The 57,671-nt window shown below is 63.0% G+C and carries 52 protein-coding genes and 1 tRNA gene (1 of these 53 running past the window's edge); 39 read left to right on the top strand and 14 right to left on the bottom strand.

Annotated features, from left to right (window positions below; genetic code table 11):
- A protein-coding gene (locus tag AC1RJW_RS14685; protein WP_493045552.1) for an aminotransferase-like domain-containing protein crosses the window boundary here: on the bottom strand, positions 1–293 show its 5' portion. 1,165 nt of this gene lie to the left of the window's left edge; only the first 293 of its 1,458 coding nucleotides appear in the window; the start codon lies at positions 291–293; its stop codon lies off the left edge, out of view.
- Positions 294–491: 198 nt separating this feature from the next.
- On the opposite strand from AC1RJW_RS14685, the gene aptA reads away from it, so the two are divergent.
- The 7 genes from aptA (at position 492) to AC1RJW_RS14650 (ending at position 10,270) form a co-directional block, all read left to right on the top strand.
- Entirely contained in the window at positions 492–1,808 is a 1,317-nt protein-coding gene (gene aptA / locus AC1RJW_RS14680) for an omega-aminotransferase AptA (RefSeq protein ID WP_493045551.1), read from the top strand.
- Between the two features lie 8 nt (positions 1,809–1,816).
- Entirely contained in the window at positions 1,817–3,319 is a 1,503-nt protein-coding gene (locus AC1RJW_RS14675; protein ID WP_493045550.1) for a CoA-acylating methylmalonate-semialdehyde dehydrogenase, read from the top strand.
- Between the two features lie 46 nt (positions 3,320–3,365).
- Positions 3,366–4,733, top strand: a complete 1,368-nt coding sequence (locus AC1RJW_RS14670; RefSeq protein ID WP_493045549.1) for an NAD(P)-dependent oxidoreductase — start codon at positions 3,366–3,368, stop codon at positions 4,731–4,733.
- A complete protein-coding gene (gene preA / locus AC1RJW_RS14665; protein ID WP_493045548.1) occupies positions 4,733–6,013 on the top strand; it encodes an NAD-dependent dihydropyrimidine dehydrogenase subunit PreA in 1,281 nt (426 codons plus the stop codon). The genes AC1RJW_RS14670 and preA overlap by 1 nt, the downstream gene beginning before the upstream one ends.
- 109 nt (positions 6,014–6,122) lie before the next feature.
- Positions 6,123–7,607, top strand: a complete 1,485-nt coding sequence (locus AC1RJW_RS14660) for an NCS1 family nucleobase:cation symporter-1 (protein ID WP_493045547.1) — start codon at positions 6,123–6,125, stop codon at positions 7,605–7,607.
- 25 nt (positions 7,608–7,632) lie between these two features.
- On the top strand, positions 7,633–9,024 hold the full coding sequence (gene hydA, locus AC1RJW_RS14655) for a dihydropyrimidinase (protein WP_493045546.1): 1,392 nt from the start codon (positions 7,633–7,635) through the stop codon (positions 9,022–9,024).
- A gap of 10 nt (positions 9,025–9,034) precedes the next feature.
- Entirely contained in the window at positions 9,035–10,270 is a 1,236-nt protein-coding gene (locus AC1RJW_RS14650) for a Zn-dependent hydrolase (protein WP_493045545.1), read from the top strand.
- Positions 10,271–10,279: 9 nt separating this feature from the next.
- On the opposite strand, the gene AC1RJW_RS14645 is transcribed toward AC1RJW_RS14650, so the two are convergent.
- Positions 10,280–12,040, bottom strand: a complete 1,761-nt coding sequence (locus tag AC1RJW_RS14645) for an allantoate amidohydrolase (protein WP_493045544.1) — start codon at positions 12,038–12,040, stop codon at positions 10,280–10,282.
- Between the two features lie 73 nt (positions 12,041–12,113).
- Positions 12,114–13,052, bottom strand: a complete 939-nt coding sequence (locus AC1RJW_RS14640) for a LysR family transcriptional regulator (RefSeq protein ID WP_034754583.1) — start codon at positions 13,050–13,052, stop codon at positions 12,114–12,116.
- 131 nt (positions 13,053–13,183) lie between these two features.
- Between AC1RJW_RS14640 and AC1RJW_RS14635 the strand changes: the two genes are divergently transcribed.
- The 14 genes from AC1RJW_RS14635 to AC1RJW_RS14570 all read left to right on the top strand — a co-directional run bounded on the left by AC1RJW_RS14635 (position 13,184) and on the right by AC1RJW_RS14570 (position 29,037).
- On the top strand, positions 13,184–14,416 hold the full coding sequence (locus AC1RJW_RS14635; RefSeq protein WP_493045543.1) for a urate hydroxylase PuuD: 1,233 nt from the start codon (positions 13,184–13,186) through the stop codon (positions 14,414–14,416).
- Positions 14,413–15,648 (top strand): M20/M25/M40 family metallo-hydrolase, encoded by a 1,236-nt coding sequence (locus AC1RJW_RS14630; protein WP_493045542.1) that lies wholly within the window; start codon positions 14,413–14,415, stop codon positions 15,646–15,648. The genes AC1RJW_RS14635 and AC1RJW_RS14630 overlap by 4 nt, the downstream gene beginning before the upstream one ends.
- 57 nt (positions 15,649–15,705) lie before the next feature.
- A complete protein-coding gene (locus AC1RJW_RS14625; RefSeq protein WP_493045541.1) occupies positions 15,706–16,623 on the top strand; it encodes a LysR family transcriptional regulator in 918 nt (305 codons plus the stop codon).
- Positions 16,624–16,803: 180 nt separating this feature from the next.
- Positions 16,804–17,478 carry a hypothetical protein gene (locus AC1RJW_RS14620; protein WP_493045540.1) on the top strand — a complete coding sequence of 225 codons (675 nt, stop codon included), beginning with the start codon at positions 16,804–16,806 and terminating at the stop codon, positions 17,476–17,478.
- 109 nt (positions 17,479–17,587) lie between these two features.
- Positions 17,588–18,913, top strand: a complete 1,326-nt coding sequence (locus tag AC1RJW_RS14615; protein ID WP_493045539.1) for an MFS transporter — start codon at positions 17,588–17,590, stop codon at positions 18,911–18,913.
- Positions 18,914–18,917: 4 nt separating this feature from the next.
- Positions 18,918–19,595: a DUF2848 domain-containing protein gene (locus tag AC1RJW_RS14610; RefSeq protein WP_493045538.1), complete on the top strand. Its 678-nt coding sequence runs from the start codon at positions 18,918–18,920 to the stop codon at positions 19,593–19,595.
- A gap of 4 nt (positions 19,596–19,599) precedes the next feature.
- The gene (locus AC1RJW_RS14605) at positions 19,600–20,958 is read left to right on the top strand and encodes an amidase (protein ID WP_493045537.1); all 1,359 of its coding nucleotides are present in this window, start codon (positions 19,600–19,602) and stop codon (positions 20,956–20,958) included.
- 128 nt (positions 20,959–21,086) lie between these two features.
- Positions 21,087–22,379, top strand: coding sequence for a paraquat-inducible protein A (locus AC1RJW_RS14600; protein ID WP_493045536.1), 1,293 nt, complete (start codon positions 21,087–21,089; stop codon positions 22,377–22,379).
- Positions 22,372–24,000 carry a PqiB family protein gene (locus AC1RJW_RS14595; RefSeq protein ID WP_493045535.1) on the top strand — a complete coding sequence of 543 codons (1,629 nt, stop codon included), beginning with the start codon at positions 22,372–22,374 and terminating at the stop codon, positions 23,998–24,000. The genes AC1RJW_RS14600 and AC1RJW_RS14595 overlap by 8 nt, the downstream gene beginning before the upstream one ends.
- Positions 23,997–24,593: a PqiC family protein gene (locus AC1RJW_RS14590; RefSeq protein ID WP_493045534.1), complete on the top strand. Its 597-nt coding sequence runs from the start codon at positions 23,997–23,999 to the stop codon at positions 24,591–24,593. Before AC1RJW_RS14595 ends, AC1RJW_RS14590 begins: the two co-directional genes overlap by 4 nt.
- Positions 24,594–24,640: 47 nt before the next feature.
- Complete coding sequence (locus AC1RJW_RS14585; protein ID WP_493045533.1) at positions 24,641–25,048, top strand: DUF2946 domain-containing protein; 408 nt, start codon at positions 24,641–24,643, stop codon at positions 25,046–25,048.
- Between the two features lie 78 nt (positions 25,049–25,126).
- Complete coding sequence (locus AC1RJW_RS14580) at positions 25,127–27,238, top strand: TonB-dependent receptor family protein (protein ID WP_493045532.1); 2,112 nt, start codon at positions 25,127–25,129, stop codon at positions 27,236–27,238.
- Positions 27,239–27,246: 8 nt separating this feature from the next.
- Entirely contained in the window at positions 27,247–28,587 is a 1,341-nt protein-coding gene (locus AC1RJW_RS14575) for a PepSY-associated TM helix domain-containing protein (RefSeq protein ID WP_493045531.1), read from the top strand.
- A 57-nt stretch (positions 28,588–28,644) separates the two neighbouring features.
- A complete protein-coding gene (locus AC1RJW_RS14570; RefSeq protein ID WP_493045530.1) occupies positions 28,645–29,037 on the top strand; it encodes a hypothetical protein in 393 nt (130 codons plus the stop codon).
- A gap of 3 nt (positions 29,038–29,040) precedes the next feature.
- Here the strand turns inward: AC1RJW_RS14570 and AC1RJW_RS14565 are convergent, their stop codons facing one another.
- Positions 29,041–29,955, bottom strand: a complete 915-nt coding sequence (locus AC1RJW_RS14565) for a LysR family transcriptional regulator (RefSeq protein ID WP_493045529.1) — start codon at positions 29,953–29,955, stop codon at positions 29,041–29,043.
- Between the two features lie 102 nt (positions 29,956–30,057).
- Here AC1RJW_RS14565 and AC1RJW_RS14560 point away from each other — a divergent pair, with 102 nt between their 5' ends.
- The 4 genes from AC1RJW_RS14560 to AC1RJW_RS14545 all read left to right on the top strand — a co-directional run bounded on the left by AC1RJW_RS14560 (position 30,058) and on the right by AC1RJW_RS14545 (position 33,818).
- Positions 30,058–31,167, top strand: a complete 1,110-nt coding sequence (locus AC1RJW_RS14560; protein WP_493045528.1) for a muconate/chloromuconate family cycloisomerase — start codon at positions 30,058–30,060, stop codon at positions 31,165–31,167.
- Between the two features lie 9 nt (positions 31,168–31,176).
- Positions 31,177–31,467, top strand: coding sequence for a muconolactone Delta-isomerase (gene catC / locus AC1RJW_RS14555; protein WP_493045527.1), 291 nt, complete (start codon positions 31,177–31,179; stop codon positions 31,465–31,467).
- A gap of 11 nt (positions 31,468–31,478) precedes the next feature.
- Positions 31,479–32,282, top strand: coding sequence for a 3-oxoadipate enol-lactonase (gene pcaD / locus AC1RJW_RS14550; protein ID WP_493045526.1), 804 nt, complete (start codon positions 31,479–31,481; stop codon positions 32,280–32,282).
- Between the two features lie 132 nt (positions 32,283–32,414).
- Positions 32,415–33,818: a sodium:solute symporter family protein gene (locus tag AC1RJW_RS14545; protein ID WP_493045525.1), complete on the top strand. Its 1,404-nt coding sequence runs from the start codon at positions 32,415–32,417 to the stop codon at positions 33,816–33,818.
- Between the two features lie 13 nt (positions 33,819–33,831).
- On the opposite strand, the gene AC1RJW_RS14540 is transcribed toward AC1RJW_RS14545, so the two are convergent.
- The 3 genes from AC1RJW_RS14540 to AC1RJW_RS14530 all read right to left on the bottom strand — a co-directional run bounded on the left by AC1RJW_RS14540 (position 33,832) and on the right by AC1RJW_RS14530 (position 37,574).
- Complete coding sequence (locus tag AC1RJW_RS14540) at positions 33,832–35,226, bottom strand: GntP family permease (protein ID WP_493045524.1); 1,395 nt, start codon at positions 35,224–35,226, stop codon at positions 33,832–33,834.
- 123 nt (positions 35,227–35,349) lie between these two features.
- Positions 35,350–35,426 (bottom strand) — tRNA-Pro (locus AC1RJW_RS14535).
- A 54-nt stretch (positions 35,427–35,480) separates the two neighbouring features.
- Positions 35,481–37,574, bottom strand: coding sequence for an AsmA family protein (locus AC1RJW_RS14530; protein WP_493045523.1), 2,094 nt, complete (start codon positions 37,572–37,574; stop codon positions 35,481–35,483).
- 133 nt (positions 37,575–37,707) lie between these two features.
- Between AC1RJW_RS14530 and AC1RJW_RS14525 the strand changes: the two genes are divergently transcribed.
- The gene (locus tag AC1RJW_RS14525; protein ID WP_493045522.1) at positions 37,708–38,082 is read left to right on the top strand and encodes an ArsR/SmtB family transcription factor; all 375 of its coding nucleotides are present in this window, start codon (positions 37,708–37,710) and stop codon (positions 38,080–38,082) included.
- Positions 38,079–38,501, top strand: a complete 423-nt coding sequence (gene arsC, locus AC1RJW_RS14520; protein ID WP_493045521.1) for an arsenate reductase (glutaredoxin) — start codon at positions 38,079–38,081, stop codon at positions 38,499–38,501. The genes AC1RJW_RS14525 and arsC overlap by 4 nt, the downstream gene beginning before the upstream one ends.
- A gap of 61 nt (positions 38,502–38,562) precedes the next feature.
- Here arsC and ispB read toward each other — a convergent pair whose 3' ends face one another.
- Entirely contained in the window at positions 38,563–39,552 is a 990-nt protein-coding gene (gene ispB / locus AC1RJW_RS14515) for an octaprenyl diphosphate synthase (protein ID WP_322427377.1), read from the bottom strand.
- Positions 39,553–39,856: 304 nt separating this feature from the next.
- Between ispB and rplU the strand changes: the two genes are divergently transcribed.
- The 5 genes from rplU to proB all read left to right on the top strand — a co-directional run bounded on the left by rplU (position 39,857) and on the right by proB (position 43,274).
- Complete coding sequence (rplU, locus tag AC1RJW_RS14510) at positions 39,857–40,168, top strand: 50S ribosomal protein L21 (protein ID WP_034754730.1); 312 nt, start codon at positions 39,857–39,859, stop codon at positions 40,166–40,168.
- A 40-nt stretch (positions 40,169–40,208) separates the two neighbouring features.
- Positions 40,209–40,481 (top strand): 50S ribosomal protein L27, encoded by a 273-nt coding sequence (rpmA, locus tag AC1RJW_RS14505; RefSeq protein ID WP_070219281.1) that lies wholly within the window; start codon positions 40,209–40,211, stop codon positions 40,479–40,481.
- A gap of 113 nt (positions 40,482–40,594) precedes the next feature.
- Entirely contained in the window at positions 40,595–41,704 is a 1,110-nt protein-coding gene (gene obgE, locus AC1RJW_RS14500; protein ID WP_071325171.1) for a GTPase ObgE, read from the top strand.
- Between the two features lie 13 nt (positions 41,705–41,717).
- Entirely contained in the window at positions 41,718–42,128 is a 411-nt protein-coding gene (locus tag AC1RJW_RS14495; protein ID WP_493045520.1) for a hypothetical protein, read from the top strand.
- Positions 42,129–42,155: 27 nt separating this feature from the next.
- Complete coding sequence (gene proB / locus AC1RJW_RS14490; RefSeq protein ID WP_493045519.1) at positions 42,156–43,274, top strand: glutamate 5-kinase; 1,119 nt, start codon at positions 42,156–42,158, stop codon at positions 43,272–43,274.
- Positions 43,275–43,334: 60 nt separating this feature from the next.
- Here the strand turns inward: proB and nth are convergent, their stop codons facing one another.
- On the bottom strand, positions 43,335–43,982 hold the full coding sequence (gene nth / locus AC1RJW_RS14485; RefSeq protein WP_219133028.1) for an endonuclease III: 648 nt from the start codon (positions 43,980–43,982) through the stop codon (positions 43,335–43,337).
- Positions 43,979–44,710, bottom strand: a complete 732-nt coding sequence (gene rsxB, locus AC1RJW_RS14480) for an electron transport complex subunit RsxB (protein WP_493045518.1) — start codon at positions 44,708–44,710, stop codon at positions 43,979–43,981. The genes nth and rsxB overlap by 4 nt, the downstream gene beginning before the upstream one ends.
- Before the next feature lie 362 nt (positions 44,711–45,072).
- Between rsxB and AC1RJW_RS14475 the strand changes: the two genes are divergently transcribed.
- From AC1RJW_RS14475 to AC1RJW_RS14465, 3 genes are all read left to right on the top strand, one after another.
- Positions 45,073–45,813, top strand: coding sequence for a substrate-binding periplasmic protein (locus AC1RJW_RS14475; RefSeq protein ID WP_493045517.1), 741 nt, complete (start codon positions 45,073–45,075; stop codon positions 45,811–45,813).
- A gap of 126 nt (positions 45,814–45,939) precedes the next feature.
- Positions 45,940–48,495, top strand: a complete 2,556-nt coding sequence (locus AC1RJW_RS14470; RefSeq protein ID WP_493045516.1) for a TonB-dependent receptor plug domain-containing protein — start codon at positions 45,940–45,942, stop codon at positions 48,493–48,495.
- A 42-nt stretch (positions 48,496–48,537) separates the two neighbouring features.
- Positions 48,538–49,221: a DOPA 4,5-dioxygenase family protein gene (locus AC1RJW_RS14465; protein ID WP_493045515.1), complete on the top strand. Its 684-nt coding sequence runs from the start codon at positions 48,538–48,540 to the stop codon at positions 49,219–49,221.
- 65 nt (positions 49,222–49,286) lie between these two features.
- Here the strand turns inward: AC1RJW_RS14465 and AC1RJW_RS14460 are convergent, their stop codons facing one another.
- From AC1RJW_RS14460 to AC1RJW_RS14445, 4 genes are all read right to left on the bottom strand, one after another.
- Positions 49,287–50,507 (bottom strand): polyhydroxyalkanoate depolymerase, encoded by a 1,221-nt coding sequence (locus AC1RJW_RS14460; RefSeq protein ID WP_070291132.1) that lies wholly within the window; start codon positions 50,505–50,507, stop codon positions 49,287–49,289.
- 278 nt (positions 50,508–50,785) lie between these two features.
- Positions 50,786–51,109, bottom strand: a complete 324-nt coding sequence (fdxA, locus tag AC1RJW_RS14455) for a ferredoxin FdxA (protein WP_010395176.1) — start codon at positions 51,107–51,109, stop codon at positions 50,786–50,788.
- 332 nt (positions 51,110–51,441) lie between these two features.
- Positions 51,442–51,729 carry a protealysin inhibitor emfourin gene (locus tag AC1RJW_RS14450; protein ID WP_493045514.1) on the bottom strand — a complete coding sequence of 96 codons (288 nt, stop codon included), beginning with the start codon at positions 51,727–51,729 and terminating at the stop codon, positions 51,442–51,444.
- A 108-nt stretch (positions 51,730–51,837) separates the two neighbouring features.
- A complete protein-coding gene (locus tag AC1RJW_RS14445; RefSeq protein ID WP_493045513.1) occupies positions 51,838–53,235 on the bottom strand; it encodes a hypothetical protein in 1,398 nt (465 codons plus the stop codon).
- 199 nt (positions 53,236–53,434) lie between these two features.
- On the opposite strand from AC1RJW_RS14445, the gene AC1RJW_RS14440 reads away from it, so the two are divergent.
- The 4 genes from AC1RJW_RS14440 to proX all read left to right on the top strand — a co-directional run.
- A complete protein-coding gene (locus tag AC1RJW_RS14440) occupies positions 53,435–53,719 on the top strand; it encodes a polyhydroxyalkanoic acid system family protein (protein WP_493045512.1) in 285 nt (94 codons plus the stop codon).
- A 582-nt stretch (positions 53,720–54,301) separates the two neighbouring features.
- A complete protein-coding gene (proV, locus tag AC1RJW_RS14435; protein WP_493045511.1) occupies positions 54,302–55,534 on the top strand; it encodes a glycine betaine/L-proline ABC transporter ATP-binding protein ProV in 1,233 nt (410 codons plus the stop codon).
- Positions 55,531–56,637 (top strand): glycine betaine/L-proline ABC transporter permease ProW, encoded by a 1,107-nt coding sequence (gene proW / locus AC1RJW_RS14430; protein ID WP_493045510.1) that lies wholly within the window; start codon positions 55,531–55,533, stop codon positions 56,635–56,637. Before proV ends, proW begins: the two co-directional genes overlap by 4 nt.
- A gap of 12 nt (positions 56,638–56,649) precedes the next feature.
- Positions 56,650–57,671: glycine betaine/L-proline ABC transporter substrate-binding protein ProX (proX, locus tag AC1RJW_RS14425; protein ID WP_493045509.1), on the top strand; the 1,022-nt coding region annotated here is incomplete at its 3' end.

The raw sequence follows: 57,671 nt of genomic DNA, 5'->3' as shown, positions 1-57,671 counted from the left end.
ATATCGTGGCGCGCGACGAAATAGCCGGAACCGCGCCGCGACGACAGCAAGCCGAGATTGACCAGGCGGTCGTACGACTCGACGACGGTAAACGTCGATACGCCATTGCAGCGGGCGAACTGGCGCACGGAAGGCATGCGCGTGCCGATGCGCAGCGCGCGGCTGCCCACCATGACGCTGATGGCGATGACGATCTGCTCGACGAGGCCGCCCTTTTTCTGGCGGTCGATGTCGAGCACGGGCCAGCCGCTGGCTTGCTCGGGGGCATCGTCTGTGCTGTCGCTGTGCTTCACGGTGGCTCCTTTGCTGCCTTGCACAAAACTGTAGTGGTTTTTCGACCTGTACGGTTGGGATACTTTGCCGTTTGTGTATCTGTGCCATTGGGGATGGCCTGTCTATTATTACATCAGCTTTTTGCCAACTGGTAAATTATTTTACGCTTCGTCAAAAACGATCCTGGCCCCGCGCCAGCCCATCCCAAGGAGAAGGTCATGAACGAAACAAGGCCGGAGTCGATGTCGGCATTCTGGATGCCGTTTACGAACAACCGCGATTTCAAGGCCCATCCGCGCCTGCTGGTGTCGGCCGAAGGCATGTACTACAAGGACGTCGATGGCAACGCCATCCTCGATGGCACGGCGGGCCTGTGGTGCGTGCCGTGCGGCCATGCGCAGCCGAAAATCGTCGGCGCCATCCGCGACATGGTGGGCCAGCTCGACTTCGCCCCCACCTTCCAGATGGGCCATCCGGCCGCCTTCGATCTGGCGGAAAAACTGATGGATTACACGGGGCATAAATTTGGCCACGTGTTCTATACGAATTCCGGCTCCGAGGCCGTGGACACGGCGTTGAAGATCGCGCTGGCCTACCACCGGGCGCGCGGCGAGGGCGCACGCACCCGCCTGATCGGCCGCGAACGCGGTTACCACGGCGTGGGCTTCGGCGGCATTTCCGTGGGCGGCATCGGCGGCAACCGCAAGACCTTCGGGCCCCTGCTGCCGGGCGTCGACCACCTGCCGCACACGCATAACCTGAACCAGAACGCCTATACGGTGGGCGAGCCCGAATACGGCACCCACCTGGCCGACGAGCTGGAACGTATCGTCGCCCTGCACGACGCCTCGACGATCGCCGCCGTCATCGTCGAACCGGTGGCCGGCTCCACGGGCGTATTGATTCCGCCGAAAGGCTATCTGAAGCGCTTGCGCGAGCTGTGCACCAAGCACGGCATCCTGCTCATCTTCGATGAAGTCATCACGGGTTTCGGCCGCATGACGACGCCGTTCGCGGCCGACTATTTCGACGTCGAGCCGGACCTGATGACGACGGCCAAGGGCCTGACCAATGGCATGGTGCCCATGGGCGCCGTGTTCAGCAAAAAGTATATCCACGACGCCTTCATGGATGCCCCGCCCGGCATCGAACTGTTCCACGGCTACACGTATTCCGGCCACCCGCTGGCCTGCGCCGCCTCGCTGGCGACTCTGCAGGTTTTCGAGGAACAGGACATCCTGGGCCACGCTAAATCGATGCAGGCGTATTGGAGCGACGCCGTGCATTCGCTCAAGGGCCTGCCGCACGTGATCGACCTGCGCAGCATCGGCCTGATCGCCGGCATCGAACTCGATCCCATCGCCGGCAAACCCGGCACGCGCGCCTTCAACGCCTTCAAGCAGGCCTTCGCCGACGGCGTGCTGATACGCACGACAGGTGACATCATCGCCCTGTCGCCGCCGCTGGTGCTGGAAAAACAGCATGTCGACGAGCTGTTTGGCAAGCTGGCCAAGGTACTCAAAAATCTCGACTAAGGAATACCATGAACGATCTCGACACCATCACCCACTACATCAACGGCGCCACAGTCGACACGAATAGTGGCCGCTACGGTGACGTCTACAACCCGGCCTTGGGTGAACCCGTCGCCAGGGTGGTGCTGGGCACCGTGGAAGACGTCGACGCGGCCGTGCAGGCGGCCGCCGCCGCCTTTCCCTCGTGGTCGGCTACGCCGCCCCTGACGCGTGCCCGCGTGCTGTTCCGCTACCTGCAGCTGTGCCAGCAGCACACGGACGAATTTGCCGCCATGCTCACGCGCGAGCATGGCAAGACCTTTGCCGATGCCCAGGGCGAAGTGGCGCGCGGTATCGAGATGGTGGAGTTTGCCGTCGGCATACCGCAATTGCTGAAGGGTGAATTCACGGACCAGATTTCGCGCGGCATCGATGCCTGGTCCATGCGCCAGGCGCTGGGCGTGGTGGCCGGCATCACGCCATTCAATTTTCCCGTGATGGTGCCGATGTGGATGTTCCCCGTCGCCATCGCCTGCGGCAATACCTTCGTCTTGAAACCGTCCGAGCGCGATCCGTCCGCCTCCCTGCTGCACGCGAAACTGCTGAAAGAAGCGGGTTTGCCCGACGGCGTCTTCAACGTGGTGCAGGGAGATAAAGTGACGGTTGATGCCTTGCTTGACCACCCCGTGGTGCAGGCGATCAGCTTTGTCGGCTCGACGCCGATCGCGGAATACATCTATGCGCGCGGCAGCGCCAGCGGCAAGCGCGTGCAGGCTTTGGGCGGCGCGAAAAACCACATGGTGGTGATGCCGGATGCGGACATGGAGATGACGGTCGATGCGCTGATCGGCGCGGCCTACGGTTCGGCGGGCGAGCGCTGCATGGCCATCTCCGTCGTGGTGGCCGTGGGCGACGCGGGCGACAAGCTGATCGATGCACTGGCAACGCGCACGACCGCACTGAAAGTGCGCGACGGTATGGAAGATGGTGCGGAAATGGGACCGGTCGTGTCGCTGGCCGCCAAGCAGCGGATCGAAAAACTCATCGCCTCCGGCGTGGAGCAGGGCGCGACTTTGGTGGTCGATGGCCGCAACCACGTGGTGCCTGGCCGCGAGAACGGCTTCTTCGTCGGCGGTACTTTATTTGACCATGTCACGCGCGACATGAGCATCTACAAGGAAGAGATTTTTGGCCCCGTGCTATGCGTGCTGCGGTGTCCTGACGTGGTGCAGGCAGTGGAGCTGATCAACGCCAACGAGTATGGCAACGGCGTGGCCATCTACACGCGCGACGGCGGCGTGGCGCGCGAATTCGTGCGCCAGATCCAGGTCGGCATGGTGGGCGTCAACATCCCCTTGCCCGTGCCGATGGCCTTCAACAGTTTCGGTGGCTGGAAGCGCAGCATGTTCGGCGACCACCATGCCTATGGACCCGAAGGCGTGCGCTTCTACACGCGCCACAAGGCCGTGATGCAGCGCTGGCCGAACACGGCAAGCGCTGGTGTGGAATTTGCTTTTCCCCAGATGAAGTAAGGGTTTCAGACGACAAATTGGCCGCACATAAAAAGAGGAATACGCGATGATCGAGTCCTTGAGTTATTTACCGCATCCCGCCCTGCCCAACGAGGAATTGGCGGGCCACTTCACGGACCTGGCGCCGCCCCTGACGGCGCGCCAGGCCGCCATCGAAAGCGCCCGCTGCCTGTATTGCTACGACGCGCCGTGCAGCCGTATCTGTCCGTCGGAAATCGACGTGGCCAGCTTCATCCGCAATATCCACGACAAGAACATCAACGGCGCCGCCGCTGGCATCTTGAAACAGAACATCCTGGGCGGCAGCTGCGCCCGCGTCTGTCCCACGGAAATTCTGTGCGAAGACGTCTGCGTGCGCAACCACGACGCCGAAGGCCAGCCCGTCAAGATCGGCCTCTTGCAGCGCTATGCCGTCGACCATATGCACTTTGCCAGCCACCCGTTCAAACGGGCGGCAAGCACGGGCAAGACTATCGCCATCGTCGGCGCGGGCCCTAGCGGCCTGTCGTGCGCACACCGCCTGGCCATGCTGGGCCACGACGTGGTGATCTTTGAAAAAGAGGACAAGGCGGGCGGCCTGAATGAATACGGCATCGCCAAGTACAAGCTGACGGACGATTTCGCGCAGAAGGAAGTTGAATTTTTACTGGGCATCGGCGGCATCGAGATCCGATGTCGCCAGGCGCTGGGCGAGAACCTGCAGCTGCGCGATTTGCACGCGCAGTACGACGCTGTGTTCCTCGGCCTGGGCCTGGGCGCCAGCCGCAAGCTGGGCTTGACGGGCGAGGATGCGCCGGGCTTGCTGGCCGCCGTCGATTACATCGCCGCGCTGCGCCAGGCGGACGACCTGGCCGCGCTGCCCGTGCCGAAACGGGCGATCGTGATTGGCGCCGGCAATACGGCCATCGACATGGCCGTGCAGATTCAGCGTCTGGGTGCCGAGGAAGTCACCTTGGTCTACCGGCGCGGTTTCGACGCCATGACGGCCACCCACCATGAACAGGAGATCGCCAAGGCTAACCAAGTGCGCATGCTGACGTGGGCCCAGCCGCAGCAGGTGCTGCTCGATGCAGCAGGCAAGGTGGCGGGCATGCGCTTTGAGAAGACGCAGATGCAGGGTTCACGTCTGGCGGGGACGGGTGAAACCTTCGATGTGGCGGCTGACGCCATCTTCAAGGCCATCGGCCAGAGCCTTGATACGCAGATGCTGCATGACCCGATGGCATCCTTGTTGCAGCGCGAAGGCGACAAGATCGCCGTCGATGCGCTCTTTCGCACGGTGCTGCCGGGGATCTATGCGGGCGGCGACTGCGTGGCGCCGGGGCAGGACTTGACGGTGCAGGCCGTCCAGCATGGCAAGCTGGCCGCACTGGCCATCCATTCCGATTTGTTGAATAAAGTGGAGGCTGCATAATGGCTGATCTCAGCATCGAATTTTGCGGCATCAAGGCGCCGAATCCCTTCTGGCTGGCATCCGCACCGCCGACCGACAAGGCCTACAACGTGGTGCGCGCCTTCGAGGCGGGGTGGGGCGGCGTCGTGTGGAAGACGCTCGGTGAAGACCCGGCCGCTGTCAACGTCTCATCGCGCTATTCCGCCCTGTATGGCAAGAACCGCGAAGTGGTCGGTTTCAATAATATCGAACTGATCACCGACCGTTCACTGGAGATCAACCTGCGCGAAATCACGCAGGTGAAAAAGGACTGGCCGGACCGCGCCATGATCGTCTCCCTGATGCTCCCGTGCGAAGAGCACTACTGGGCTGATATTTTGCCGAAAGTGGAGGCGACGGGCGCGGACGGCATCGAGCTCAATTTCGGCTGCCCGCACGGCATGCCGGAGCGGGGCATGGGCGCGGCAGTGGGCCAGGTGCCCGAGTATGTGCAGATGGTGACCGCCTGGTGCAAGAAACACAGCCGACTGCCCGTCATCGTCAAGCTCACGCCCAACATCACGGACGTGCGCATGCCGGCGCGCGCGGCCAAGGCGGGCGGCGCGGACGCCGTCTCGCTGATCAACACCATCAATTCGATCACCTCGCTGGACCTGGACCGCATGGTGGCCTTGCCCATCGTGGGCGGCGCCAGCACGCACGGCGGCTATTGCGGGTCCGCCGTGAAACCCATCGCCCTGAACATGGTGGCGGAAATCGCGCGCGATCCGCAGACGCGCGGCTTGCCCATTTCCGGCATCGGCGGCATCGGCAACTGGCGCGACGCGGCCGAATTCATCGCCCTGGGCGCCGGCTGCGTGCAGGTGTGCACGGCCGCCATGCTGCACGGTTTTCGCATCGTCAAAGAAATGAAGGATGGTTTGTCGCGCTGGATGGACGAGAAGGGCTATGTACGCATCAGCGATTTTTCCGGCAAGGCCGTGGCCAACACGACGGACTGGAAATACCTGGACATGAATTACCAGGTCATCGCGCAGATCAACCAGGACGACTGCATCAAATGCGGCAAGTGCTACGTGGCTTGCGAAGACACGTCGCACCAGTCGATTGCGCAGCTGATCGACGCCGCCGGCACGCGCACGTATGAAGTGATCAAGGAGGAATGTGTGGGCTGCAACCTGTGCGAAATCACCTGTCCGGTGCAGGGCTGCATCACGATGGTGCCGCAAGTTACGGGCAAGCCGTACATGAACTGGACGCAGGATCCGCGCAACCCCCGGGCATTGGCGGAGTCGGTATAGGGCACGTTTTTTGCGTACGTATATTTTATAAACAGTTGCCCAACTTTGCAGTAAGCTAGGCCGCAGCCGTTTTTAAAACGCCCAACCTCCCAACCGATGGAGCAAACCTGTGAACCACGACTATTCAGGCAACACGCAACTCTGGAATGAAGACCTGGCGCCCACCACGGCGGCGCAGCGCACCTGGCGCTGGTATCACTTCGCCGCGCTGTGGGTGGGCATGGTGATGTGCATTCCCGCCTACACCCTGTCGGCCAGCCTGATCGACAGCGGCATGTCCGGTTACCAGGCCGTGCTCACGGTCTTTCTCGCCAACGCCATCGTGCTCTTGCCCATGCTGCTGATCGGCCATGCGGGCACCAAGTACGGCATCCCGTATGCCGTGCTGGCGCGCGCCTCGTTCGGCACCATGGGCGCGCGCCTGCCGGCATTGATGCGCGCCATCGTCGCCTGCGGCTGGTACGGCATCCAGACCTGGTTCGGCGGGCAGATGATCTACACGCTGATGGGCGTGCTGATGGGCCATGAACTGGGCGGCGAGAAGATCGCGGGCCTGGGCATCAACGGCAGCCAGCTGCTGTGCTTCCTGGCCTTCTGGGCCATCCAGTTCTATTACATCCTGCACGGCATGGAATCGATCCGCAAGCTCGAAACCTACACGGCGCCGCTGAAAATCCTGATCTGCTTCGTGCTGCTGTACTGGGTGCACAGCAAGGCCGGCGGCGTGGCCAGCCTGCTGGACCAGCCGTCGCAATTCATCGCCGGCGGTAAAAAGGCGGGCCAGTTCTGGAGCGTCTTTTGGCCATCGCTCACCGCCATGGTGGGGTTCTGGGCCACCTTGGCCTTGAACATTCCCGACTTCACGCGCTTTGCCAAGACCCAGCGCGACCAGATCGTGGGCCAGTCGGTCGGCTTGCCCGTGCCCATGGGCTTGCTGGCCATGCTGGCCGTGATCGTCACTGCCGGTTCGGTCGTCATGTACGGCAAGGCCATCTGGGACCCCGTCGACCTGGCCAGCCGCATGACGGGCGCCGCCGTGCTGATCGCCTTGATCATCCTCCTGATCGACACGGTCAGCGTCAACCTGGCGGCCAACCTGGTGGGGCCGGCGTATGACTTTTCCTCGCTGGCGCCGAAGCAGATTTCATACAAGATGGGCGGCTACATCACGGCCTTCATCGCCATCGTCATGATGCCGTGGAAGGTGCTCGAGTCGACGCAAGGCTATATCTTCACGTGGCTGATCGGCTACTCGGCCCTGTTGGGTCCCATCGCCGGCATCCTCATCGTCGACTATTACTTTGTGCGCAAGACGCAGCTCGACGTCAGGCAGTTGTACCGTGACGACGGCGTCTACTCGTATGGCAATGGCTGGAACATGGCGGCGCTGATCGCCTTTGTCATCGCCGTGCTGCCGAATATCCCGGGTTTTTTGAACGCGGCCTTTCCCACGGCGTTTCCCGGCGTGGGCGAAGGCTTCAAAACCATCTATACCTACGCCTGGTTCGTGGGCGTGGCCATCGCCGCCGTCGTCTATGGCGTCATGATGAAGGGCAAGGTGGCGGCGCAGGTGCGGCAAGCGCCGCAATCCTGATCGTTGCGAATAAAAAGGAGACAAGATGACTACACTGATACGTGGCGGTACCGTCGTCAACGCCGACCGCGCGTTTCGCGCCGATGTGCTGATCGAGGGCGACACGATTGCCGCCGTCGGCGAGAACCTGGCGCTGCCGGCCGGCGCCACCGTGATCGACGCGGGCGGCCTGTACGTGATGCCGGGCGGGATAGACACCCACACGCACATGAACCTCCCTTTCATGGGCACCGTGACGGCCGACGATTTTTTCACGGGCACGGCGGCGGGACTGGCGGGCGGCACCACCACCATCATGGACTTCGTCATCCCCGCGCCGAAGCAGTCGCTGATCGAGGCCTATCATCAGTGGCGCGAGTGGTCGGCCAAGGCGGCCGGCGATTACACCTTCCACGTGGCGATCACCTGGTGGAGCGAACAGGTACATGAAGAGATGGGCACCCTCGTGCGCGAGCATGGCGTGAACAGCTTCAAGCACTTCATGGCCTATAAAAACGCCATCATGGCCGACGATGAAACCCTGGTGAAAAGCTTTACCCGCTCGCTGGAGCTGGGGGCGCTGCCCACCGTGCATGCGGAGAATGGCGAGCTGGTTTTCCAGTTGCAGCAAGCCTTGCTCAAAAAAGGCATCACGGGGCCGCAGGCGCACCCGCTGTCGCGCCCACCGGCCGTGGAAGCGGAGGCGGCCAACCGCGCCATCGCGATCGCCAACGTTTTGAATACCCCCGTGTACATCGTGCACGTCTCGTGCGCGGAGTCGCTCGACGCCATCACGCGCGCGCGCGCCAACGGCCAGCGCGTGTATGGCGAAGCGCTGGCGGGCCACCTGGTGATCGACGACAGCGTCTACCAGAGCGACGATTTCGACTACGTGGCGGGCCACGTCATGAGCCCGCCGTTCCGCGGCAAGCACCATCAATCGGCTTTGTGGCACGGCCTGCAAAGCGGCAACCTGCACACGACGGCCACCGACCACTGCACCTTTTGCGCCGAGCAGAAGGCGGCCGGCAAGCAGGACTTTACGCGCATCCCGAACGGCTGCGGCGGCGTTGAGGAACGCATGGCCGTGGTGTGGGATGCAGGCGTCAATTCCGGCATGCTCACCCCCTCCGAATTCGTCAAGGTGTCATCGACCAATGCGGCGCAGATATTCAATATGTATCCGCGCAAGGGCGTCATCGCCGTTGGCAGCGATGCCGACATCGTGCTGTGGGACCCGCAAGGCACGCGCACCATTTCCGCCGCCACCCAGTTCGCCAAGGGAGGCTTCAATGTCTTCGAAGGGCGCACCGTGCGCGGCATTCCCCGCACCACGATTGCCGCCGGCAAGGTGGTGTTCCACCAGGGCGAACTGACGGCCGTCGAAGGGGCGGGGCGCTATATCGAGCGTCCCGCGTTTGCCGCCACGACCGTATAAGGAGTTGACGATGGATGAATTGCGTATCAATGGCGAGCGCCTGTGGGCAGCGCTGATGGAGCTGGCGCGGATCGGCGCGACAGCGAAGGGCGGCGTCAAGCGCCTGGCACTGACGGACCTCGACAAGGAAGGCCGCGACCTGGTGGTAGGCTGGGGCCGCGAAGCGGGCATGAGCATCACGATCGACCAGATCGGCAATGTCTTCATGCGCCGCGACGGCACCGACAATACCTTGCCGCCCGTGATGACGGGCAGCCATATCGACACGCAGCCCACGGGCGGCAAGTTCGATGGCAATTACGGCGTGCTGGCGGGCCTGGAAGTGGTGCGCACACTGAACGATCTGAAGATCAAGACGCAGGCACCGATCGAAGTGGCGTTCTGGACCAACGAGGAAGGCTCGCGCTTCGTGCCCGTCATGATGGGCTCGGGCGTATTTTGCGGCGCCTTCTCGCTGGAGACCGCGTATGCGGCCAAGGACACGGAAGGCAAGACCGTGGGCGAAGAACTGGCGCGCATCGGATACAAAGGTGAGCAGGTGCCGGGCGACCATCCGATCGGCGCCTATTTTGAAACGCATATCGAACAGGGGCCCGTGCTGGAAGACGCCGATAAAGTCATCGGCGTGGTGCCTGCCGTGATGGGTCTGTCCTGGTACGACTGCGTGGTGACGGGCATGGAAGCGCATGCGGGCCCCACGCCCATGGGCTTGCGCAAGGATGCGCTGCAGGTGGCCACCTCCATCATGCAGGAAGTCGTTGCCATCGCCAACCGCTACCCGCCATATGGGCGCGGCACGGTGGGCATGGTGCAGGTCTTCCCGAACAGCCGCAACGTGATTCCCGGCGAAGTCAAATTCAGCATCGACCTGCGCAACGTGAACGACGAGCTGCTCAACACCATGCACGGCGAGATCACGGCCTTCATCGATGCCATGCGCGAAAAAACAGGCTTGGGCATTTCACTGGAAAGGGTGTCCTACTACCCGCCATGCCCGTTCCACCCCGACTGCGTGGGCGCCGTGCGCAATGCCACGGCCAAACTCGGCTACTCCGTGATGGATGTGGTGTCCGGCGCCGGCCACGACGCCATCTACGCGGCCCGGCTGGCGCCGGCCGGCATGATCTTCGTGCCGTGCAAGGACGGCATCAGCCACAATGAAATCGAAGACGCCAAGCCCGAGCACCTGGAAGCGGGCTGCAACGTGCTGCTGCACGCGATGCTGGAGCGGGCCGTGGCCGTGTAGCCACGACCGCTATCCCTGCGGCTTGGGCTGGAAGTTGCGCAAAAACGCCAGCAGCGCGAGCGCCGCGATGTCGGCGTCGTCGGCCGTCATGGTTTCCAGCGGATTGTGGCTGATGCCGCCATTGCCGCAGCGGGTAAACAGCATGGTCACGTCGGTGATGGCGGCCATGGCCATGGCGTCGTGGCCGGCGCCCGACAGCAGCGCATACGGTTCGATGCCGACGGATTCCACGGCCTGCGCCAGCTGCGCCATCAGCCACGGCGCGCACGGCGCCGCACGCGCCGACAGCAGCAGTTCCAGCTGGTAGTCGATCTGGCGCCGCGCGCAGATGGCGGCGATGCCATCCAGAATATCGTCGACGGCTGCCTGGCGCACGGTGTCGCTGGCCGCGCGGATATCGAGCGACAGGGTGCAGGCGCCGGCGATCACGTTGACGGAGCCGTTGGGCACGTGCAGCTGGCCCACGGTGCCCACCAGCGCCTCGCCCTGGCTGCAGCGCCGTTCCACCAGCAGGATGATTTCCGCGGCCGCGCTGGCCGCATCCTTGCGCATAGACATGGGCGTGGTGCCCGCATGGCTGGCCACGCCGCCAAGATTGACCAGGTAGCGCGAGCTGCCGGCGATCGCCGTGACGATCCCCAGCGGCAGGTCGCGCTCGAGCAGCACGGGACCCTGCTCGATGTGCACTTCCACATAGCCGAGCAAGTCTTCGGGATCGCGCGCGATGGCGCCGATGGCGCTCGCCTCGTGGCCGGCGGCGGCCAGCGCGTCGCGCATGCTCACGCCATCCGTATCCAGCTGCTCCAGCAGCGATACGTCGAATTTGCCCGTCACGGCCGTGCTGCCCAAAAACGTGCTCTTGAAGCGCACGCCTTCCTCTTCCGCGAAACCGACGACCTCGAAATGAAACGGCAGCTTTTCGCCCCGCTCATGCAGGTGGCGCACGACGGCGATCGGCAGCACGATGCCCAGCCGGCCATCGTACTTGCCGCCGTTGCGCACCGTGTCGTAGTGCGATCCCGTCATCAGGGTCTTCGCGCCCGGCGCGTCGGAAAGATAGCGGCCGACGACATTGCCGACGGCATCGATGTGTACCTGCATGCCCGCGTCCCGCATCCAGTCGGCCAGCTGCGCCGCCGTTTTGCGGTGCGCCGGCGTCAGGTAGGCGCAGGTCAGGTTGTAATCGCTGTCGCTCCAGCCGGCCAGGGTTTCCGCCTGCTGCATGATGGCGGGGCCGAAATCCAGGCGCACGTCGAACAGGTCGTTCAGGCGCAGTTCGGCGATGCGCTTGATCTGCCGCAGCGATTCGGCCAGCTCATCGGCATGGCGGTTTTTCAGGCGCCGCGCAAACGTGGCGATGATGTCCTGACGCGTCAGGCCTTCTCCCGTCGGGCCCTTGACGGCCAGGATGAAGGGAAAGCCGAATTTGGCGTTGTATTCGCTGTTGAGGCGCTGCAGGGTGGCAAATTCATCGGCGCTGCACAGGTTCAGGCCGGACTTGGCCTGTTCGCGCGTCGATTCCGCCGTCAGCTGCCCGGCGATGGCGGCCTTGCCCGCCAGTTCCGGGTGGGCGCGTATCAGTCCCAGCTGCTCTTCGGGCGAGGCTTGCGCCAGCACGCGCTGCAGCTCCGTCTTGAGTGCCGTCAGGCTGGCAAACGGCCGGGCGGCGGCCGCACGCTGGGCGATCCAGGGCGAATGTTCGTAGATGCCATGCAGGTGCGCGATAAAATCGGCCTGGCTGCCGGCGTTCAGGTCTGAAAGGGTGGTCATGGTTTTCCGATCATGCAAGCGGTGATGATAGCGCCCCGTTCCTGACTCCATTATATGCGCGCGTTGATAGCGGCTATCGCTGTACCAGCGCCTTGGCGGCTGCGCTGACCTGGTCGCGCAGCCATTTGTGTTCGGGCGCCTGGTGCACGCGCTGATGCCACAGCTGGTAAAAGCGCATCGGCGGGAATTTCAAGGGCACGGTATACGTTTTCAGCGGCAGGGTCTTTTCATAGAAGCGCATGAATTGCCGGCCCGTGGTGAGCACCAGGTCCGTCTGCGTCAGCATGTAGGGGATCAGGCCGAAATACGCCGACTCCACCACCACGTTGCGCTGCAGGTTTTGCCGTTCGAGGAAGGAATCGATCACGCCGTGGTAGCCGGGCATCATCTGCGACGGCGCCACGTGGGGCAGGCTCAGATAATCGTCGAGCGTCATGGCGTCGCTGGCCGTGCGGCGCGCATAGGCGTTTTCCGCATGCATGGCGCAGATGATGGGGTCTTCGAACAGCTTCGAGATGTGCAGGTGGGCGGGCGGCTCGTCCCAGTTGGCGATCACCAGGTCCAGGCCCCCGTCGGAGAGCTGGCGGATATGGTCGATGCCCGGCCCCAGGCTATGCAGCACGACGCGGCTTTTCGGCGAACCGCGGCGCAGCAGGGCCACGACGTTGGGCAGGAACTGGCTGTCCAGGTAGTCGGGCGCGGCGATATGGAAGGTGCGCGCCTCTTCCTGCGCCACGAACGGCGTCTTCTTGACGAACAGGCTTTCCGTCTGGTCGAGGATGCGCTTGGCCGGATTGAGCAGGCTTTCGCCATGCTGGGTCGGCACCATGCCGCGTGCGCCGCGCACGAGCAGCGGGTCGCCCGTCAGTTCGCGCAGCTTGCGCAGGGAGGCGGAAATCGAGGGCTGCGGCTGATTGAGCTTGAGCGCCACGCGCGAGACATTCTTTTCCACCAGCAGCAGGTAGAGGATGCGGATCAGGTGCAGGTCGAGGTGTTGCGGCAGGCTGGACATGTGGCGGCGGCTCTGTTGTATATCGATTTGAATATGTCAAATATACGATATTTTTCATGTGATGGGCGGTAAATCCGTTTATCTTGTGTAGATTGGCACGAATATTGGTTCAGTCTGACTAGAGGAAATTTATGGAAGTATTTGCCTACCTGATCCCGTACGGCCTTGAGTGGCTGAACCTGATCGTCCGCTGGCTGCACGTCATCACGGGCATCGCCTGGATCGGTGCTTCCTTTTATTTCGTCTGGCTCGACAATTCCATACGTCCGCCCGCGCCCGGCTCCGAGCTGGCGAAGAAGGGCGTGTCGGGAGAATTGTGGGCCGTGCATGGCGGCGGCTTTTATAACCCGCAAAAATACCTGGTGGCGCCCGCCGAACTGCCGAAGGAGCTGCATTGGTTCAAGTGGGAAGCGTATTCCACCTGGCTGTCCGGTTTCGCGCTGCTCACCATCGCGTATTACTTCAATGCCCAGGCCATGATGATCGACAAGGCCGTGGCCGATATCTCCAGCGGCCAGGCCGTCGGCATCGGCATCGCCACCCTGGTCATCGGCTGGACCGTGTACGATCTGCTGTGCCGCTCGAAGCTGGCGCAATATGAACTGTGGTTCGGCGTGACGGTGTTCGCGCTGATCGTCGGCGCCGCCTATGTGCTCACGCATTTGCTCAGCGGACGCGCCGCCTACATCCACGTGGGCGCCATGATCGGCACCATCATGGTGGCCAATGTGCTGATGCTGATCATTCCCGGCCAGCGCAAGATGGTCGAGGCCATGGCCGCCGGCAAGCTGCCCGATCCCAAACATGGCCTGAAAGCCAAGCAGCGCAGCGTGCATAACAATTATTTTACGTTGCCCGTGCTGTTCATCATGATCAGCAACCACTACGCGATGACTTACCGTAACGACCACGCGTGGCTGGTGCTGGCGCTGATCATGGCGGCCGGCGTCTTCATCCGCCACTTCTTCAACCTGCGCCACAAGGGAAGAGTCGAGTGGCGTTATCCTGCCCTCGGCGTGGCCCTGCTGGTGGCCGTGGCCGTGGCCATCGCGCCGAAAGCCCCCGTGGCCCTGGCGGCCGCACCGGCGGTGGACCCGGCGGCGCAGTTCAAGAGCGTGCACGCCATCATCGCCCAGCGCTGCGCCACCTGCCATTCGGCCCAGCCCACGCAGCCGGGCTTCGCCACGGCGCCGGCCGGCATGATGCTGGATAATGAGACGCAAATCCGCCAGCACGCGGGGCAAATCTACAAGCAGGCTATCGAGCTGAAAGCCATGCCGATCGGGAACCTGACCAATATGACGGAGGCTGAGCGCAGCGAACTGGGCGCCTGGCTGCAACAGACCATGCAAGGAGCAAAATGACTACGCACGCAGAAAAAATCACGGCCTGGATCGACGAGCACTTCGACGAGGAGATCGCCTTTTTACAGAAGGTGGTGCAGCAGCCGACGGATACGCCGCCCGGCAATAACGCGCCGCACGCGGAACTGGTGGCGCAGCTGCTGCAGGCGTATGGCTGGAACGCGGAAAAGCACGCCGTGCCAGCGGACCAGGTCGAGGCGTACGGCATGCAGAGCATCACCAACCTGATCGTGCGCCGGCCATATGCGGCAGGCGGGCCGACGGTGGCCCTGAATGCGCATGGCGACGTGGTGCCGCCCGGCGACAACTGGACGTATCCGCCATATGGCGGCCAGATCGACGGCGGCTATATCTACGGCCGCGCGACGGCCGTCTCGAAAGGCGATTTCGCCACCTATGTGTTTGCCGCGCGCGCACTCGAAGCGCTGGGCATTCCCCTGAAGGGGCAGCTGGAACTGCATTTTACCTACGACGAGGAATTCGGCGGCTTGCTGGGGCCGGGCTGGCTGCTGGAACAGCAATTGACGAAGCCCGATTTCGTCATCGCCGCCGGTTTCAGCTACGGCATCGTCACGGCGCACAACGCCTGCCTGCAGCTGGAAATCACCGTGCACGGCAAGTCGGGCCACGGCTCCATGCCGGAAACGGGCCACGATGCGCTGCAGGCCGCCAACAAGATCCTCAACGCCATCTATGGCCAGCTGCCGGAACTGAAGAAGATCAAATCGAACGTGGCGGGCATCGACTCGCCCACCATGCTGGTGGGCCGCATCGACGGCGGTACGAATACGAATGTGGTGCCGGGCAAGGTCGTCATGAAGATGGACCGCCGCATGATTCCCGAAGAAGATCCGGTGGCGGTGGAAGCGCAGGTACGCGCGCTGATCGAAGACGCCGTGCGGGGCGAGCCCGGCATCCGCATCGAGATCCGCCGCCTGCTGCTGTCGCATGCGCTGCGGCCCTTGCCCGGTTCCGAGCAGCTGGTCGGCAGCCTGCAAAGGAATGCGCAAGCCATCCTTTGCGAGACGATACCCGCCGTCGGCACGCCCCTGTATGCGGATGCGCGCCTGTATGGCGAACGGGGCATCCCCGCCGTGCTGTATGGCGCCGGCCCGCGCACGGTGCCCGAATCGAATGCGAAGAAGGCTGACGAGCGGCTGGCGCTCGATGATTTGCGCAAGGCCAGCAAGATCGTGGCCCTGACCTTGCTGGACTTCCTGGGCGAGAAATAAGGCGGAGCGCTTTGGCTTACAATGGGGCGACCACACTTTAAGTGAAGAAGAGCTCCATTGAATACCCGTTTTCTCGAAGCGTTTGTCTGGGCTGCGCGGCTGGGCAGTTTCCGCACGGCGGCCGACAAGCTGCACATCACGCAGGCGGCCATTTCCAATCGCATCGCCTCGCTGGAGCAGGATTTCGGCACGCGATTGTTCGACCGCGATGCGCGTGACATCCGCCTGACCTTCGCCGGGCGTAACCTGCTCGTGTACGCCGAGCGCATGCTGGAACTGTGCCGCGACATGTATGCGGCCAATTCCTCGCCCGCGCAGATCACGGGCGAAGTGCGCATCGGCGTCATCGAAACCATCGTGCATACCTGGCTGATCCCGTTCCTGCAGCGTGTGCAGGAGCGCTATCCGGGCATCGAGATTCAATTGACGTCGGAATCGACGCGCCGCCTGCACGAACAGCTGCAGCAGGGCGAACTCGATATCGCGCTGCAGACGGACATGCTGACGGGCGACCATATCCGCAGCACGGGCAGCGGCGCCATCGCCATGGGCTGGGCCGGGCGCGCGGCCGACTGGCCCGATATGGGCGTGCCGTTCACGGTGGCGCAACTGGCGCAGCATCCGATCATCACCATGAACCGCGGTTCGCAGCCGCATTCTGCCTTGAAGGCGCTGTGCCAGGACGAGGGTGTGCAGCTGGGCCGCGTGCACTGCGTCAGCTCGATCTCCGCCATCGTGCGCCTGGTCAAAGCGGGCTTCGGCATCGCCGTGCTGCCGCTGGCGCCCCTGCGTGAGGAAATCGAGCAAGGCAATATCGCGCTGATTCCCTGCGCCAGCAGCCTGGCGCCGCAGCGCATCGTCATCAGTTACAGCGAAGACATCACGACGGAAGCGATTCAACTGGTCGCCATGCTGGCGTGCGAGGAGGCGGCCAGGTTCACGCTGGCGCTGGGCGAGGAATATGGCGCGGGGTGATGCCGTGGTCGGGGTGAGTCGCGTAGGCCGGATGAGCGCCCAGGCGCGTAATCCGACAACATTGTTGGCTCCACCCACAAGAAAAACTTATCAGTCGCGTTCAGAATAACCCGTTTGCCAAGTGATGGCGTGCCACCTATTCTGGGTTGGCACTCCACTTACAACGCAAACGGAACCTTCATGACGACGTCCACCACCACCTTGCCCGGCATCCTGTTCGTCTGGACCAGCGCCGACCCCGATCACGAGCTTGATTTCAACCGCTGGTACGACCGCGAGCACGTGGAAGAGCGCGTGCGCATTCCCGGCTTCGTCAGCGGCACGCGCTACCAGAGCGTGCGCGGTCCCCGCAAATATCTGGGTCTGTACCGCACCGTGTCGCTCGCCGCCTTTCAGACGCCCGACTACTTCAAGGCTTTCAGCCAGCAGACGCCATGGTCGCTGACGAATCTGCAGCGCATGGTCGATCCGATGCGCCGTGTCTGCGCCATCGAGGCGGAAACAGGCATGGGCACGGGCGCCTGGCTGGCCGTGCTGCGCCTGGGTGCATCAGCCATCGGCCAGGATGCGCAAGCGGTGGCCGGCTTTGCCACGCTGGGAACGACGCTGCTGCAGATCGACGGCGTCATTGCCACGCGCTTGCTCACGCCCGACGCCAATCTGTCCGGCCCCCTGCCGGCGGAACGGAAGGAGGGCCGCGTGCTCGATCCGATCCTCCTGATCGACGCATCGTCCGAAAGCGCTGCCGTGGCAGCCGCTGATGCCGCCAGCGCGGCGCTGGGGCTTGACGGGGAACAGGCTGCCATCCTGCAACTGTCCTGGCAGCTGCGCGAGGCCGACCTGCACGCTGCCTGACGCGCCGCAAGCGCATCTTGCCGGCACTGATAACACGAGACACGGGCCACGGCGCAGGGCAAAGCATCCTGCGCCGGGCCTGCAATAAAACTGACGAGAGAGGTAGGCAATGACCACATATACAACGGCAAGCGCTGCGCATCCTGCGGCCCAGGCAGCGGGCGACAAGCCCCAAACGGGCCGCCTGGCCACGGCCAGCATGGTCGGCACGACCCTGGAATGGTATGACTTCACCGTCTACAACACCATGGCCGCGCTGATCTTCAACCACCTGTTCTTCCCTTCCTTCGATCCGCTGACGGGCACCATCCTGGCCTTTTCCACGTATGCCGTCGGCTATATCTCGCGCCCCATCGGCGGCGTGATCTTCGGCCACCTGGGCGACAAGCTGGGACGCCGCTGGGTGCTTGTGGTGACCCTGATGCTGATGGGCGTGACGACGGGCCTGATGGGCCTCCTGCCCACGTACGCGACGGCCGGCATCTGGAGCCCCGTCCTGCTGGTGGCGCTGCGCTTCGTGCAGGGCATCGCTTTGGGCGGCGAATGGGCCGGCGCCGTGCTGATCTCCGTAGAGCACGGCGCGCCGGACAAGCGTGGCCGCAATGCTTCGTGGACGCAGGTAGGGCCGTCGTTCGGCACCTTGCTGGCGACGGGTTGCATCGGCCTGATCACCTATCTGCTGCCGCATGAAGCGTTCATGGACTGGGGCTGGCGCATGCCGTTCATCGCCAGCCTGCTGCTGGTGGCGTTTGGCATGTGGATACGCAGCGGCATCGAGGAAACACCGCTGTTCAAGGAACTCGACCAGCAGGATGCCAAGGCTGAAGCGCCGATCGGCGACGTGCTGCGCCTCTATTGGCGCCGTCTGCTGATCGCCGGCGGCGTGCGCATCGGCTCGGACGTGCTGTATGCGCTGGTGGTGGTGTTTACCCTGACGTATGTGACGACGGTGCTGCATTTGTCGTCGACCCTGGCGCTCACCGCCATCATGATCGGCACGGCCTGCAATGCGCTGTCGGTGCCGCTGTTTGGCGCCCTGTCGGACAAGATCGGCCGCCGTCCCGTGTATGCGCTGGGCGCCGTGCTGGGCCTCGTGTGGGCGTTTGCCTTCTTCACCTTGCTCGATACGGCCAGCCCGGCCGCCATCGTCACGGCCGTCGTCGTGGGTCTGGTCATCCACGCCATCATGTACGGCCCGCAAGCGGCCTTCGTCATCGAGCAATTCCCCACCAAGGTGCGCTATGCGGGTTCCTCGCTGGCCTACACCCTGGCCGGCGTCATCGGCGGCGGCTTCGCGCCGCTCGTCATCGCCAGCCTGTACCGCTCGTACAACAGCACCATGGTCGTCTCGCTGTACGTGGCGGCAGCCTTGCTGATCACCGGCGCGGCAGTTTTTGCCGCGCGCGAAACGGGCCGCGGCCCCCTGGAGGAATAAAATCATGACGACATTGCATTTTCAACTGGCCGGCCACGGCCCCGTCACCTTCGACATCGATAACTTGATCATCGCTGGCTGGACGGGCCGCGACATGGCGATGGTGGAACACCACATCGCCGAGCTGGAAGCGATCGGCGTGGCGCGTCCGAAAAGCGTGCCGACGTTTTACCGCGTGGCGGCGGCGCTGCTGTCGAGCGACGCAGCCATCGAAGTGCCGGGCGGCGACTCGTCGGGCGAAGCCGAATTCGTGCTGTTCTCCACGGAATGCGGCCTGCTGGTGGGCATCGGTTCCGACCACACGGACCGCAAGGTGGAAAGCTATGGCGTGACGGTATCGAAGCAGATGTGCGGCAAGCCCGTGGGCGACACCCTGTGGCGTTATGCCGACGTGGCCGGCCACTGGGACCAGCTGCAGATGCGCTCCTGGCGCGAACGCGCCGGCGTGCCGGCCCTGTACCAGGACGGCCCCGTGACGCGCATGCTGTCGCCGGAAGACCTGATCCTGCGCTACACGGGGCAAGCAACGCTGCCGGTGGGCAGCGCCATGTTCTGCGGCACGCAGCCTATCATCGGCGAGATGGGCCATGGTGACGCCTTCGAGCTGGAGCTGTATGATCCAGCCTTGCAGCGCCGCCTGCAGCACCGCTATGCCGTGCAAACCCTGCCCGTGGAAGGATAAGAGAATGACCGAACTGACCAAGACCATCCGCGAACTGGCGGCCGACCTTACTGCCGGCCGCATCACCAGCGTGGCACTGACGGAGCGGATGCTGGCGCGCGCCGAGGCCCACCGGGCGCAGGGCGGCCATGCCTATGTCAGCCTCGATGGCGAACAGGCGTTGATGGAAGCGCGGGCCAGCGATGCGGCGCGCGCCGCCGGCATCATTGCCTCGCCGCTGGCCGGCATCCCCATTTCGATCAAGGACCTGTTCGACGTCAGGGGGCAGACCAGCCGCGCCGCCTCGCTGGCGCTGGCCGGCGCGCCGCCCGCCGACGCCGATGCGGGCGCCGTGGCGCGCCTGCGCGCGGCCGGCGCCATCCTGCTGGGGCGCACCAATATGAGCGAATTTGCGTTTTCCGGCCTGGGCTTGAATCCCCATTACGGCACGCCGCGCAATCCGCACGACGGCGCGCGCGTGGCGGGCGGCTCCACCTCGGGCGGCGCGGTGACGGTGGCCTTGGACATGGCGGCCGGCGCGCTGGGCACGGATACGGGCGGCTCGATCCGCATTCCATCGGCCTTTTGCGGTCTGACGGGCTTCAAGCCGACGGCGGCGACTGTGTCGCTGGCCGGCACGGTGCCCCTGTCGCGCTCCCTCGACTCGGCCGGCCCCATCGCCCGCAGCGTCGATTGCTGCGCCATCTTGTATGCAGCGCTGTCGGGCCATGACATCGGCGCGCAGGCGCCGGCACTGAAAGGCTTGCGCTTCGGCTTTACCCTGGACTACGTCGGAACGCACGTGGAGCCGCAGGTGCAGCAGGCTTTCGATGCCGCGCTGGACAAGCTGCGGCAAGCCGGCGCCCTGGTGGAACAGTTCGATTTCCCCGAGTTGCTGGAGCTGCCGACGATTAATGGCGGTGGCGGCCTGGTGGCGGCGGAAGCCTGGCACTGGCACAGGGCGTTACTGGAAGAGAAGGGCGCGCAGTACGACCAGCGCGTGGCGGCGCGCATCCGCCGCGGCCAGCAGCAGGGCGCGTTTGACTACATCGACCTGCTCGATGCGCGCGCGCGCCTGATTGCCATCGCGCAGCAGCGCCTGGCGCCGTTCGACGCCTGGCTGATGCCCAGCGTGGCCATTCTGGCGCCGCAGGTTGCGCCGCTGGAAGCGGACGACGCCACTTTTTTTGCTACGAACGGCCTGGTGCTGCGCAACGCCAGCGTCATCAACTTCCTAGACGGCTGCGCGCTGTCGCTCCCTTGCCATGCCGACGGCGAGCTGCCCGTGGGGCTGGGCATCTGCGGCCTGGCCGGCGCCGACGATACAGTGTTGCAAATCGGCCGCGCCGTGGAGGCGTTGTTGCGGGGGAGTGGAAAAGAATAGTGCCGTAGTGCAGGAAAATGCCAATTCTGTCATGATGGCTGGCATTGACATGGGATAGTCGCGCTGCGGGCGCCGGCAAACTTCACACTGTGCACCGATACGACCTGATTAGCTGTCATGACTGCGGCGTGCTGTACCGCAAACGTCCGCTGCGTCCACGCGAAAAGGCGCGCTGCATCCGTTGCCGCTCGGTGCTGTACCGCGCCGCGCCAGGCCGGGGCGCCTCGGCCGAATTGAGCAAGGTGGTGGCGCTCACCCTGGGCGCCGCCTTTGTCTTCCTGATCGCCCAGTTTTTCCCCATCGTCGAACTAGACGTCAATGGCCTCACCTCCAGCGCCACCTTGCTCGGCTCCATCCGCGTGCTGTGGTCCGAGCAGATGCACATCGTGGCGACGATGGTCTTCCTGTTTACCATCCTCTTTCCCGCCATCGAGCTCGGTTCGCTGCTGTACGTGGCGCTGGGCTTGCGCGGCGGCGTCAAGGTACCCGGATTCAACCGCGTGCTGCGCGCCGTGCAGACGGCGCGCGAATGGGGCATGACGGAAGTGCTGATGATCGGCATTCTGATCACCGTCGTCAAGATGACCAGCCTGGCCACGGTGCTGCCGCAACCGGGCTTGTTCGCGTTTGGCGCGCTCACCGTACTGCTGGCCATCGTCGTCTCGTTCGACCCCAAGGCCCTGTGGAACCTGGGCGACGACCTGACCCGGCAAGCGCTGCCCGGCATCCGCTACAAGGCCTTCGCGCCCGGCGAGAAGGTCGTTCCCTGCCATGCCTGCGGCCTGGTGGCGCCGCCCGTGGGCAAGGGCAGGCACCTGGCCTGCGTGCGCTGCGGCACGGCCCTGCACGTGCGCAAGCCGGACAGCATCAACCGCACCTGGGCCTTGCTGATCGCCGCCATGATCCTCTACATTCCCGCCAACCTGCTGCCCGTGATGGTGACGCAATCGCTGTTCGGCGCGCAGGACGACACCATCATGAGCGGCGTGGTGCTGTTCTGGACCAGCGGCTCGAAGGGCCTGGCCATCATCATTTTCATCGCCAGCGTGGTCGTGCCCATGCTCAAGCTGGGCGTGCTGGCGTTGCTGGCGTTCACGGCGCAGCGGCGTTCGCGCTGGCGGCCGCGCCAGCGCACCATCTTGTACCGCATGGTCGAATTCATCGGCCGCTGGTCCATGCTCGACATCTTTGTCGTCACCCTGACGGTGGCGCTGGTGCGCTTCAAGTCGCTGGCCGTGATCACGGCGGGACCCGGCGCGCTGGCCTTTGGCGCCGTGGTGGTGCTGACCATGCTGGCGGCGATGCAGTTCGACCCGCGCCTGATCTGGGACCCCGTCGACGGACATGTGCCTGGCGAGGAAGAACCCGTGGTGGTGGCAAATACCGGAAACAATACAGTGATTGGAGAACAGCATGTCTGACAAAGAAGCGGGCGGTCCTGCCGAAACGGGCGGCCGTCCATTGCCGGAACCTGATGTGGAACAGGGCAGCCGCTGGCTGCCGTCGCTGGTATGGCTCATTCCGCTGCTGGCCGCGCTGATCGGCGCCGGCCTGGCCGCCAAGTCCATCCTCGACCAGGGACCCACGGTGACGGTCAGCTTCAAGAGCGCCGAAGGCCTGGAGCCGGGCAAGACCAAGGTCAAGTACAAGGATGTCGATATTGGCCAGGTGCGCGCCATCACCCTGGGTGACGACTTGAGCAAGGTCCTCGTGACGATCGACATGAGCAAGGAGGCGCGCCGTTTCGCCACCGCCGATTCGCGCTTCTGGGTGGTGCGCCCGCAGATCGGCGCCAGCGGCGTGACGGGCCTGGGCACCTTGCTGTCGGGCGCCTACATCGGCGTTGACACGGGCAAGTCGGAACAGAAGAAGGAGAACTTCATCGGCATGGAGAGTCCGCCCGCCGTGGCGGGGGACCAGAAGGGCAAACTGTACACCCTGCATGCGGACAGCCTCGGCTCCGTCGATGTGGGTTCGCCTCTGTTCTTCCACCGCCTGAGGGTGGGCAAGGTGGTCAGCTTCGCGCTGGACAAGGATGGCAACGGCATCACCATGTCGGTCTTCGTGAACGCGCCGTACGACCAGTTCGTCGGCAAGAATGCGCGCTGGTGGCATGCCAGCGGCGTCGACGTGCGCCTCGATTCCAACGGCTTCAAATTGAATACGCAGTCGCTGGCCGCCATGCTGGTGGGCGGCATCGCCTTCGAGGCGGAAAACGGCCGCAAGCCCGTCGAACCGGCGCCGGCCGGCACCAATTACCGCCTGGCGGCCGACGAGGCCAGCGCCATGCGCGAGCCCGATGGCGAGGCCATCACCACCGTATTCTATTTCGACCAGTCGCTGCGCGGCTTGCAGGCCGGCGCCACGGTGGATTTCCGCGGCATCGTGCTGGGCGAGGTGCGCTCGGTCGGCATCGAGTTCGACCCCGTGAAGAAGAACTTCCGCATGCCCGTCACCGTCAACCTGTACCCGGCCCGCCTGGGCATGCGCTTCAAGGCGGCCGTCGACGATGAGGAAGGCTCGGCCGGCCACCAGCTGCTCGAACGCATGGTCAGCCGTGGCTTGCGCGCGCAGCTACGCACGGGCAATCTGCTGACCAGTCAGCTGTACATCGCGCTGGACTTCTTCCCGAAAGCGCCGAAGGTGGCGCTCGATCCGAACAGGTATCCGCTGGAAGTGCCGACCGTGCCCAATACCCTCGATGAATTGCAGACGCAGATCGCCAGCATCGCCCGCAAGCTCGATCAGGTGCCGTACGCTGAGATCGGCAATAACCTGAACGCGACCATCAAGCAGGCCAATACCCTGTTCAAGCAGCTCGATGGTCAGGTGGTGCCGGAAATGCGCGATACCCTGACGGCGGCGAAACAGACCTTCGGCACGGCCGAACAGGTGCTGCAAAAGGATTCGCCGCTGCAGTCGGACGTGCGCCAGGCCTTGCAGCAGCTGACGCAAACCCTGCAATCGCTCAATGCCCTGTCGGATTACCTGGAACGTCATCCCGAGTCCCTGATCCGCGGTAAAAAAGGAGATGAAAAATGATGAAGCCGATGTTTGCCGCGCTGCTGGCGGCCAGCCTGCTGGGCGCCTGCTCCACGCCCCAGCCCGAGCATTTCTACACGCTCAGCGGCGGCGCCGACGCGCAGCCGTCCAAGCCCGTGAAATACTATGTCGAGGTGCTGGCCGTCAGCGTGCCGCAGCAGGTGAGCCGCAACCAGTTCGTCGTGACGGCGCCGTCGGGCCGCATCGAATTGCTGGAGCAGCAGCGCTGGGCGGGGCCGCTGGCCGGCGAGATCGGCCAGGCCCTGTCGACGGCCGTGACGAACGACCTGGGCGCCATCGATGTGTTCCGCACGCCATACCCGGACAAGCTGCCCGTGTACCGTATCAGCACCAATGTGCAGCGTTTCGAGTCCGTGATGGGCCAGTATGCGCTGATCGATGCTGTGTGGAGCGTGCGTCAGCTGGCCAGCAGCAAGGTGGTTACTTGCCGCACGATAGCCAATGAAAAGGTGGGCGGCGGCTACGATGAACTGGTGCTGGGGCACCGCCGCGCCGTGAACCGCATCGCCGCTGATGCGGCCAGTGTCGTGCGTGCTTTTGACAACGGCAACGCCGCCTGTCCGGCTGTCTGAGCCGCTTTCCGCTACCCACTCCTGGCCGCCGCTGGTAAAATGCGGCCATGGGAATGACCTTGTTCACGCGCCGCTTTGCCGCCTGGATCGCCTGTTTCGCGATCTTGCTGGCGGCGCTCGCGCCGTCGATTTCCCAGGCCGTCGCCAACGCCAAGCAGGAGTCCGGCTCCGGCTGGGCGGAAATCTGCTCGGTGGCCGGCATCCGTTTTGTGCAGCTTGATCAGGCCGATGACGGCGCCGCCGATGGCAAGTCTGGCGGCAAGGCCATGCAGATGGAGCATTGCGCCTTCTGTTCCACGCATGCGGGTTCCGTCGGCCTGCCGCCGGCCAGCCCCGTGCTGCCGCTGCTTGTGGCCAGCGGCACGGCCATCTTCCCGGCCCTGTACTACCAGTCCCCATCCCCGCCGTTCATCTGGTCCACCGCGCAGTCGCGCGCACCGCCCCGTCTCATTTAAGTTTTTGTATTTTTAGTACTTGCCCTGCGCGCCTTCCAGTGCGACGGGGCAGCATCCGCACACTTAAACGAGAATCACATGAACAAGAAACTGTTGGTGCTGGCCTTGGCCGGCACCGTGGCCTACCCCTGCGCGCGGGCGCAATCCGATCACGATATCGACACGGTCGTCGTTTCCGGCTCGCGCGCGCAATCGTGGCTGTCCGAGACGCCGCAGGCCATCGGCGTCGTCAATGCCAAAACCCTGGAACGCGACAAGCCCAGGACCATGGGCGATATCCTCAACCGCATCGCCGGCGTGTACTGGAACGACCTGGGCAACGAGCAGCACAGCATGAGCATCCGCCAGCCCATCGGCACGAATGCCGTCTACCAGTACCTGGAAGACGGCATACCCATCCGCCCGCTGGGCGTCTTCAACCACAATTCGCTCAACGAGATGAACATGGCGGGCGCCAGCGGCGTGGAAGTGGTGAAGGGCGCCGCCTCGTCGCTGTACGGCAGCAATGCCGTCGGCGGTGCCGTCAATTTCCTCACGGCCGGCGCCAGCGCGACGCCGACGGCAAGCGTGGGCGTGCGGCGCGACAACGTGGGCGGCTTCACCCGTTATGACACGTCCGCCAGCGATACCTGGGGGGCGCTGGGACTGCGCTTTTCCCACTACAGTTCGCGCCGTTCGCGCGACAACTGGCAAGAGTACAGCTATGGCGACAAGGATTCGTTTTCGCTGCGCGCCGACTATGCGCTCAGTCCCACCTCGCAGCTGCGCGCCACTATCGTGCACACGGATCTCGATGCGGCCATGACGGGCAGCCTGTTCGAGGACGATTACCGCCATGCCCCCGGCAAGAGCCTCAATACCTTCACCTACCGCAAGGACAAGACCACGCGCATGAATCTGGCGTGGGAGGGCGCGACGACGGCCAATGGCACGAGTACCGTCACCGTGTTTACGCGCAAGAACGACCATGGGCAGATTCCCGCCTATTCGATAGGCAGTTGCGCGGGGCTGCTGTGCAAGGGCGTCATCAACAACAACCATGTCGATTCGCTGGGGCTGGATGTGAAACACCAGCAGGAATTCGCGTGGCTGCGTTCGCGCCTGGTCGCCGGCGTGTACGTGGACAAGAGCGACAATCCCTTCGTCAGCGACAATCTCTCCATCGTGCGCGACGCGGCCACGGGCCGCTACTTGCGCTACTCCCTGGCCAATGCCAGCAACCCGCAGGGCGTGCGCGACTACCAGACGGACATTTTGAACACGGCCGTCTTCGCGCAGTGGGAATTTTCTCCGCTGGCGGGCACGCGCGTGGTGCTGGGCGGACGCTCGGACGCCATCCGCTACGATTACCATAATAATCTGGCGCCGGGCGGCAGCGTCAATTACGGCGCCCCCGACGAGTCGCGCAGCTTTTCGCACGCGAGCCCGAAGCTGGGCGCCACCTACGCCATCGGCCATGCGGGCAGCGTGTATGCGAACGTCAGCCAGGGTTTTACGCCGCCCGAAGTGAGCCAGCTGTATGGCAAGACGGGCATCGCCGACCTGCAGCCGTCCGTCTACAACAACTATGAACTGGGCTTGCGCTGGGCCTTTTTGCAGGGCCGCTTGAAACTCGACACGGCCCTGTACCGGCTCGACGGGCGCGACACCATCGTCAGCTACACGCTCTCGCCGGGCAACAGCGAAAACCGCAATGCGGGACGCACGCGCAGCGAAGGGCTGGAACTGGGCCTGAACTACGACAGCGGCCCCTTCGACGCGCGCTTCGCCACGGCCATCGCGCGCCACCGCTATCTGCGCTATCAGGTCTCCAGTACCCTTGATTACAGCGGCCGCACCATGCCGCAGGCGCCGCGCGACATCACCTCGTTCGAGATCGGCTACAAGCCCGTGACGGGCGCGCGTATCGCGCTCGAAGCCGTGCATCAGGGCCGCTACTGGATGAACAATGCCAACACGGTGGAGTATGGCGGCCACGCGCTGCTGAACCTGCGCGCCAGCTACCAGCTCGCGCGCGGCCTGGAAGCATGGGCGCAGGTGCGCAATGTGGCCGATAAGCGCTATGCCGATTCGGCCAGCAGCAGCTATGCGGGCACGGGCAGCTACGCGGCCAATACGCAGAATCAGTACACGCCCGGTGCGCCGCGCAGCGTGATGCTGGGCCTGGCCTATACCTATGACGGACTGTGAGGATGGCCATGGACGACGCAACCTTTCTTGTCGCACGGCGCAAAAGCCTGTACTGGCGCATCCACTTCTGGGCCGCGCTGATCGCCTCGCCATTCGCGCTGGTGGCCACCCTGACGGGGATTTTGTATATCTTCACGCCGCAGATCGAGGCCAGGCTGTACCAGCACCTCGATCACGTGGCGCCGCAGGCATCCATGCTGCCGCTGGACGCCGCCGTTGCCGCAGCAGAGCGGGCGGCCCCGCGTGGCTGGACGGTGCAGCACGTGGTGCCGCCATTTCAGCAGGACGACGCGGTGCAGGTGGCGTTCGCGCCGCCCGGCGGCGCGCCCGATGAACATGCGGGCCATGGCGGACATGCCGCGCCGGTCAAGCCGGCATTCGGCCTGCCCGCGCAAGCCATCGTCGTCTACGTGAATCCTTACGATGCGCGCGTGCTGGGCAGCCTGGCCAGCAGCGAGCGCTTCGGCAACTGGGCGAAAAAGCTGCATTCGCGCCTGCTGCAGAACGATGGCTGGCGCTGGATGATCGAGCTGGCCGCCAGCTGGCTGATGGTGATGCTGGTGACGGGCGTGGTGCTGTGGTGGCCGCGCGGCGCGCAATCGGGTTTGCCGAAGCGGGGCGCGCGGGGCCGCAACGGCTGGCGCCAGTGGCATGCTTTTCTCGGCGTCGCGCTCGGCATCGTCAGCGTCGTGATCCTGACGACGGGCTTGACGTGGAGCCAGCAGGCGGGCGGGCGCGTCCGCGCGCTGCGCGACGTCAGCGGTCAGGCGCCGCCGCCCGTGCCGCGCGGCCTGCATTCGCGCGAGGAGGGCGCTCCGCTCGACTGGCAGGATGCCTGGCAAGTGGCGCGCAGCCATGCGCCCGCCATCGCCGTGCAGCTGACCGCACCGGCCAGCCAGGAAGATGTGTGGCGCGCCACCATGGCCGACCGCAGCCAGCCCACCTTGCGCTTCGACCTGCAATTCGATGCCTACAGCGGCAAGCCCCTGTATTACGCGGGCTGGGAGGCGCAGACGGCGTTCGGCAAGGCTACCGCCATCGGCATCCCCTTCCACCGCGGCGAATTCGGCTGGTGGAATCAGGCCTTGCTGCTGCTGTTCGGCGCCAGCGTGCTGTTTTCGCTGGTCTCGGGCTGGGTGATGTTCTTCAAGCGGCGCCTGCCAGGCTCGCTGGGCTTGCCCAGGCTGTTGCCGGGCGCGTGGACCTCGCCGTCCGCGCTGGCCTGGCTGGTGGCGGCCGGCATGTGCGCGCTGATGCCGTTGCTGCTCGTTTCCGGCAGCCTGCTGATGCTGCTGGAACTGGGCCTGGCAAAATGTGGGCCGCGTATCGGCAGGATGCGACTGCGCTAGAATAAGGGGTGCGGCCAGGCTCGTTGCCACGGGCCGCCCCTTTGCAATGGCTGAACCATGGTATTCATCGATTTTCCCGCCTTGTCCACGCTGGCCGCCGCTTCGGCCGGCGTCACTCAAAAATGCAGCTGCTGCGCCGTTCCGCTCGATGCCTGGCAACGCCTTCCCACTTCGCTGGAACTCGACCGGTTTGAAGAAGTCGGCACCCTGCGGGAAGACCCGTACGAGGAACCGACGTTTGCCGAATACCACCCGCAGGGCACGCGCTACGACGGCGCCGATGCGCCCATCGCGCCGCGCTACTATCCCGCGAACCTGAGTCAGGTGGCCCGCTGCCTGAACTGCGGCCGCCACTACCTGCGCTACAACGAGGCGGGTGGTTACTTCACGGAGCTGCGCATCCGCGCGCTGCGTCCGGAACTGCTGGCCGACGCGCCGCTGTCAGCGTGAGGGCTACAGGCTTTCCTTGACGTGCGCGATGCCGTGTTCATCGTAGATCGAATACACGGCGGCGAGGATATTTTCCAGTTCCGGCGAGCGGTCCATATGCCGCATGCTGAATAAAATGGGCGAGAACGCGTGTTTGTCGTCCAGCTTGCGGTACACGACGTTCCGGTGATGCATGGCCTGCACGCTTTCCGGCACGATGGAAATGCCCTGGCCGGCCGCCACCAGTCCCATGGAAATCTGCAGTTCGCGCACTTCTGTGACGGGGCCGGGCGTGACATTGCCTTCGCTGAACATGCTCAGCACCTGGTCGGCAAAGCTGGGACGGGGCGCTTTCGGATACACGAGCAGGGTTTCATGCACCAGGTCTATCAGGCGCAAGCCGCCTTCCCCGTTGGCCAGCCGGTGTCCGGGCGGCAGCGCGACCACCAGCCGCTCCTCGCGCAGCAGGATGCGGCGGATGCTGGGGTCTTCGCTTTTCAGGCGTCCAAAGCCCACGTCGATGCGGCCTTCCTTCAGGGCCTTCAACTGCTGCACCGTCGTCATTTCATGCAGGGTCACGTCGACCTCGGGATGGCGTTCGCAAAAGCGGTGCACGATGTCGGGCAATTCCCCATACAGGGTCGAGGCGACGAAGCCGATCGACAGGGTGCGTTCCAGCTTGCCCACGCGCTGCGTCATCGCCTGCAGGTCGCGCACCTGGTCGAGCAGGGGCCGTGCATGGGCGAGGAAGAACTCGCCCGCTTCCGTCAGCCGCAAGGGCCGCGAACCCTTTTCGATCAGCGCCACGCCCAGGGTTTCTTCTAGCTGCTGCATCTGCCGGCTCAGCGGCGGCTGCGCGATGTGCAGGCGTGCGGCGGCCCGCGTGAAGTTCCTTTCCTCTGCTACCGCAACGAAGTAGCGCAAGTGCCGTAATTCCATCTTCATACCTTTCAGGTATAGGTTTGATACCAACTCGGTGTTGGACGTGGGGACATTCGGGGAATATCGTGTCACCACTCCACAGAATTATACGGAATAAATATGATTCAAAATATCGAGACCTACCTGGTCGATGTGCCAACCATCCGTCCGCACCGGATGTCCGTCGCCACCATGAATACGCAGACCCTGGTGCTGGTGCGGCTGCGCTGCGCCGACGGCATCACCGGCTGGGGCGAGGCCACCACCATCGGCGGCTTGAGCTACGGTGGCGAAAGCCCGGAAAGCATCAAGACGAATATCGATACCTATATCGCGCCCCTGTTGGTCGGCATGGAAGCGAGCGAAGTCGCCAAGGCGATGGCCAGGGTGCGCAAGGTCATCCAGGGCAACCGCTTTGCCAAATGCGCGATCGAGACGGCGCTGCTGGACGCGCAGGCGCGCCGCCTGAACGTGCCGCTGTCGGAATTGCTGGGCGGCCGCGTGCGCGATGCGCTGCCCGTGGCCTGGGTGCTGGCCAGCGGCGACACGGCGCGCGATATCGCCGAAGGGGAAAAAATGCTGGAACTGCGCCGCCACCGCATCTTCAAGCTGAAGATCGGCCTGCGCGACGTGATGGACGACGTGGCCCACGTGCTGGAGATCAAGCGGGCGCTGGGCGAACGGGCCAGCGTGCGGGTCGATGTCAACCAGGCCTGGAGCGAGACGGACGCCGTGCGCGGCATCGCCGCGCTGGAAGCGGGCGGCATCGACCTGATCGAACAGCCTGTCAAAGCCGGTAACCGTGCCGCGCTGGCGCGCCTGAAGCAGCGCTTCGACGTGGCCATCATGGCCGATGAAGCCTTGCACGGCCCTGCCGATGCGCTGGCGCTGGCCCAGGCCGATGCGGCCGACGTGTTTGCCGTAAAAATCACCCAGTCGGGCGGCTTGCTGCCCGCGCTGGAAGTGGCCACCGTGGCGCGCCTGGCCGGCGTGGGCCTGTACGGCGGCACCATGCTCGAAGGCGGCGTCGGCACGGCCGCCACGGCCCACGTCTGTTCCACCTTTGCCGAACTGGCCTGGGGTACGGAATTGTTCGGGCCTTTGCTGCTGACGCAGGAAGTCTTGCGCGAACCGCTCGTGTACCGCGACTTCATGCTGCAGGTGCCGACGGGCCCGGGTTTGGGCGTCGAGATCGATATGGACAAGCTGCATACGATGCAGCGTCAATAAGGAGAAACCATGTTATTCCATGTACGCATGAACGTGAACCTGCCGTTGAGCGTGCCCGCCGAGCAGGCGGCGCAGCTGAAGCAGACGGAAAAGGAACTGGCGCAGTGCCTGCAGCACGAGGGCAAGTGGCGCCACCTGTGGCGCATCGCCGGCCAGTACGCCAACATCAGCGTCTTCGACGTGGACAGCGTGGACGAGCTGCATAATTTGCTGACCTCGCTGCCGCTGTTCCCCTACATGCAGATCGACGTGATGCCGCTGTGCCGCCATCCTTCGTCGGTGCGCGACGACGATTCCTGAGGAGACATGCGATGACGCATACAGGCAACGACACTGCCGGGAAAACGTGCGAGGCGGATGGTATTCGCCTGCATTACCGCACGGATGGCGACCGTGCCAAACCCTGCCTGGTCCTGTCGAACTCCCTCGGCACGGACCTGTCCATGTGGGAGGCGCAGGCGGCCGCGCTGGCCGGCGACTTTTTTGTCGTGCGCTACGACACGCGCGGTCATGGCCAGTCGGCCAGCGGCAGCGCACCGTTCGGCATCGAGCGGCTGGGCCTGGATGTGGTGGCGCTGCTCGACCACCTTGATATCGCGCGTGCCGCTTTCTGCGGCATTTCCATGGGCGGCTTGACGGGCCAGTGGCTGGGTATACACCAGCCGCAGCGCTTGACGCAGCTCGTGCTGGCGAATACGGCGGCGCGCATCGGCGGCGCCGCGCCGTGGCAGCTGCGGGCGGAGCAAGTTCGCCGCGACGGCATGGCCGCAGTGGCCGCGAGTGCCGCCACGCGCTGGTTCACGCCGCAGTTTATCGCGCGCGAAGCGGACACGGTGGCGCGCATGGTGGCCACCTTGCGCAGCCAGGATGCCGGCGGCTACGCGGCCTGCTGCGACGTGCTGGCCCACGTGGACTTGCACGACGCCGTCGGCGCGATAGCCGTGCCGACCCTGATCATCGCCGGCGAGCACGATCCCGTGACCACCGTCGACGACGGGCGCTGGCTGCAGCAGCAGATCGCGGGCGCCCGCCTGGCAAGCCTGCCCGCCTCGCATATCTCGAACGTCGAGGCGGCGGACTTGTTTACGGCGCAGTTGCGGACCTTTTTGTTGTGAGGCTTGCTGTACCGTATAGGTATGGCAGGAATTTGACTTTCCCCTGAGCACCGCCACCGGCTCGTCCGGCATGCGGCAGGGGAAGCTTTCTTGAAAAAATAATAATAAGAAAAGCAGACTTGGAGTAGACGGATGGAAAACAGATTAATCATCATCGCTGCGATCACGGTGGGCTATTTCGCCCTCATGTCGTACATTACCTATAGCGTGCGCAAGCATGCCAACAGCGCCGAAGGCATGACGGCGGGCGGGCGCAACTATCCCGCCTACCTGATCGGCGCGCTGCTGTTGTCGGAATTTATTGGCAGTTCCGTCAGCATCGGCACGGCACAGAAGGGCTATGAACTGGGCATTTCCGCCGCGTGGAATCTGGTGGCGCTGTCGCTGGGCTTCTTGTTGCTGGCCATCGTGCTGGTCAAGAAATACAAGGAAAGCGGGCAGTCGACGATTTCCGGCATCCTGGCGCAAACGTACGGCGAGCCCGTGCGTTATGCCGCGTCCGTCCTCACCATCGTTGCGCTGGGCATCGTTGCCGTGGCCCTGTACGCGAGCGGCGGCGCCGTGCTGGCGGCTGTGTTGCATATCAACAAGACGGTAGCGATCCTGCTGGTGGGCGCCATTACCGTGATCTATGTCAGCCTGGGCGGCATGCGCTCGGTCGTGTACACCAATTTTGCCCACTCCATCGTCAAATACCTAGGCGTGATCCTGGCGCTGGCGTATGCGCTGGAAGCCTCCGGCGGCATCGGCGCGCTGCAGGCGCAACTGCCGGCCAAGATGTTCAACTGGGTCGAGATCGGCTGGGGCCAGATCATCGCCTGGATGATCGGCGGCATCGGTTCCATCTTCGCCACGCAATACGTGATCCAGGCCCTGGTCAGTACGGATAACCCGGCCGTGGCCAAGCGCGCCTGCTATTACGTGTCCTCGCTGATGATTCCGTTCGGCCTGATGGCGGCCCTGATCGGCATGTGCAGCGCCGTGCTGTATCCTGGCATGAAGTCGATCGATGCGTTTCCGACCCTGATCGCGCACATGCCCGCGTTTTCCGCCAGTATCATGATCGTCGGCCTGGCCGGCGCCCTGTTCGGCGGCATTTCCGCCACTACCCTCGCATCGGCCACCCTGGCCATGAAGGATTTCTATGACCCCTGGTACAACAAGGCGAAGAATGACGCGAAATCGCTGATGTTCCTGCGCATCGCCATCGTCGTGGCCGGCCTGCTGCCGCTGGTGCTGGCGCTGTATGCGGAAAAACTGCTGATGATTGCCTTCCTCGGCAAGGCCCTGCGCGCCACCCTGGCCGTGCTGGTGCTGATGGCCTTCTACGCGCCGAAATTCGGCACGCCGCGCGGCGCCTTCGTCGGCGTGATCGTCTCCGTGATCGCCACCATCGGCTGGTTCCTGGCGGGCAATCCGTATGGCGTGGACAGTTCCTACCTGGCGCTGGCCGGTCCGTTGCTGACCATGGGCATCAGCCACCTGTTCAAGCCGGCGCACGCTGTGGCGAAGCCGGCATCGTCGTCGCGCCTCTAGTTTGCCCCGACCCTCAGACCAGCCCCGTCATGTAATAGAGGGCAATGACGAGGAACACGGCCACCGTCTTGATGACGGTGATGCCGAAGATATCGCGGTAGGACTGGCGGTGCGTGAGGCCCGTGACGGCCAGCAGGGTGATCACGGCGCCATTGTGCGGCAAGGTATCCATGCCGCCGCTGGCCATCGCCACCACGCGGTGCATGACTTCCAGTGGAATATGGGCCTGTTGCGCGGCCTGGATAAAACTGTCCGACATGGCCGCCAGCGCGATGCTCATGCCGCCCGAGGCCGAGCCCGTGATGCCGGCCAGGGTCGTGACGGAAACGGCTGCGTTGACGAGCGGATCGGGCACGCTGCGCAAGGTGTTGCTGACGGCAAGAAAGCCGGGCAGGGCCGCGATGACGCCGCCGAAACCGTATTCGGACGCCGTATTCATGGCTGCCAGCAAGGCACCCCCGACGGCCGCCTTGGTGCCTTCGGCAAAGGCGGCACGGATGCGCCCGAAGGCCGTCACGCACACAAGTAAAATTCCCAACAGCAAGGCGCCTTCCACGGCCCAGATACCGGTCACGGAGGCTATCGACGTGGACACGGGCGCATGCAAGCCCGGCAGGGCCTCGGCGGTGAGTACGTAACTGTCGCCATACCAGTGCGGGATCAGCTTGGTCAGCGCAAAGTTGGCCACGCCCACCAGCACCAAGGGCGCTACTGACAGCAGCGGATGGGGCAGGTCGCCCGCGTCGGCCGTGGCCTTTTCGGCCTCGGCCCCATACCCTTCGCCCGTCGCCATGACGGAACGGCGGCGCCATTCCAGGAAGGCCAGTCCCATGATCACCGTCAGCACGGCGCCGATGGTGCCCAGCCACGGCGCGGCCCAGCCGGTCGTGTTGAAAAAGGTGGTGGGGATGATGTTCTGGATTTGCGGCGTGCCCGGTAAGGTATCCATGGTGAACGAGAACGCGCCCAGGGCGATGGCGCCCGGCATCAGCCGCTTGGGGATATTGCTCTGGCGATACAGCTCGGCCGCGAACGGATACACGGCAAACACCACCACGAACAGCGACACGCCGCCATAGGTCAGCGCGGCGCACACGGCAACGATCACGGCATTCGCGCGCGAGCTGCCGATGTAGCGGATGGCCGCCATGACGATGGCCTGCGAAAAACCGGACAGCTCGATCAGCTTGCCGAACACGGCGCCCAGCAAAAAGACAGGGAAATACAGCTTGATGAAGCCCACCATCTTTTCCATGAAGATGCCGCTGAAGACGGCCGGCACGGCAGACGGATCGGTGAGCAATACGGCACCGAGCGCGGCGACGGGCGCAAACAGGATCACGCTGTAGCCGCGATAGGCGGCCAGCATCAGGAAGGCCAGTGCGGCCAGAACTATCAGGAAAGACATAAGACCGTACCCCTGTGCGATGGATGTGTTCAATTAATTAATTGTTCAATTAATATCACACTTCTCAGCAACACACCAACGCGCAGGTCAAGGAGTGTGCAGTGCAGGCAGAGGGGGGAATGCTGGTCGGGGTGAGAGGATTCGAACCTCCGGCCTCTGCGTCCCGAACGCAGCGCTCTACCAGGCTGAGCCACACCCCGCTTTCCTTCATTACAGCAGATAGAGGAATAGGTTTCAAGCGGCTGCATCAAGGTCTATTTCTTTTCCTGCTGGGCCTTCTTGATGTCCGCTTCGCTGACTTTTTTCGCCGGTGCATTCGTCGCCGGCGAAGCAGGCGCCTTGCGCGTGGCGTTCGCTTGCGCCATGACGGCGGCGCAGTCCGTGTCGGGTGCCTTGTCGACGTTGACCAAAGGCAACAAGGCGGCCAGCGGCGTGACGACGGTGGCCAGGGCCACGGCGGCGCCGGCCTTCAGGGCCAGCGGGCCTTTTTGCGGGCCCACGTCCGGGTTCTTGAACGTGCCTTTCGCATACAGCGGCGTGCGCAGGGTGACGATGCGGGCGCCCTTGGTGCGGGGACGCACGTCGAGGTCCAGGGTTTCGTGGGCCAGGTTGACGTTGCCCGTGACGTTGACGACGGCCGTGTCCGTGTCCAGCACGAAGCGGCGCACGTCGGCCTGGCCATTCGTGACGGCGAAATCGCTGGCCAGGCAATTCAGGTGCACTTGCTTGTCACCAAAGATTTTCACGAAGACGGCATTGGCCAGGTTCAGGCCCGCCAGTTCCAGCATGAGCTGGCTGACGGAACCTTCGCTGACGGTGGCCGCCAGTTCGCCATTCGCGCTGGCCAGCATGGCGGAAACGGAATTGCCGTGGCCCGTCAGCGCCGCATCGCCATACACTTCACCGAAACTCGCTTGCATCGATTGCAGCTTGGGAAACAGTTCGCGGATTTTGAGGTGGCGTGCCGCCACCTTGGCTTGCGCGGCGATGGTCTTTTGACGGCCGTCGAGCGTGATGTTCGAGGTGATGTCGCCGCCGGCCATGCCGAAGTTGAGCGGCGTCAAACTCAGCACCTTGTCTTTCATGTGGATGTTGGCGACAATGTCGTTGAGCGGGATGTCATGCGTGCGCACGAGTTTCTTGCCCGTGAATTTCACGTCGGCGTCGAGCGCATTCCATTTGGCCGTATTGAACTGTTCCACGGGCAAGGCTTTATTGTCGGGCTGCACGGGCGCCTTGCCGCGCGCCTGTTTCTTGGCATTGCTCTCGGCGCCGATGGTGGGGCCCAGGTCTTCCAGGCGCAGCTGCTGCGACGTCACTTCGCCGCGCAGCAAGGGGCGGGGCTGGCGCGGCAAATATTGCAGGGTGCCGGCCAGGTCGCTCTGGCCCACCGTGCCCTTGAAGTTCTGATAGGTCCAGTTCCAGCTGGCGCCGTCTTTCTTGCCCAGCAGGCGTCCTTTGGTGGCGTAGTCCGGCGTTTCCGGCAGCAGCACGCCCGTCAGCGGGTACAGGTCAGCCATGCTGGCGCCGGCCAGGCTCAGCTGTAAATCGATGCCGGACAGCGAGCGCGGGTCCGTCAGGGTGCCGGCGATGCTGGCCTTGTTCTTGCCCAGCACGGCATGCGCCTGCACGGGATAGACCGTGTTGTTGTCGGTCAGGGACAGCACGGCACCCGCCTTGCCGCCGCCCGTCACGGGTGCCTTGCGGTAGCTGCCGCCCAGGGTGAAGGCAATACCGTATTTCTCCACGGGCGCGCTGCCTGGCGCATCGCCCGGCGTGGCGTCGGGCGCCGTCGAGCTGACCTTGGCGTGCACGTCGAGGGCGATGCCTTCGTCCAGATAACGGATGGCGCCGTCGGCGAAGGCCATGCGCTGGATTTCCACCTCCCATGTCGACGGCCCATTGTCTTTCAGGGTCCAGCTGTTGCTGCCGTCGGCGCGCCGCTGCAGGGCGATATTGGGCGCGTCGAGCGCCAGGTCCGTCAGCACCACGCGGTGCTGCAGCAGGGGCAACGGGTGGATGGCCATGTCGATGCGTCTGGCGCTGGCCAGCTGCGGGCCGGCCGTGGCCCAATCCGGGTTGCTCATGCGCACGTCGTGGGCGCTGATGTGGGGCTGCGGCACGTAGCGGCGCCAGCCCGGTTCCGTTTTCAGGCCTTGCTTCCATGTCACCTGCAGGTCGCCGCCGATGACGAAGCTGCGGCCCGTGCTTGCGGATACCTTCTCGTTGATGTAGGGGCGGGCGCGGTTCCAGTCGAAGGTCAGCACGAAGATGACCACGATGGCGATCAGGGCGAGCAGGGCGGCCAGGCTCCAGCCGAGGATGTTGAGCGGGGTTGAGCGTGTCATGGTAAGCCAATCGCAATGATTTTTTCTTCAAGATAGACCGATAGGCCACAACAGTCGGTGCGCTGGGTTACGTAAGATAGGTAGCCAAGGCCTGTCGCTTGAAATGATTCAATAATTCGACTATTATTGAATTATGGAAAATGAAAAGACAATAGTGAAGGGGGCGACACCGCTGACGAGTGCTTCCGCCATCGTGGCACTGGCTGCGCTGGCACAGGAGTCGCGGCTGGCCGTGTTCCGCCTGCTGGTGCAAGCGGGGCCGCAAGGCATGGCCGCGACGAAAATCGCCGACGCGTTGGCGATTGCGCCCTCGTCCTTGTCGTTTCACCTGAAAGAACTGGCGCACGCCAATCTGGTGACGGCGAGCAAGACGGGCCGTTCCATCATCTATGCGGCCAATTATGCGGGCATGAACGGCTTGCTGGCCTTCCTGACCGAGAACTGCTGCGCTGGCGCGCCCTGCTGCGTGCCGGACAGCAGCAATTTACCCAACGAAAGCACACCATGAGCATCACGATTTATCACAACACGGCGTGCGGCACGTCGCGCAATACCCTGGCCCTGATCCGCAACACGGGCGTGGAGCCCGTCATCATCGATTACGTCAAGCATCCGCCTACGCGCGAGGAGCTGGTCGACCTGATCACCCGCGCGGGCCTGTCCGTGCGCGCCGTCATGCGCGACAAGGGCGCCCTGTACGACGAGCTGGGCCTGGCCAATCCTGACTTGCCAGACGCGGCCCTGCTGGACGCCATGCAAGCCCATCCTATTCTGATCAACCGCCCCATCGTCGTCACGGCACTGGGCGTGCGCCTGTGCCGGCCGTCGGAAAAGGTGCTGGAGATTTTGCCGCTGCCGCAGCAAGGAGCATTTGCCAAGGAAGACGGCCAGGCCGTGGTCGGCGCCGACGGCAAGCCGGTGAAATGAGCGGAATATGAAAAAACGGCGCCAGTGGCGCCGTTTTGTATGACATATAAGTACAGCGCGATCAGTGATTGCGGTCTACGGCAAACGAGCACAGTTGCAGCATGGATTGCTTGTAGACGCTGTCCGGCCAGCCGGCGATGGCATCGGCGGCGCGCTGGCCGGCGATTTCCGCCTGCTTGCGCGTGTAGTCGAGGGCGCCACTATTGGTGATGGCGGCCAGGATGGCATCGAAATGCTGTTCGTCGCCTTGCTCGATGCAGCTGCGCACCAGTTCGCGTTGCTCTGGGGTACCATTTTCCATCAGCCAGATCAGCGGCATGGTTGGTTTGCCTTCGCGCAAGTCGTCGCCCACGTTCTTGCCGATTTCGGCGGCGTCGCCTGCATAGTCGAGCACATCGTCGATCAGCTGGAAAGCCGTGCCCAGCGAGCGGCCGTATTCGGCGGCCGCTTCGATATCGTCTTCGCTGGCACCTGCGATCAGGGCGCCCAGTTGCGCCGACGCTTCGAACAGCTTGGCCGTCTTCGAGCGGATGACATTCAAATAGCTCTCTTGCGTCACGTCCGGATCGTGCATGTTCAACAACTGCAGCACTTCGCCTTCGGCGATCACGTTGGTGGCGTCGGACAGGATTTGCATGACGCGCATATTGTTCAGCGAGACCATCAGCTGGAACGAGCGCGAGTGCAGGAAGTCGCCCACCAGCACCGAAGCGGCATTGCCGAACAGGGCATTGGCCGTCTGGCGTCCGCGGCGCATCGACGATTCATCGACGACATCATCGTGCAGCAGGGTGGCGGTATGGATGAATTCGACCACGGCGGCCAGTTCATGGTGCGCCGTGCCGCGATAGGCATGGGCATTGGCCACCAGCAAAATCAGCACGGGACGGATGCGTTTGCCGCCTGCGCTGATGATGTATTCGGCGATCTGGTTGATCAGAATCACATCGGAGTGCAACTTTTGGCGGATCACCGTATTGACTGCGTCCATATCGGCGGCAATCGTTTGCACGATGGTGTTTTGGTTAACGTGTTTGTTAGCGTCAGACAAGGCGAACCTGCATTAGATTGTGGGTGCCGCGATTATACGACAAGGCTTGCGCGTGCGTGACGTTTGCCTATGACTGTAGAGCAATTGATTGATCTTGTTGGCACTGGCGCGCGTTTTCCTGTCCGCCTGGCGCAAGCCTGACATGATGGTCAGGTTGTCGACATACCACGATCGTCAAGCTTTGTGAATAGTTTTTGACGCAATTTCTCAGTCCGTGTATAATCGCTGGTTCCCCCTGTTGTGTACGGCTTGCTTTGCGTGACAGTGGGACAAATTCTTTCAACATTTGATGAGGTTTCAAATCATGTACGCGGTCATAAAAACCGGTGGCAAACAATACAAAGTTGTCGCTGGCGAAAAACTTAAAGTAGAACAGATACCGGCAGACATTGGTTCCGAAATCACCATCGATCAAGTGCTCGCAGTAGGCGCGGGCGACAGCATCAAGTTTGGTGCTCCATTGGTCGAAGGTGCAACGGTACTGGTTACGGTTGTGGCGCATGGTCGCCATGATAAGGTCAAAATTTTCAAGATGCGTCGTCGTAAGCACTACCAGAAGCATCAAGGCCATCGCCAGAATTTTACCGAAATCCAAATCGTTTCGATCAACGGCTAATCGCCGCTGTTTGAATTAATCAGCTATCAAGGAGTCTTAAATGGCACATAAAAAAGGCGGCGGCACAACGCGAAACGGCCGTGATTCAGAATCAAAACGTCTGGGCGTTAAAGTCTACGGCGGCCAAGCTATCAATGCTGGCGGCATCATCATTCGTCAACGCGGCACCCCAGTGCGCGCCGGCGAAGGCGTAGGCATGGGCAAGGACCACACGTTGTTCGCGCTGATCGCGGGCAAAGTGAAGTTCGTTGTCAAAGGTGCCGGCTCGAAGCAATTCGTGACCGTTGTACCAAACGAAGCAGTACCAGCGTAATTCATCGCGGAGCGCCAGTTCGCTCCGCAATGATCGCATGATGTAAGGCGCAAGCCTTCAATCGAAAGGCTCTGCCCAAGGTAGAGCCTTTTTAGTTTTATGGCGGCAAAATTATGAAGTTTATCGACGAAGCAAAAATCGAAGTCATCGCGGGCGATGGCGGCAACGGCTGCGCATCTTTCTGCCGTGAAAAATTCCGGCCTTTCGGCGGTCCCGATGGCGGCGATGGCGGCAAGGGCGGGTCCATCTGGGCCGTCGCCGACCGCAATATCAACACGCTCGTCGATTTCCGCTTTTCCAAAATGCACAAGGCTCGCAATGGCGAGCCTGGCCGTGGCGCAGATTGCTATGGCAAGGGCGCCGATGACATCCACCTGCGCATGCCGGTCGGCACCTTGATCATCGACAACGCGAGCGGCGAAATCCTGGCCGATTTGACCGAACACGGCCAGATCGAACTGCTGGCCAAGGGCGGCGAAGGCGGCTGGGGCAATATCCACTTCAAGTCCTCGACCAACCGCGCACCGCGCCAAAAAGGCGAGGGCAAGGAAGGCGAACGCCGCGAATTGCGCCTGGAACTGAAAGTACTGGCGGACGTGGGCCTGCTGGGCATGCCGAACGCCGGCAAATCGACCTTCATTTCGGCCGTCTCGAACGCGCGTCCGAAAATTGCCGATTATCCATTTACCACCCTGCACCCGAACCTGGGCGTGGTGCGCGTGTCGCACGAGAAGAGCTTTGTGATCGCCGATATTCCCGGCTTGATCGAAGGCGCTTCCGAAGGCGCGGGCCTGGGCCATCAATTCCTGCGTCACTTGCAGCGTACGGGTCTGCTGTTGCACATCGTCGACCTGGCACCGTTTGAAACCAACGTCGATCCTGTCAAGGAAGCCAAGGCGCTGGTCAAGGAACTGAAAAAGTACGACGAGTCGCTGGTCGACAAGCCGCGCTGGCTGGTGTTGAACAAGCTCGACATGGTGCCGGAAGAAGAGCGCAAGAAGATCGTCAAGGACTTCCTCAAGCGTTTCGCCTGGAAGGGTCCCGTCTTCGAGATCTCCGCGCTGAACCATCAGGGTTGCCCGGAATTGGTCAATGCGATTTATCAACATCTGGAAGAGAAGAAACACAGCGAAAGCCGTGCCGAAGAAACGCAGATGACCGAGGAAGCACGCGGTATCTCGTCGATCGACCCGGATGATCCGCGTTTCAAGATCCTCGACTAAGAGCCTTATCCTGATGTCGGTACAGACGGTCGCTGCCGCGCCCGCGCGCAAGCAGGCGTGGCAGCGCCGGGTATTGCATCTGATCGCGTATGCTTATGGGCTGAGCGCGGTCGCCTGTCTGCTGTTCGCCGATGAAATGGCGGCCGGCATGGGCATCTTCCTCAATGGCGTCGATGGCTACAGCCAGTTCTACGCTTCCCATGTCGGTGTCTGGGGCGCTACCGCGCTCCTGGCGCTGTTCGCGGCACGGCAGGGCGAACCGCCTGTCCTCGGCGATATCACTGCAATGTTGGTCCTGGCGCAGCCCGCCGGCCGTCTGTTCGCGGCCATCAGCTTCGGCTTGCCCCAGGGTTTTGTGTTGTTCATGTGCGCAATGGAGCTGACGGCGGGGCTGGCCTTGCTGCTGCTGCGTCCTGCGCGCTGACGTCTATTAAGTGAAGAGCGCCGCCCCATGGATTCCGTGATTCAAAAAGCTACCCGCATCATCATCAAAGTCGGATCCTCTCTGGTCACCAACGATGGCCGCGGGCTCGACCATGCTGCCATCGCCCGCTGGGCCGCGCAGATTTCCGGCTTGCGCGCCCTCGGCAAGGAAGTCGTGCTGGTGAGTTCCGGCGCCATCGCCGAAGGCATGCTGCGCCTCGGTTTCGAGCAGCGCCCCACCGATATCCACGAATTGCAGGCTTGCGCCGCCGTGGGCCAGATGGGCCTGGCGCAAATCTATGAAAGCAGCTTCCGCGCCCACAGCCTCGGCACGGCGCAAGTGCTGCTCACGCACGCCGACCTGGCCGACCGCGAACGCTACCTGAACGCCCGCTCCACCCTGACGACCCTGCTGCGCCTGGGCGTGGTGCCGATCATCAATGAAAACGACACGGTCGTCACCGATGAAATCAAGTTCGGCGACAACGATACCCTGGGCGCCCTGGTGGCCAACCTGATCGAGGCCGATGCGCTGGTCATCCTGACGGACCAGCACGGCCTGTTCTCGGCCGACCCGCGCAAGGACCCGAGTGCCTACCTGATCACGCAAGGCATCGCCGGCGATCCGGCCCTGGAAGCGATGGCGGGCGGCGCCGGCAGCAGCCTGGGGCGTGGCGGCATGCTGACGAAAATCCTCGCCGCCAAGCGCGCCGCCAAGTCCGGCGCCCATACCATCATCGCCTGGGGCCGCGACAGCGACGTGCTCAGCCGCCTCGCCCAGGGCGAAGCGATCGGCACGGAGTTGCGCGCACAAACGGGCCAATTGACGGCACGTAAGCAGTGGATGGCCGATCATCTGCATACGGCCGGCGCCGTCGTGCTGGACGCGGGCGCCGTGCAAAAGCTGCGCCAGGAAGGCAAATCCTTGCTGCCGATCGGCGTGACGGGCGTGAACGGCGAATTTGGCCGCGGCGCCGTCATCACCTGCGTCGACGTGGATGGCGTGCCCGTGGCGCGCGGCCTGTCGAACTACACGAGCGGCGAAGCGCGCCGCATCATGCGCAAGCCGTCCACCGAGATCGAATCGATTCTCGGTTACATGGAAGGCCATGAGCTGATCCACCGCGACAATATGGTCTTGCTGTAAGCGCTTGCTTGCAGGCAGTAGAATGTCAAAACGGCCCCTGCGGGCCGTTTTTTTTTTGCTTTACACCACTGCCGGCATCGGCGACTTGTCCTTGTAATCGCACAGGTCGGCGATCATGCAGTTCCAGCATTGCGGCTTGCGCGCCGTGCAGGTATAGCGGCCGTGCAGGATGAGCCAGTGGTGGGCGTCGTGCAGGAATTCCTTGGGTATGAATTTGAGCAGTTTCTGTTCGACGATATCGACATTCTTGCCTGGCGCGATGCCGGTGCGGTTCGAGACGCGGAAGATATGCGTGTCGACCGCCATGGTCGGTTCGCCAAACGCCGTGTTCATGACCACATTCGCCGTCTTGCGGCCCACGCCGGGCAAGGCTTCCAGCGAGGCGCGGTCGCGCGGCACTTCGCCGCCGTGCTGCTCCAGCAGGATCTGGCAGGTGGCGATGACGTTCTTCGCCTTGGTGCGGAACAGGCCGATGGTGCGGATGTAGCTGGCCAGCTCGTCGACGCCCAGCGCCAGTATCTTGGCCGGTGTATTGGCGACCGGATACAGCAGGCGCGTCGCCTTGTTGACGGACACGTCCGTCGCCTGCGCCGACAGCAGCACGGCGATCAGCAGCTCGAACGGCGTCGTGTATTCGAGTTCCGTTTTCGGGGAAGGGTTGGCGGCGCGAAAGCGCGTAAAGATTTCCAGGCGTTTGGCGGCGTTCATGCGTCTTTTTTCGGGGTCGTGGGGGCTGGCGGGGCGGTATCCGTGCTGGCGGCGGCGGCCTTGGCGCGCGCGCGCTCCATGGCGGCGGCGATGATGGCGCGCTTGCGCTCCTTCTCTGCCAGTTCATCTGGCGTGACGGGCACTTCCTGCGTCACTTCCTGCATCTTGGCGACGGCCTTGGCGGCCAGGCGCGCGTCGTTGGCCTCGGCTTCGCGGCGCAGCCGCTGGGTGCGGAAATCGTGGCGCGCGCGCGCGTCGTCGGCATCCATCTGGCTCCAGGCATCCCAGCCCGTGGCGTCGCCGCTGACGGGGTACATGACGATGCAGTCGACGGGGCAGGGGGCCACGCACAGGTCGCAGCCCGTGCATAGACTGGTCACGACCGTATGCATCTGCTTGGCGGCGCCGACGATGGCGTCCACGGGACAGGCCTGGATGCACAGGGTACAGCCGATACACAGCGATTCGTCGATGTAGGCGACAGATCGCGGACGTTCGAGGCCGTTGACGGGGTTGAGCGGAATGACTTTTTTGCCCAGCAAGCCGGCCAGGCGCACGATACCCTGCGCGCCGCCCGGTGGGCACTGGTTGATGTCGGCGCTGCCTGCGGCGATCGCTTCCGCATATGGGCGGCAGCCGTTGTAGCCGCATTTGGTGCATTGCGTTTGCGGCAGCAAGTCTTCGATCTGGTCGGCAAGTGAGGGAGGAACGGGATGCGGCACGGTCATCTTCAATACGGTAAAACGTCATTATCGGCCATCTGGGGCGCGCACAAGTAAAAACCTGTTTTGCAGGAGGGGATAGCGGGTGCCAGGGCCGGCTGTTGCAGGCGCGCCGCAATCGTATTTTATTTCTTATGGGAATGTCAAAGTGCAAATAAACAACTTTGCAATTTCTTTTTTTTGTGGGAGCATGATTTTTATCAAGCTAGTGATCAAAAAAAGCCGACCGCCAGTCCTGTTGCCGCGCCTGCATTGCAATGCGCGCCAGGCCATAGGAGCAAAACATGCGTTTCCTCCGGACAGTTGGTTTGCCCTTCTGTTTCTTCATGTACTCTACACTTGCCCTTGCACAGCAGGCTGGCTCCCCCATGGCGCCGCCGGGCGCTGCCAGCTCGCGCATCGTCCGCTTCGCGGCGGAAGACTGGCCGCCCTTCATTTCCCGCAGCCTGCCTGCCGACGGCATGTCGGGCGCCATGGTCAGCGCCGTCTTCGAACGTATGGGCTATGTCGTCAAATATGAGTATTTTCCGTGGAAGCGCGCCATGCAGTTTGGCTTGGCCAGTCCCCGCTATGCCGGTTTCCTGGCCGTCTGGCGTACGCCCGAACGGGAAAAACTCTGCCATTTTTCTGTTCCGGTTGGCAACACGCAGGGTGTGCTGGCCTACCTGAAAGAGGATGGCGTGCCCGGCGCCACCCTGGCCGATCTGGGCCAGCTGCGCATCGGCACCGTGGCAGGCTATTCGAATGGGGAGCAGTTCGATGGCATGGTGGCGCGTGGCGAGCTGAAGACGGAAGAGGGCTTGAACGACGCGACGAATCTGAAGAAACTGCTCATCAAGCGCTACCGGGTGATCGTCATTGAGCGCCATGTGCTGCAGCACTTGCTGATGGGACGCAACTTCAGCAAGGCAGAACGGGAACGCATCGGCGTCATCGATACCGTCTTCAAGGAGCGCCCCGTGCACGTGTGCTTCCAGCGCGATGCCGAGGGGGCGGCGCGGCAAAAACGCTTCAACGAGGCGGCGCGCGATATCGACACGGCCCGGCTGGAACGCGATTACTGGAAGCGGCTCGACCAGAGCCTGGCCACGGCCCCATCCTCCCCCTGAGACTGCGCGCCGCTGTTGTTCGTTGCCAAAACGAAATATCTAAATACGAAACCATTCGTTCTTGTTTGTTTGTCCATCCTTTAGTCTGCAGCCACTGTGTTGACGACTTTGAAAGGATGTTTTCGTATGCTGGAATTGATGCACAAGCAAGATATTGTCCCGCGCCGGCGGCAACTGGCGCACGCCGTTTCGGTAGCCGTGCTCGTGCTGGCGGCGGCGCCAGGCGTGGCCCATGCGCAAGCGGCGGCGGACGACGCTGGCGTGCCGCTGGACACCGTCATCGTCACGGGCGCGCGCGGCACGGGTCGCACGGTGGCCAACAGCGCCGCGCCGATCGACGTGATCAGCGCGCAGCAATTGCAGGCCACGGGCAAGTTGAACCTGCTCGACGCGCTCGATACGGCCTTGCCATCATTCAACTTGCCTGCCCGCGTGCAGCCCGACCTGGGCAGCATCGTGCGCGCTGGCCAGTTGCGCAACCTCGACCCGTCGCATACCTTGGTGCTGGTCAACGGCAAGCGCCGGCATACGACGGCCATCGTCAATGAGGATGGCTTTCCCGGTTCCGTTGCCACCGACCTGGCCCTGATCCCCACGGGGGCCATTGCCCGCGTAGAAATCCTGCGCGACGGCGCCTCGGCCATCTACGGTTCCGACGCCATCGCCGGCGTCATCAACATCATTCTGAAAGCGGACGACAAGGGCAGCTTCAGCACGCAGCTCGGTTCCACCTACGCCGGCGACGGCACGAACGGTTCCGCGCGCATCGATGGCGGCACGCGCCTGGGCGAGCACGGCTTTGCCCACTTCGGCGCCGAAGTCCAGCGCCAGGGCATTGCCGTGCGCAATTTCGGCTTGAATCCCGGCTATCTGTCGTATCCAGCCGTGCGCAACAGCGATGGCCAGCTGGTGAAGTTGGGGCCGAACAACAGCTTGCCGGCGGGCGCCTCGCCGAACCCGGCCGAAGCGAGCCGCAACAGCAATCCCTGGCGCAATACGGGCGTGCCGCAAAGCACGACCGCCTCGCTCAGCGCCAATCTCGGCTATGACGTGTCGAACGAGGTGCAACTGTACGGTTTCGGCACCTACGCGCACCGCAATGCCCGCTCGGCACAGAATTTCCGCCTGCCCAATACCATTTTCAATAACAACAAAGGCTTGCTGGCCGTGTATCCCGACGGCTTCACGCCGTATGAAACGACGAGCGAAAACGACTTTTCCTTGACGGGCGGCATCAAGGGCGAGACGGCGGGCTGGAGCTGGGATATCAGCAGCACCTATGGCCGCGACGATATCGACGTGGGCGTGGAAAACTCGGCCAATTACTCGCTGATTTATCCGGGTGGCAAGATGGATTTTGACATCGGCAATCAGCGCTACAGCCGCTCGACCACCAACGCCGACGCACGCCGCCCCGTGCAGCTGGGCTTGAGCGAGCCGGCCGACCTCAGCGTCGGTCTCGAGTATTCGCATGAAACGCAGCAGCGCAGCCCGGGCGAGCCTGCTTCATGGCAGGGCAGCGGTTCGTCCGCGCTGGCCGGCTACCTGCCCGTCGATGCGTCCGACACGGCGCGCCACAGCTATGCGGCGTATATCGGCCTGGGCGCCAAGCTGACGCCGCATTGGCTGCTCGACACGGCCTTGCGTGCCGAAAAGTATTCCGATTTTGGCAGCAAGACGACGGGCCGTTTGTCGGCCCGCTATGACGTCACGCCCGCCGTGGCCGTACGCGGCACCGTCAGCAACGGTTTCCATGCACCGAGCCTGGTGACGCAATCGTATTCGAACACGTCTGATCATGCAGGCGTGCCCTACACCCTGGCGCAGCCCAATTCGCTTGCTGCGCGGGCCCTGGGCGCGCAAGCATTAAAACCGGAAAAATCGACGAATCTGTCGGCCGGGCTGACCTTCAATCCTACGCCGACCCTGCGCCTGGCCGTTGACGCGTATCAAATCAAGGTCAGCGACCGCCTGGGCGTGTCGTCGAATATCGGCATCGACCGCAGCTCGGGCGTGGCGCTCGATGGCAGCGGGCGGCCGCTGACGGCGGCGCAAGCGGGCGTCATTGAAAACTTGCTGCGCTCGGCTGGCTTGACGGTGGGCAATGGCCTCGTCGCGCATTACTTTGCCAACGTGGGTGATACGCGCACGCGCGGCGTCGATGTCACGGCGGAAGATGTGCTGCGCGTGGCCGATGGCAAGCTGCGCTGGACGGCGGCCGCGAATCTCAACCATACGAGCCTGGTGGGCAAGGCGGAACTTCCCGCCGTGCTGCAAGGCTTGCCGAACATCGGCACCCTGAGCAAATCGGCCGAGTACGACTTGCTGTACCGCGCGCCGCGCGACAAGGAAATCCTCACGCTGGCGTATGAAAAAGCCGGTTGGGCATTCAACCTGCGCGAGACGCGTTACGGCAAGCTCAAGCGCCTGAACGCCATCACGGGCGGCGATTACCAGCTGAAAGCGGCTTTCGTGACGGATGTCAGCGTCGGCTACGACGTCAGCAAGCGCATCAACGTGACGGTGGGCGCCAACAATGTCTTCGACCAGAAGCCGAGTCAGGTGCCGCGCGAGGCGCGCAGCGCCGCCAGCCTGGCGCAGTACACGGGCGCGTATGACAACTCGGGACCGCTGGGTGTGCTGGGCGGCTATTACTACGCCCGCGCCACCGTCTCGTTCTGATTTACCACATCCCTCTACCGATCATCAAGAACAGGAAATCCTATGTCTGACAAAAATCAACACGCCGCCATCGATCTGGAATGGGCGAATCTCCTTTCTCCGCAGCGCCGCACGGTCTTGCGCGGCGGCGGTCTGGTGGCGGCGCTGGCCGCCTCCGGCATGGCGGGGACGGCCCTGGCACAGGATGGCGCCGTCAAGCGCGCGAAACCTGCGCCCGGCAAGAGTCCATGGGGCGAGCATACGGATACGGCGCCCACGCCGCGCCCCGTCAGCGTACGGCCTGGCGAGGAAACCTTGCCGAGCAAGCCGCGCGCCTACACGGATATCGAGAGTTATCACGCGCATATCTATTTTGACGAAGACAGTTACCAGAAGGCGGCGCTGATACGCAAGTGGGCGGCCGAGCGCTTCCAGATCGAACTGGGCGACTGGAACCTGGAGCCGCGCGGCCCGCACGTGACGCCGTCGTTTTACTTTGGCTTTACGAATGACCTGTTATCGGTGATCGTGCCGTGGCTGCAGTTGAATAGCCTGGGACTGACGATATTGATCCATCCCAACACGGAAGATCCGCGCGCCGACCATCTGTATTACGCGCTGTGGGTGAACCGCTCGCAGCCCGTGAATGGCTATGCGATGAAGAAGCCGGGGCCGGGCGAGCCGCGCGTGGAGCAGATCTTTGTCAATACGCGCCCGACGGTGAAAATCGAAACATCGCGCGCATGAGGTGGATATAAAAAAACGGCACGCCAGGGTAAGCTGGCGTGCCGTTTTGGTCGAAACGAGGCCGATCAGCCGTGTTTCTGGATGAATTCACCGATTTTCGGGCAAATGATCTCGCGCCAGCGGCGGCCCGAGAAGATGCCGTAATGGCCACATTTTGGCGCCACGAAATCTTGCTGCATGTCGGCAGGGATGCCGGAACACAAGTCGTGTGCGGCTTGTGTCTGGCCGGCGCCGGAAATGTCGTCCAGTTCGCCTTCCACGGTGAACAGCGCCACATTCGTGATGTCCTGCGGACGCACCAGCTGGCCGCCCACTTTCCACGTGCCCTTCGGCAGGCTGAATTCCTGGAACACGGTCTTGATGGTTTCCAGGTAGTACTCGGCCGGCATGTCCAGCACGGCGTTGTACTCGTTGTAGAACTGGCGGTGGCCTTCCGCCGGCTCGTCATCGCCCGTCACCAGGTGCATGTAGAACTCGCGGTGGCTTTGCGCGTGGCGGCCCGGGTTCATGGCGATGAAGCCGGCGTGCTGCAGGAAGCCCGGATACACCTTGCGGCCAAAGCCCGGGTAGTTCGGCGGCACCGCGTAGATCACGGTGTTTTCAAACCACGAGAATTTCTTTTCCGTCGCCAGATTGTTCACTTGCGTCGGCGAGCGGCGCGGGTCGATCGGGCCGCCCATCATCGTCATGGTTTTCGGCATGTGCGGGTCTTTTGCCGTCGCCATCAGCGAGATGGCAGCCAGCACGGGCACGGTCGGTTGACAGACGGAAATCACGTGCAAATCAGGCGCCAGCAGGCGGATGAATTCTTGCACATAATAAATGTAGTCGTCGAGGTGGAACGGGCCTTCCGTCAGCGGTACCATGCGCGCGTCCGTCCAGTCGGTGATGTAGACATCGTGCTCGGCCAGCAAGCCGCGCACGGTATCGCGCAGCAGGGTCGAGTGGTGACCGGACAGGGGGGCAACCAGCAAAACTTTGGGCTGTTGCAAGCCAGTGGCTTCTTTTTTGAAGTGAATCAGGCGGCAAAACGGTTTTGTCACGACAACGTGTTCGCGGATGTCGACGCTCTCGCCCTGAACGAGAACGGATTTGATATCGAATTGTGGTTTTTCGTAGTCTTTGCCAAGGCGGTACATCAGCTCGTAGCCGGCTGCGATGCGTTGCGAAAACGGGGTGTGGGCCAGTGGAGAAACCGGGTTGGTAAATAACTTGGAGGACATGTCTGCCCATTGCATCACCGGAGTGAGGAAAGAGCGTTGCAGTTCGTGCAGTTGGTAAAGCATATAGAGTCCTTGTTTGATTCCAAGCGCCAATATCGGCTCAAATATCATAATCCAATTTTACGATATTTGTTGAGGACAAAATGTGCTTTACCGCGCATAGGTCCACAGTTCGCGCATAGTTGTGACAGCGCGCCACAGTAACGTGGATAGACCTGCAACGATGCTTTAAAAGCAAAAAAAGCAGCGTTTCCGCTGCTTTTTGTCTGTTTTTTGCCGCCACGCCCCTGCGGGGAAGAGTCTCTATCCCCGCCGGAATTGCTGCCGCAGCTGCCGTGCGTTTAGCGCACCAGCATGTCGAGTTTGTCCTTGACGTCCTTGTATTGCTCGGCTTCCGGCAAGGCAGCCTTCGTCTTGGTGATCGAAGGCCAGTTACGGGCCAGATCGACGTTGATCTTGATGAAGGCTTGCTGGTCGCCCGGCACGTCTTCTTCCGCGAAAATCGCGTTCACCGGGCACTCTGCCACGCAGACGGCGCAGTCAATACATTCGTCCGGATCGATTGCCAGGAAGTTCGGGCCTTCCCGGAAACAATCTACCGGGCAGACATCGACGCAGTCGGTATAGCGACAGGCGATGCAGGATTCGGTGACAACGTGGGTCATAACAGTCCTATCAATTTGGGGGGAGGTGCTGTAGCGCCTGCAGGAACCTCGGCGGCGCATACTAAAGCAAAGCATTGTATTTTAAGGCAATTCGCTATTTCTCACAAATCCCGCTTATATACAATACATATAAGCAAATTCATTTTTTGGCAGTGCCATTGCCGCGCAGAGCGGGCAGTTCAGCGACTATCCGGGACGTTGCCATGAAGAACGCGGCAAGAACGCGACAGTCGCCCGGCGCGGCAAGGAGCGGGGCGGGGGCTGTGCTGGCTTGCCGTGTGGTGTTTTTGTTTTACTCAAATCAAGATCGGCACAAATAAATTCCGGAACAATCAGGCGCTGGCGCGTATTTGCGTCAGCAATTGCTGCCATCGTGCATTTTCAGCACTGCCATCCTCGGCAAACGTGATGGTGCGGCGCGCGGTGGGTGCGTCGACGGTGATTTGCCAGCGGGGAATATCGGCGCCCACATGTTCATCCGTGGCCTGCGGATGCGTGAAAAAGCCGCTGCTGGCCAATGCCGCTTCCAGCCTGGGGCCAGCGGGATGGGCTTGCGTATCGATCTCATACTGTTCGCTCAGGCCGGCAAAGCCGCCGCTGCTGCGGGCTGAAATTTTCATGCTGCTCCTTGCTGTCGATGGTGGTGTGGGCCGCGCCATGGCCTGCCGCTGCTGCGGCTGGCCTGAAGCGGGCGTGCCGGTGCGCTGGCGTACTGTGCACGGTACTGTTTACCGGGGACCGTAACTGCGGCACCAGGCGGCCAGCGCTTCGCGCTCCGCCTCGAGCAACTGGTCCGATTCGCTGTATTCCGCATGGTTCATGGTACCGCAGCAGGCGCGCCTGTCTTGCACGGCGCCGTCTTCGTCGACGATATCGGGGGAAAACGTCATTTGCCCCTCCTCCGTCATGGCGTTGGCCTTGAGCACTTCGCGCACGGTAAAGCTGTTGCGGATGAAGTCCAGGTAGGCGCCATTGCCATCGGCCTGGGCGATTGTCAGCATGTGGCCGGCCACGTCGGCATAGGTGGCGGCCTGGTCGGGCGATGCCACCAGGGCGCGCAGGACCAGGCTGCGCAGGTAGTCGCCGCAGCGGTGCAGCACGGCCGCGTCGTCTTCCAGCTGGGGCTGGCGTTCGTGGGCAAAGATGTCGGCCAGGATGTCGTAGATGGCGCCCGTAAACACTTGCGAGATGGCGTGCACTTCCGTGCCTGCTTCCGACAATTTGATGTCATTGTCGGCATTGCGCAAGCCATTCGGCCGGCCCAGCGCCAGGCCGAACTGCTCGGCCAGGTCGGCCAGGAAGGTCTTGTCGTGCAGGTCGGATTTCGTTTGCGCGATCACCGCTTCCACCTGGTCCAGCTGCGACAGGGCCAGGAAGATGGCCGTCAGGTCGCCGAACGATTCGTGCAGGCCGCCCGTTTGCGGCGGATTGTTGCTGAGCAGCCAATTCGGCTTGAGGCCATCGAGTACGGCGTGCCCCGTTTCATGCGAGACGATGTCGAGCGAGCGGCAGGTGTAGACGCGCTCGGTGGCGCCGCTGGGGATGAAGTCGCCGAACTTGAGGGCCTTGTCGCTGCGGCTGTAATACGCATTCATGACATTGGGCAAGCCATGCGGGAACACGCGCAGCGGTGCCGTATTGCTGGCGCTGTTCCATTGCCAGGGCAGGGGCGGCGCCGTGTCGTTGCTGGCCAGCGCGCGCTGGTACATGGTGAGCGTCATGCGCACGATGGCAAACGTGTGCACGGCGTCGAACTGGTCGGTATTGGGCGAGACGATGAAGTCGCCGAAGGCGTTCGGACTGACCTGCGCGATGCCCGGTTCGCCAAACGTGATGCGCGCGTCGCGCGGGCCTTGCAGGATCAGGCCGGGCAAAAAGGCTTTACGGGTGCCCAGGTCGCTGACGGACGGATCTTGCTTCCAGATCAGTACGCGTGAACCGACGGGTACGGCGGCCAGGTTGCGCACCGTTGCCTCGGTCAGGCGGGGCGGGCCCGGCTGCAGGGTCAATTGCGCATTCTTGCGGTGCAAGCGGTATGGCGCCGATGGGGTAGGGACATAGCCGACGGGCAGGGACACGCATTTGGTCAGTACGGCTTCGACCGGTACGATGACTTTCTGGTCCATGGTAGCTCTCCAAGACACGCGCAACTGGAACTGGAATAGTCGTCCCGCTTCGGCGCGTCCGGTTTGATCCCGCGCAAACGACATGCGGGAAGGACGGGCTTTTTTAGTCGTCCGGCGCCAGCTGCGGCCGTGCCTGCCGCATGGCGGCTGGTATGATGCTGGCCGTATTGCCCCGTTTTTATAATAAAAGGATCGTTTGATGGCGGATATAAATATAGTTCAGCAACATAAGCTGACAGCAGCAAAGGCGCGCGAAGCGGCGCAGCAAGTGGCCTACAAGCTGGCCCAGGAATATGACCTGGCGTGCGCCTGGGATGGCGATGTGCTGCGCTTCGAGCGCAGCGGCGTCGATGGTTCGCTGACCCTGGAAAAAGAGCAGGCGCAACTGCAAATCAAACTGGGTTTCATGCTCAGCGCCTTCGCCTCCACGATTGAAGGCAAGATCGCCGAGAAAATGCGCAAGGTGTTTACCGAGCCGGCGTGATGGCGTTACACCCGCTTGTCTGGCGCCCTGTTTGGTGCTAGGGAGCGTGTCGCGGCGATGGGCGAAAAGACGATGAAAACACGTCTCTTTTCGCCTTTTTTACGTCTGACTGTACGCTGGCGAACATTGCTAGCACATTTCTATTTGGAAAGCCATTGGACTTTGATGGCTTTTTGCGTTATACTTGAGTCATATTTACAACAGCTACACCGCGTTTCACCTTCTGCTTCGCAGTACTCTCCGCTCGCTGAGTGGTGAATAATTCTTCGGGTTTTACACCCGCATCCAGTTAAAAGTAGCTTGGTCGATTTTTTTCGGTCAAATACATTTGGTGCCATGTATTTGCATGGCGCTAGCGTTGTTAAAAGTCCTGAACCACAGCCTCTTTTAGCACGCACACGGCACCCCGGCACCGGCTTTGGCCATCCGCTGGTCACACGCGTGTCACCCCCTGTTTCCTGTCGCTCCCGTGCGCATTGTGCGCCGTGGCGTAGCCGACGCAACAGGGTTTGCTGATTCCCGCCGCAAGCTGGCAGCTTGCTGGGTTTCAATCCATTCGTCAAATCGAGGGAGAACCACATCGTGGCAAAACAAATCATTATCGACCATGTGTTCAAAGTGTTCGGCGACAAGCCAGAAGAAGCACTTGAACTCGTCCGTCAGGGCGCCAGCAAGCAGGACATCCTGGCCAAGACCGCCTGCACCATCGGCGTCTTCGACGCCACCTTTACCATTGAAGCGGGCGAGATCTTCGTCATCATGGGCCTGTCCGGTTCGGGCAAGTCGACCCTGGTGCGCATGCTGAACCGCCTGATCGAGCCCACCGCCGGCCGCATCCTGATCGACGGCAACGACATCAATACCTTGCCGGACGCCCAGCTGCGCGCCCTGCGCCGCAAGGACATCAGCATGGTGTTCCAGTCGTTCGCGCTGCTGCCGCAAATTACCGTGCTCGACAACACTGCCTTCGGTATGGAACTGGCCGGCATGCCCAAGGCCGAGCGCCATGCGCTGGCCCAGCAAGCGCTGGAGCAAGTGGGCCTGGACGGCTACGGCGCCAGCTACCCCGACGAATTGTCGGGCGGCATGCAGCAGCGCGTGGGCCTGGCCCGTGCGCTGGCGTGCGACCCATCGATTTTGCTGATGGATGAAGCGTTTTCCGCGCTCGATCCGATTATCCGTACGGAAATGCAATCGGAACTGCTGCGTTTGCAGCAAATCAAGCGCCGCACCATCGTCTTCATTTCGCATGACCTCGATGAAGCCATGCGCATCGGCGACCGTGTTGCCATCATGAAAGATGGTCACGTGGTGCAAGTGGGCACGCCGGAAGAAATCCTGCGCAAACCGGCCAACGATTATGTGCGCAACTTCGTGCGCGGCGTCGATGCGGCGGCCGTCTTCAAGGCCAGCGATATTGCCCGCAAGAGCCAGATCGTCGTGTCCGAGTCGCCGAGCCGCGGTTCGCGCGCTGCGCTGTCGATGCTGGAAGAGCAGGATCGCGCATTTGCCTACGTCGTCAATCCGCAGCGCAAGTTCCTCGGCGTCGTCTCGGCCGATTCGCTGCGCAATGCGCTCGACGGCCATGTGGGCCCGCTGGGCCTGGCGCATGCCTATCTGCCCGACGTGCAGACCATCAATGCAGATGAGCCAGTCGCCGGCCTGTTCGGCCAGGTGGCGCAACTGCCTTACGCCGTCCCTGTGGTGGCCAATGACGGCAGCTTCCGCGGCGCCATCAGCAAGACGACCTTGCTGAAGTTCCTCGACCGCGACACGCCAGCCATTGCCGAACAACAACAAAAAGGACAAGCATGAACCCAAGCACCGTTTCCACAGTAGAAGCTGTTGTTGAACAGCCGGCCGCCCAGATCAATCCCTGGGCGCTGACGCCGCCCACCGACGCCAGCACCGCCTGGCTCGACGCCGCCGCACCCGCCGTGCAGCCGGAACATGCGAGCGGCTTTCACCTGACGCAGATTTTCGACGGCTCGTTGCCGCTGGAAAGCTGGATCAACCAGGGCCTGGGTTGGGTCGTTGCCCATTTCCGCCCCTTCTTCCAGGCCGTGCGCGCGCCGATCGACAGCGTGTTGTCCGGCGTGGAAGGCGTGCTGCTGGCCGCTCCGTCGCTGACGGTGATCGCCATCATCGGCTTGCTGGCATGGCAATTTACGAGCCGTACCCTGGCCATCGGCACCGTGCTGGCGCTGCTGCTCGTGTCGATGCTGGGTATCTGGCCGGAAGCCATGACCACCCTGTCGCTGGTGTTGACGTCGCTGGCGTTCTGCCTGGCCATCGGCTTGCCGCTCGGTATTTTCCTTGCCAGCAGCGACCGCGCACAGAATATTCTGCGCCCCTTGCTCGACGCCATGCAGACGACGCCCGCCTTCGTTTATCTGGTGCCGGTGGTGATGCTGTTCGGTATCGGTAATGCGCCAGGCGTAATCGTGACGATCATCTTTGCCCTGCCGCCGCTGGTGCGCCTGACCAACCTCGGCATCCGCCAGGTGCGTCCGGACCTGATCGAAGCAGCCCGTGCCTACGGCGCCTCGCCGTGGCAGCTGCTGACCCGCGTGCAGTTTCCGCTGGCCATGCCGTCCATCATGGCCGGTATCAACCAGTCGCTGATGCTGTCGCTGTCGATGGTCGTGATCGCCTCGATGATCGCCGTCGGTGGCCTGGGCCAGATGGTATTGCGCGGCATCGGCCGCCTGGACATGGGCCTGGCAACGGTCGGCGGCCTCGGTATCGTGCTGCTGGCCATCACCCTGGACCGCTTGACGCAAGCGATGGGCCAGCCACGCCGCGGCGTGCGCCACTGGTACCAGACGGGTCCTGCCGGTTTCGTGCTGCGCCTGGTGCGCGGCAACACGGAGAAAAATAATGTTGAACAGCAAGCAACGCTGGCCAACGCACAATAAGAAAGGATTTACATGCATCAAATTGACAATTTTAAAGTGACGCAAAAATCGCAACGCAAGTTCCAGCTGTTTTCCGCCCTGGCCATCGCTGCCATGGCCCTGACCACCAGCCTGGCCATGGCGCAGGCGCCGGCCGCCGACGTGCTGCCCGGCAAGGGCGTCAAGGTGCAGCCGCTGCAAAGCTCGATCGCGGAAGAAACCTTCCAGACCATGCTGGTCGACAAGGCCCTGGAAAAGCTCGGCTACGAAGTGCAGCCGATCAAGGAAGTGGAATATCCGACCGCGCATATCGCCATCGCCAACGGCGACGCCACCTTCATGGCCGTGCACTGGGACCCGATGCACAAGGATTTCTATAACAATGCGGGCGGCGACGCCAAGCTGTCGCGCACGGGCCAGTATGCGGGTCCTGCCGCGCAAGGTTATCTGATCGACAAGGCGACTGCCGAGAAATACAACATCACGAATATCGACCAGTTGCGCGATCCCACCCTGGCCAAGCTGTTCGACCACGATGGCGACGGCAAGGCCGATTTGACGGGCTGCAACCCGGGCTGGGGCTGCGAAGCGCTGATCGAGAACCACATGGATGCGTACAAACTGCGCGAGACGGTGACGCACGTGCAGGGCAGCTATGCGGCCCTGATCGCCGACACCCTGGGCCGCTACAAGCGCGGCGAACCGATCCTGTACTACACGTGGACGCCGTACTGGGTCAGCGGCGTGCTGGTGCCGGGCAAGGACGTGGTCTGGCTGAAAGTGCCGTTCTCGGCCAATCCGGACAAGGTGAATACCCGCCTCGACGATGGCAGCGATTACGGTTTTGCCGTCAACACGGCGCGCATCGTATCGAACAAGGCCTGGGCGGAGAAAAATCCGGCCGCGGCCAAGCTGTTCGAAGTGATGCAATTGCCCGTGGCCGACATCAATGCGCAGAACGAGCGCATGCGCCGCGGCGAAAACACGCAAGCCGATATCGCGCGCCATACGGCCGGCTGGATCAAGTACCATCAGCAAAAGTTTGACGGCTGGAT

The sequence above is a fragment of the Janthinobacterium sp. GW822-FHT07A03 genome (genome assembly GCF_058798815.1).
This window is presented reverse-complemented; position numbering and strand designations above follow the sequence as displayed.

Bases quoted from the DNA above. Each gene is read 5' to 3' on its own strand.
- AC1RJW_RS14650 (WP_493045545.1), top strand. From the start codon at position 9,035: ATGGATGAATTGCGTATCAATGGCGAGCGCCTGTGGGCAGCGCTGATG.
- AC1RJW_RS14440 (WP_493045512.1), top strand. From the start codon at position 53,435: ATGGCGGATATAAATATAGTTCAGCAACATAAGCTGACAGCAGCAAAG.
- AC1RJW_RS14630 (WP_493045542.1), top strand. From the start codon at position 14,413: ATGACTACGCACGCAGAAAAAATCACGGCCTGGATCGACGAGCACTTC.
- AC1RJW_RS14585 (WP_493045533.1), top strand. From the start codon at position 24,641: ATGGGAATGACCTTGTTCACGCGCCGCTTTGCCGCCTGGATCGCCTGT.
- AC1RJW_RS14645 (WP_493045544.1), bottom strand. From the start codon at position 12,040: ATGACCACCCTTTCAGACCTGAACGCCGGCAGCCAGGCCGATTTTATC.
- AC1RJW_RS14675 (WP_493045550.1), top strand. From the start codon at position 1,817: ATGAACGATCTCGACACCATCACCCACTACATCAACGGCGCCACAGTC.
- AC1RJW_RS14595 (WP_493045535.1), top strand. From the start codon at position 22,372: ATGTCTGACAAAGAAGCGGGCGGTCCTGCCGAAACGGGCGGCCGTCCA.
- AC1RJW_RS14560 (WP_493045528.1), top strand. From the start codon at position 30,058: ATGATTCAAAATATCGAGACCTACCTGGTCGATGTGCCAACCATCCGT.
- AC1RJW_RS14460 (WP_070291132.1), bottom strand. From the start codon at position 50,507: ATGCTTTACCAACTGCACGAACTGCAACGCTCTTTCCTCACTCCGGTG.
- AC1RJW_RS14575 (WP_493045531.1), top strand. From the start codon at position 27,247: ATGGACGACGCAACCTTTCTTGTCGCACGGCGCAAAAGCCTGTACTGG.
- AC1RJW_RS14565 (WP_493045529.1), bottom strand. From the start codon at position 29,955: ATGGAATTACGGCACTTGCGCTACTTCGTTGCGGTAGCAGAGGAAAGG.
- AC1RJW_RS14670 (WP_493045549.1), top strand. From the start codon at position 3,366: ATGATCGAGTCCTTGAGTTATTTACCGCATCCCGCCCTGCCCAACGAG.
- AC1RJW_RS14610 (WP_493045538.1), top strand. From the start codon at position 18,918: ATGACGACATTGCATTTTCAACTGGCCGGCCACGGCCCCGTCACCTTC.
- hydA (WP_493045546.1), top strand. From the start codon at position 7,633: ATGACTACACTGATACGTGGCGGTACCGTCGTCAACGCCGACCGCGCG.
- AC1RJW_RS14450 (WP_493045514.1), bottom strand. From the start codon at position 51,729: ATGAAAATTTCAGCCCGCAGCAGCGGCGGCTTTGCCGGCCTGAGCGAA.
- rsxB (WP_493045518.1), bottom strand. From the start codon at position 44,710: ATGACCGTGCCGCATCCCGTTCCTCCCTCACTTGCCGACCAGATCGAA.
- obgE (WP_071325171.1), top strand. From the start codon at position 40,595: ATGAAGTTTATCGACGAAGCAAAAATCGAAGTCATCGCGGGCGATGGC.
- AC1RJW_RS14470 (WP_493045516.1), top strand. From the start codon at position 45,940: ATGCTGGAATTGATGCACAAGCAAGATATTGTCCCGCGCCGGCGGCAA.
- AC1RJW_RS14540 (WP_493045524.1), bottom strand. From the start codon at position 35,226: ATGTCTTTCCTGATAGTTCTGGCCGCACTGGCCTTCCTGATGCTGGCC.
- AC1RJW_RS14525 (WP_493045522.1), top strand. From the start codon at position 37,708: ATGGAAAATGAAAAGACAATAGTGAAGGGGGCGACACCGCTGACGAGT.
- AC1RJW_RS14620 (WP_493045540.1), top strand. From the start codon at position 16,804: ATGACGACGTCCACCACCACCTTGCCCGGCATCCTGTTCGTCTGGACC.
- AC1RJW_RS14640 (WP_034754583.1), bottom strand. From the start codon at position 13,052: ATGTCCAGCCTGCCGCAACACCTCGACCTGCACCTGATCCGCATCCTC.
- AC1RJW_RS14465 (WP_493045515.1), top strand. From the start codon at position 48,538: ATGTCTGACAAAAATCAACACGCCGCCATCGATCTGGAATGGGCGAAT.
- catC (WP_493045527.1), top strand. From the start codon at position 31,177: ATGTTATTCCATGTACGCATGAACGTGAACCTGCCGTTGAGCGTGCCC.
- AC1RJW_RS14545 (WP_493045525.1), top strand. From the start codon at position 32,415: ATGGAAAACAGATTAATCATCATCGCTGCGATCACGGTGGGCTATTTC.
- AC1RJW_RS14445 (WP_493045513.1), bottom strand. From the start codon at position 53,235: ATGGACCAGAAAGTCATCGTACCGGTCGAAGCCGTACTGACCAAATGC.
- proB (WP_493045519.1), top strand. From the start codon at position 42,156: ATGGATTCCGTGATTCAAAAAGCTACCCGCATCATCATCAAAGTCGGA.
- aptA (WP_493045551.1), top strand. From the start codon at position 492: ATGAACGAAACAAGGCCGGAGTCGATGTCGGCATTCTGGATGCCGTTT.
- AC1RJW_RS14495 (WP_493045520.1), top strand. From the start codon at position 41,718: ATGTCGGTACAGACGGTCGCTGCCGCGCCCGCGCGCAAGCAGGCGTGG.
- proW (WP_493045510.1), top strand. From the start codon at position 55,531: ATGAACCCAAGCACCGTTTCCACAGTAGAAGCTGTTGTTGAACAGCCG.
- fdxA (WP_010395176.1), bottom strand. From the start codon at position 51,109: ATGACCCACGTTGTCACCGAATCCTGCATCGCCTGTCGCTATACCGAC.
- AC1RJW_RS14580 (WP_493045532.1), top strand. From the start codon at position 25,127: ATGAACAAGAAACTGTTGGTGCTGGCCTTGGCCGGCACCGTGGCCTAC.
- rpmA (WP_070219281.1), top strand. From the start codon at position 40,209: ATGGCACATAAAAAAGGCGGCGGCACAACGCGAAACGGCCGTGATTCA.
- preA (WP_493045548.1), top strand. From the start codon at position 4,733: ATGGCTGATCTCAGCATCGAATTTTGCGGCATCAAGGCGCCGAATCCC.
- AC1RJW_RS14570 (WP_493045530.1), top strand. From the start codon at position 28,645: ATGGTATTCATCGATTTTCCCGCCTTGTCCACGCTGGCCGCCGCTTCG.
- rplU (WP_034754730.1), top strand. From the start codon at position 39,857: ATGTACGCGGTCATAAAAACCGGTGGCAAACAATACAAAGTTGTCGCT.
- nth (WP_219133028.1), bottom strand. From the start codon at position 43,982: ATGAACGCCGCCAAACGCCTGGAAATCTTTACGCGCTTTCGCGCCGCC.
- AC1RJW_RS14530 (WP_493045523.1), bottom strand. From the start codon at position 37,574: ATGACACGCTCAACCCCGCTCAACATCCTCGGCTGGAGCCTGGCCGCC.
- AC1RJW_RS14590 (WP_493045534.1), top strand. From the start codon at position 23,997: ATGATGAAGCCGATGTTTGCCGCGCTGCTGGCGGCCAGCCTGCTGGGC.
- pcaD (WP_493045526.1), top strand. From the start codon at position 31,479: ATGACGCATACAGGCAACGACACTGCCGGGAAAACGTGCGAGGCGGAT.
- arsC (WP_493045521.1), top strand. From the start codon at position 38,079: ATGAGCATCACGATTTATCACAACACGGCGTGCGGCACGTCGCGCAAT.
- AC1RJW_RS14635 (WP_493045543.1), top strand. From the start codon at position 13,184: ATGGAAGTATTTGCCTACCTGATCCCGTACGGCCTTGAGTGGCTGAAC.
- AC1RJW_RS14615 (WP_493045539.1), top strand. From the start codon at position 17,588: ATGACCACATATACAACGGCAAGCGCTGCGCATCCTGCGGCCCAGGCA.
- AC1RJW_RS14475 (WP_493045517.1), top strand. From the start codon at position 45,073: ATGGCGCCGCCGGGCGCTGCCAGCTCGCGCATCGTCCGCTTCGCGGCG.
- AC1RJW_RS14605 (WP_493045537.1), top strand. From the start codon at position 19,600: ATGACCGAACTGACCAAGACCATCCGCGAACTGGCGGCCGACCTTACT.